Source organism: Tissierella praeacuta, from assembly GCF_040396155.1.
GTDB classification, from domain to species: domain Bacteria; phylum Bacillota; class Clostridia; order Tissierellales; family Tissierellaceae; genus Tissierella; species Tissierella praeacuta_A.
This window is the reverse complement of the sequence record NZ_JBEBOY010000013.1, coordinates 1-57,671: the sequence shown is the minus strand read 5'-3', so window position 1 is coordinate 57,671 and position 57,671 is coordinate 1. Positions and strand designations below refer to the sequence as shown.

The 57,671-nt window shown below is 30.3% G+C and carries 54 protein-coding genes (1 of these 54 running past the window's edge); 8 read left to right on the top strand and 46 right to left on the bottom strand.

Features of this window, described 5'->3' with window-relative positions:
- From ABWP20_RS08505 to ABWP20_RS08405, 22 genes are all read right to left on the bottom strand, one after another.
- A protein-coding gene (locus ABWP20_RS08505; RefSeq protein WP_353095369.1) for a proline racemase crosses the window boundary here: on the bottom strand, nt 1-391 show its beginning. The gene continues 617 nt to the left of window position 1, outside the view; the window shows 391 of its 1,008 coding nt (coding positions 1-391); the start codon lies at nt 389-391; its stop codon lies beyond the left edge, outside the window.
- A 65-nt stretch (nt 392-456) separates the two neighbouring features.
- The gene (locus ABWP20_RS08500) at nt 457-924 is read right to left on the bottom strand and encodes a glycine/sarcosine/betaine reductase component B subunit (RefSeq protein ID WP_353095368.1); all 468 of its coding nucleotides are present in this window, start codon (nt 922-924) and stop codon (nt 457-459) included.
- A gap of 20 nt (nt 925-944) precedes the next feature.
- On the bottom strand, nt 945-1,712 hold the full coding sequence (gene prdD / locus ABWP20_RS08495) for a proline reductase cluster protein PrdD (protein ID WP_353095367.1): 768 nt from the start codon (nt 1,710-1,712) through the stop codon (nt 945-947).
- Nucleotides 1,713-1,811: 99 nt separating this feature from the next.
- A complete protein-coding gene (locus ABWP20_RS18460; protein WP_503012520.1) occupies nt 1,812-2,057 on the bottom strand; it encodes a hypothetical protein in 246 nt (81 codons plus the stop codon).
- Nucleotides 2,058-2,084: 27 nt separating this feature from the next.
- Nucleotides 2,085-2,537, bottom strand: a complete 453-nt coding sequence (locus tag ABWP20_RS18455) for a glycine/sarcosine/betaine reductase selenoprotein B family protein (protein WP_503012519.1) — start codon at nt 2,535-2,537, stop codon at nt 2,085-2,087.
- 2 nt (nt 2,538-2,539) lie between these two features.
- Nucleotides 2,540-2,788 (bottom strand): CBO2463/CBO2479 domain-containing protein, encoded by a 249-nt coding sequence (locus ABWP20_RS08485; RefSeq protein WP_353095365.1) that lies wholly within the window; start codon nt 2,786-2,788, stop codon nt 2,540-2,542.
- An 18-nt stretch (nt 2,789-2,806) separates the two neighbouring features.
- A complete protein-coding gene (gene prdA, locus ABWP20_RS08480) occupies nt 2,807-4,894 on the bottom strand; it encodes a D-proline reductase (dithiol) proprotein PrdA (RefSeq protein WP_353095364.1) in 2,088 nt (695 codons plus the stop codon).
- Nucleotides 4,895-4,925: 31 nt separating this feature from the next.
- On the bottom strand, nt 4,926-6,221 hold the full coding sequence (gene prdC / locus ABWP20_RS08475; protein ID WP_353095363.1) for a proline reductase-associated electron transfer protein PrdC: 1,296 nt from the start codon (nt 6,219-6,221) through the stop codon (nt 4,926-4,928).
- Nucleotides 6,222-6,694: 473 nt separating this feature from the next.
- The gene (gene prdR, locus ABWP20_RS08470; protein WP_353095362.1) at nt 6,695-8,476 is read right to left on the bottom strand and encodes a sigma-54 dependent transcriptional regulator PrdR; all 1,782 of its coding nucleotides are present in this window, start codon (nt 8,474-8,476) and stop codon (nt 6,695-6,697) included.
- Between the two features lie 136 nt (nt 8,477-8,612).
- Nucleotides 8,613-8,978: a hypothetical protein gene (locus ABWP20_RS08465; RefSeq protein WP_353095361.1), complete on the bottom strand. Its 366-nt coding sequence runs from the start codon at nt 8,976-8,978 to the stop codon at nt 8,613-8,615.
- Nucleotides 8,979-9,160: 182 nt separating this feature from the next.
- On the bottom strand, nt 9,161-10,009 hold the full coding sequence (locus tag ABWP20_RS08460; RefSeq protein WP_353095360.1) for an undecaprenyl-diphosphate phosphatase: 849 nt from the start codon (nt 10,007-10,009) through the stop codon (nt 9,161-9,163).
- 179 nt (nt 10,010-10,188) lie between these two features.
- Nucleotides 10,189-11,211 (bottom strand): hypothetical protein, encoded by a 1,023-nt coding sequence (locus ABWP20_RS08455; RefSeq protein WP_353095359.1) that lies wholly within the window; start codon nt 11,209-11,211, stop codon nt 10,189-10,191.
- Between the two features lie 21 nt (nt 11,212-11,232).
- Nucleotides 11,233-11,916 (bottom strand): early set domain-containing protein, encoded by a 684-nt coding sequence (locus ABWP20_RS08450; RefSeq protein ID WP_353095358.1) that lies wholly within the window; start codon nt 11,914-11,916, stop codon nt 11,233-11,235.
- Between the two features lie 103 nt (nt 11,917-12,019).
- Complete coding sequence (locus tag ABWP20_RS08445; RefSeq protein ID WP_353095357.1) at nt 12,020-12,721, bottom strand: FadR/GntR family transcriptional regulator; 702 nt, start codon at nt 12,719-12,721, stop codon at nt 12,020-12,022.
- 135 nt (nt 12,722-12,856) lie between these two features.
- Nucleotides 12,857-13,825: an L-lactate dehydrogenase gene (locus ABWP20_RS08440; protein WP_353095356.1), complete on the bottom strand. Its 969-nt coding sequence runs from the start codon at nt 13,823-13,825 to the stop codon at nt 12,857-12,859.
- A 183-nt stretch (nt 13,826-14,008) separates the two neighbouring features.
- Nucleotides 14,009-15,223, bottom strand: coding sequence for an ABC transporter permease (locus ABWP20_RS08435; protein WP_353095355.1), 1,215 nt, complete (start codon nt 15,221-15,223; stop codon nt 14,009-14,011).
- A complete protein-coding gene (locus ABWP20_RS08430; protein WP_353095354.1) occupies nt 15,220-15,933 on the bottom strand; it encodes an ABC transporter ATP-binding protein in 714 nt (237 codons plus the stop codon). Before ABWP20_RS08430 ends, ABWP20_RS08435 begins: the two co-directional genes overlap by 4 nt.
- 1 nt (nt 15,934) lies before the next feature.
- Entirely contained in the window at nt 15,935-17,170 is a 1,236-nt protein-coding gene (locus ABWP20_RS08425; protein ID WP_353095353.1) for an efflux RND transporter periplasmic adaptor subunit, read from the bottom strand.
- A gap of 573 nt (nt 17,171-17,743) precedes the next feature.
- Nucleotides 17,744-18,205, bottom strand: coding sequence for a GNAT family N-acetyltransferase (locus ABWP20_RS08420; protein WP_353095352.1), 462 nt, complete (start codon nt 18,203-18,205; stop codon nt 17,744-17,746).
- Between the two features lie 25 nt (nt 18,206-18,230).
- On the bottom strand, nt 18,231-19,679 hold the full coding sequence (locus ABWP20_RS08415) for a TrkH family potassium uptake protein (protein WP_353095351.1): 1,449 nt from the start codon (nt 19,677-19,679) through the stop codon (nt 18,231-18,233).
- The gene (gene trkA / locus ABWP20_RS08410) at nt 19,645-21,036 is read right to left on the bottom strand and encodes a Trk system potassium transporter TrkA (protein WP_353095350.1); all 1,392 of its coding nucleotides are present in this window, start codon (nt 21,034-21,036) and stop codon (nt 19,645-19,647) included. The genes ABWP20_RS08415 and trkA overlap by 35 nt, the downstream gene beginning before the upstream one ends.
- A gap of 179 nt (nt 21,037-21,215) precedes the next feature.
- Nucleotides 21,216-22,379, bottom strand: a complete 1,164-nt coding sequence (locus tag ABWP20_RS08405; RefSeq protein WP_353095349.1) for a CD0519/CD1768 family membrane protein — start codon at nt 22,377-22,379, stop codon at nt 21,216-21,218.
- A 188-nt stretch (nt 22,380-22,567) separates the two neighbouring features.
- Here ABWP20_RS08405 and ABWP20_RS08400 point away from each other — a divergent pair, with 188 nt between their 5' ends.
- From ABWP20_RS08400 to ABWP20_RS08390, 3 genes are all read left to right on the top strand, one after another.
- Nucleotides 22,568-22,960 (top strand): zinc ribbon domain-containing protein, encoded by a 393-nt coding sequence (locus ABWP20_RS08400; RefSeq protein WP_353095348.1) that lies wholly within the window; start codon nt 22,568-22,570, stop codon nt 22,958-22,960.
- Nucleotides 22,961-22,995: 35 nt separating this feature from the next.
- Complete coding sequence (locus ABWP20_RS08395) at nt 22,996-23,790, top strand: J domain-containing protein (protein WP_353095347.1); 795 nt, start codon at nt 22,996-22,998, stop codon at nt 23,788-23,790.
- An 86-nt stretch (nt 23,791-23,876) separates the two neighbouring features.
- Complete coding sequence (locus tag ABWP20_RS08390) at nt 23,877-24,128, top strand: fatty acid kinase subunit FakA-related protein (RefSeq protein WP_353095346.1); 252 nt, start codon at nt 23,877-23,879, stop codon at nt 24,126-24,128.
- A 102-nt stretch (nt 24,129-24,230) separates the two neighbouring features.
- Here the strand turns inward: ABWP20_RS08390 and ABWP20_RS08385 are convergent, their stop codons facing one another.
- Nucleotides 24,231-25,208, bottom strand: coding sequence for a diaminopimelate dehydrogenase (locus ABWP20_RS08385; protein ID WP_353095345.1), 978 nt, complete (start codon nt 25,206-25,208; stop codon nt 24,231-24,233).
- 154 nt (nt 25,209-25,362) lie between these two features.
- On the opposite strand from ABWP20_RS08385, the gene ABWP20_RS08380 reads away from it, so the two are divergent.
- From ABWP20_RS08380 to ABWP20_RS08370, 3 genes are all read left to right on the top strand, one after another.
- Nucleotides 25,363-26,667, top strand: coding sequence for a glutamate--cysteine ligase (locus tag ABWP20_RS08380; protein ID WP_353095344.1), 1,305 nt, complete (start codon nt 25,363-25,365; stop codon nt 26,665-26,667).
- On the top strand, nt 26,664-27,983 hold the full coding sequence (locus ABWP20_RS08375; RefSeq protein ID WP_353095343.1) for a hypothetical protein: 1,320 nt from the start codon (nt 26,664-26,666) through the stop codon (nt 27,981-27,983). The genes ABWP20_RS08380 and ABWP20_RS08375 overlap by 4 nt, the downstream gene beginning before the upstream one ends.
- A 404-nt stretch (nt 27,984-28,387) precedes the next feature.
- Complete coding sequence (locus ABWP20_RS08370; RefSeq protein ID WP_353095342.1) at nt 28,388-29,344, top strand: DUF1097 domain-containing protein; 957 nt, start codon at nt 28,388-28,390, stop codon at nt 29,342-29,344.
- Nucleotides 29,345-29,407: 63 nt separating this feature from the next.
- Here the strand turns inward: ABWP20_RS08370 and ABWP20_RS08365 are convergent, their stop codons facing one another.
- On the bottom strand, nt 29,408-30,292 hold the full coding sequence (locus ABWP20_RS08365) for a LysR family transcriptional regulator (protein ID WP_353095341.1): 885 nt from the start codon (nt 30,290-30,292) through the stop codon (nt 29,408-29,410).
- Nucleotides 30,293-30,403: 111 nt separating this feature from the next.
- Between ABWP20_RS08365 and ABWP20_RS08360 the strand changes: the two genes are divergently transcribed.
- The gene (locus ABWP20_RS08360; RefSeq protein ID WP_353095340.1) at nt 30,404-31,594 is read left to right on the top strand and encodes a coenzyme F420-0:L-glutamate ligase; all 1,191 of its coding nucleotides are present in this window, start codon (nt 30,404-30,406) and stop codon (nt 31,592-31,594) included.
- 57 nt (nt 31,595-31,651) lie between these two features.
- Here ABWP20_RS08360 and ABWP20_RS08355 read toward each other — a convergent pair whose 3' ends face one another.
- From ABWP20_RS08355 to ABWP20_RS08295, 13 genes are all read right to left on the bottom strand, one after another.
- Nucleotides 31,652-32,233, bottom strand: a complete 582-nt coding sequence (locus ABWP20_RS08355; RefSeq protein ID WP_353095339.1) for a manganese efflux pump MntP — start codon at nt 32,231-32,233, stop codon at nt 31,652-31,654.
- Between the two features lie 431 nt (nt 32,234-32,664).
- Complete coding sequence (locus tag ABWP20_RS08350; RefSeq protein WP_353095338.1) at nt 32,665-33,192, bottom strand: YcxB family protein; 528 nt, start codon at nt 33,190-33,192, stop codon at nt 32,665-32,667.
- Between the two features lie 477 nt (nt 33,193-33,669).
- Nucleotides 33,670-35,496 (bottom strand): glutamine--fructose-6-phosphate transaminase (isomerizing), encoded by a 1,827-nt coding sequence (gene glmS / locus ABWP20_RS08345; protein ID WP_353095337.1) that lies wholly within the window; start codon nt 35,494-35,496, stop codon nt 33,670-33,672.
- Nucleotides 35,497-35,838: 342 nt separating this feature from the next.
- Entirely contained in the window at nt 35,839-37,560 is a 1,722-nt protein-coding gene (gene ptsP, locus ABWP20_RS08340) for a phosphoenolpyruvate--protein phosphotransferase (RefSeq protein WP_353095336.1), read from the bottom strand.
- A 12-nt stretch (nt 37,561-37,572) separates the two neighbouring features.
- Complete coding sequence (locus ABWP20_RS08335) at nt 37,573-37,836, bottom strand: HPr family phosphocarrier protein (protein ID WP_353095335.1); 264 nt, start codon at nt 37,834-37,836, stop codon at nt 37,573-37,575.
- Between the two features lie 30 nt (nt 37,837-37,866).
- Nucleotides 37,867-38,946, bottom strand: a complete 1,080-nt coding sequence (locus ABWP20_RS08330; protein WP_353095334.1) for a DUF871 domain-containing protein — start codon at nt 38,944-38,946, stop codon at nt 37,867-37,869.
- A complete protein-coding gene (locus tag ABWP20_RS08325; protein ID WP_353095333.1) occupies nt 38,939-39,271 on the bottom strand; it encodes a PTS sugar transporter subunit IIA in 333 nt (110 codons plus the stop codon). Before ABWP20_RS08325 ends, ABWP20_RS08330 begins: the two co-directional genes overlap by 8 nt.
- A gap of 13 nt (nt 39,272-39,284) precedes the next feature.
- On the bottom strand, nt 39,285-40,628 hold the full coding sequence (locus ABWP20_RS08320; RefSeq protein WP_353095332.1) for a 6-phospho-beta-glucosidase: 1,344 nt from the start codon (nt 40,626-40,628) through the stop codon (nt 39,285-39,287).
- A 46-nt stretch (nt 40,629-40,674) separates the two neighbouring features.
- Nucleotides 40,675-41,958, bottom strand: a complete 1,284-nt coding sequence (locus tag ABWP20_RS08315; RefSeq protein WP_353095331.1) for a PTS sugar transporter subunit IIC — start codon at nt 41,956-41,958, stop codon at nt 40,675-40,677.
- Nucleotides 41,959-41,988: 30 nt separating this feature from the next.
- Nucleotides 41,989-42,300: a PTS sugar transporter subunit IIB gene (locus tag ABWP20_RS08310; RefSeq protein WP_353095330.1), complete on the bottom strand. Its 312-nt coding sequence runs from the start codon at nt 42,298-42,300 to the stop codon at nt 41,989-41,991.
- Between the two features lie 143 nt (nt 42,301-42,443).
- Complete coding sequence (locus ABWP20_RS08305; protein ID WP_353095329.1) at nt 42,444-45,143, bottom strand: sigma-54-dependent transcriptional regulator; 2,700 nt, start codon at nt 45,141-45,143, stop codon at nt 42,444-42,446.
- Nucleotides 45,144-45,170: 27 nt separating this feature from the next.
- Nucleotides 45,171-46,331 (bottom strand): N-acetylglucosamine-6-phosphate deacetylase, encoded by a 1,161-nt coding sequence (gene nagA / locus ABWP20_RS08300; RefSeq protein WP_353095328.1) that lies wholly within the window; start codon nt 46,329-46,331, stop codon nt 45,171-45,173.
- 163 nt (nt 46,332-46,494) lie between these two features.
- Entirely contained in the window at nt 46,495-47,442 is a 948-nt protein-coding gene (locus tag ABWP20_RS08295) for a calcium/sodium antiporter (RefSeq protein ID WP_353095327.1), read from the bottom strand.
- A 259-nt stretch (nt 47,443-47,701) separates the two neighbouring features.
- Between ABWP20_RS08295 and ytaF the strand changes: the two genes are divergently transcribed.
- A complete protein-coding gene (gene ytaF, locus ABWP20_RS08290) occupies nt 47,702-48,322 on the top strand; it encodes a sporulation membrane protein YtaF (protein ID WP_353095326.1) in 621 nt (206 codons plus the stop codon).
- Nucleotides 48,323-48,364: 42 nt separating this feature from the next.
- Here the strand turns inward: ytaF and ABWP20_RS08285 are convergent, their stop codons facing one another.
- The 9 genes from ABWP20_RS08285 to ABWP20_RS08245 all read right to left on the bottom strand — a co-directional run bounded on the left by ABWP20_RS08285 (nt 48,365) and on the right by ABWP20_RS08245 (nt 57,593).
- Nucleotides 48,365-48,868 (bottom strand): dihydrofolate reductase, encoded by a 504-nt coding sequence (locus tag ABWP20_RS08285; protein WP_353095325.1) that lies wholly within the window; start codon nt 48,866-48,868, stop codon nt 48,365-48,367.
- A gap of 31 nt (nt 48,869-48,899) precedes the next feature.
- Complete coding sequence (locus ABWP20_RS08280; RefSeq protein ID WP_353095324.1) at nt 48,900-50,036, bottom strand: metal ABC transporter permease; 1,137 nt, start codon at nt 50,034-50,036, stop codon at nt 48,900-48,902.
- Nucleotides 50,036-51,169 (bottom strand): metal ABC transporter permease, encoded by a 1,134-nt coding sequence (locus ABWP20_RS08275; RefSeq protein ID WP_353095323.1) that lies wholly within the window; start codon nt 51,167-51,169, stop codon nt 50,036-50,038. Before ABWP20_RS08275 ends, ABWP20_RS08280 begins: the two co-directional genes overlap by 1 nt.
- A 9-nt stretch (nt 51,170-51,178) precedes the next feature.
- On the bottom strand, nt 51,179-51,913 hold the full coding sequence (locus ABWP20_RS08270) for a metal ABC transporter ATP-binding protein (protein ID WP_353095322.1): 735 nt from the start codon (nt 51,911-51,913) through the stop codon (nt 51,179-51,181).
- 19 nt (nt 51,914-51,932) lie between these two features.
- Nucleotides 51,933-52,862 carry a metal ABC transporter solute-binding protein, Zn/Mn family gene (locus ABWP20_RS08265; RefSeq protein WP_353095321.1) on the bottom strand — a complete coding sequence of 310 codons (930 nt, stop codon included), beginning with the start codon at nt 52,860-52,862 and terminating at the stop codon, nt 51,933-51,935.
- Nucleotides 52,863-52,865: 3 nt separating this feature from the next.
- Nucleotides 52,866-53,267: a metal-dependent transcriptional regulator gene (locus ABWP20_RS08260; protein WP_353095320.1), complete on the bottom strand. Its 402-nt coding sequence runs from the start codon at nt 53,265-53,267 to the stop codon at nt 52,866-52,868.
- A 451-nt stretch (nt 53,268-53,718) separates the two neighbouring features.
- Nucleotides 53,719-55,419, bottom strand: a complete 1,701-nt coding sequence (locus tag ABWP20_RS08255; RefSeq protein ID WP_353095319.1) for a M56 family metallopeptidase — start codon at nt 55,417-55,419, stop codon at nt 53,719-53,721.
- Nucleotides 55,412-55,795, bottom strand: a complete 384-nt coding sequence (locus ABWP20_RS08250; protein WP_353095318.1) for a BlaI/MecI/CopY family transcriptional regulator — start codon at nt 55,793-55,795, stop codon at nt 55,412-55,414. Before ABWP20_RS08250 ends, ABWP20_RS08255 begins: the two co-directional genes overlap by 8 nt.
- A 583-nt stretch (nt 55,796-56,378) precedes the next feature.
- Complete coding sequence (locus ABWP20_RS08245) at nt 56,379-57,593, bottom strand: RtcB family protein (protein WP_353095317.1); 1,215 nt, start codon at nt 57,591-57,593, stop codon at nt 56,379-56,381.
- Nucleotides 57,594-57,671: the final 78 nt, after the last annotated feature.

The window sequence follows — 57,671 nt, the reverse complement described above, 5'->3', positions numbered from 1 at the left end:
TTACTTGGGCTTTAACTAACCCAGCAGGTGCTTCTAATACTATATTTGTAATTGGCTCAGTAACTTCTACCATTCCAGTTTCTACTGCAATAGTAGATGCACCAATAGTTCCATGACCACACATGTTTAAATATCCGCCACCATCCATAAATATTATGCCTAAATCTGCCTCTGGCAAAGTCGGGGCAGTAATTATAGAACCGAACATATCACTATGACCTCTTGGTTCATGCATTACAGCTGTTCTTATATAATCTAAATTTTTTTCTAAGTACTCTTTTTTCTCTGCCATAGTTTTACCTGATATAACTGGTAAACCACAGGTTATTACTCTAGTTGCCTCTCCCATTGTATGTGAATCAATTGCGTGTAAACTTTTACTAAATTTCATGTCCCCTTCTCCTTTAATTATAGTTTGACATTTAACAATCTTTTATATGGATAATACACTAATTTCTATTCTTTATTTCTCATCTTTAATTTCAACAATGCTAAGGCTTTTTTAGCATCCAATTCTGATAATGTGTTTTCTCCAACTACTTCCGTTTCTATTCCATCCTTAGATTTATTAATATCTACTATAGTATCCATATATCTATTCTTTACAACAAATTGAGCTTGAGTACCAACAAAACTAATTCCTACTACTGGGATGTTTCTCTTTCCTATTTCTTCTATGGTATTTGCATAATCTACATGGCTGTTTCCCCAACCATCTGCAGATATTATTACTCCGTCAGCTCTCATGGCCTCTACCCAAGCAGCAGCCCTCTTACCAACAAAATATTTTTCCTCATTATCTTGAGGTGTTCCTACAATAACAATTCCTAATAACTCAATATCCTTATCGTTAGAGACTATCTTTAATATTGGATCTCTAAAATGGTGTAGAGTAGTCTCTTTTGTTGAAGGTCCAATTCCCATATATATACACCATCCTTTAATCAGTGCATAGCTCTTATTGCACCATCTCTATACTCGTTGGGGCTAAGTATAACAGGCATATTTCCCATATCTATTATAGACCGTCCTCCTGCAAATCCAGATGGCTCCTTTGAGAATAATTGAGTATCATACATGGCACCTTGTCCAGCAACTTGTTTTATTATAACTACCTTTTTCTTTCCAGATCTTACTACATCATAGTATTCATGTCTTTCAGTATAACTATTGCCTTTTAACCTTTTTAGAACTTCTCTAATATCCTGTACCATTTTATCACAGGCTCTATGAGCAGCTGTTGGCCCAGGTCTATGATGCCCTTCTCCAGCTTTAAGCACCACACCAAAGGAAATAATAATATCCGTCTCTGCTGGAGTACCAGCCCTATTTAAAAATAACTGGTCCTTTAATATTCCTTCCGATGAACCAAATTCTGCAACTTGAACTCCTTCGGCATCAACTCCCGTAAGCATAAAGTAAACCCCTGTAATGGTATGAGTAATGCCCTCACCTAAGCCTCCTAAAACCTTAGTAGATATAGGTATTATATCCATTATGCTATTAGTCCATCTATTATGATCTCCTGGCTCTATTATATTTAGTTCTATCCTTTCAATTAAAGGCTCTGATTTTAATATTTCATCAATTAATATTTTATTTATTGTTAAGGTCCCATCTTCAATAGATGTTTTAGATGAAATCTCTACTTTATCTATATGGAAACTTTTTATCACAAGTCTCCTTTTTTCAATTTCATCCTTTTCAAACATTTTATCATCATTCCTCTTTCATTATAACTATTTATCAGATAAGATTACAGCTATATTTCATATATCTGCAATCCATTTCTGATAAATTTATTATTTATCTTAAACCTTCGCTATATATTCATATGGAAGTGAAACTATTTTCCCTGGAGTATCAATTTCTATTAGTTTTTGTAATGTTTCTCTACAAATATTATATTGCATTTCTACATCATTGGGAGCTCCTGCATTTGCTCCCATAGGTACTAATGGAGCAACGGCTCTAGGAGTACCATTCTGTCTTACTACTGGAGGAAGGGCAGCTATTATAATAGTAGGTATACCTGCTTCCTCAATCGCTCTCTGCACAATCACGGCAGAGCGGTGGCAAGTTCCTCATCCTGCAGTCATCAGTACTGCATCTACTCCTTCTTCTTTAAGTATACTTGCAATTTTAGGTCCGGTTTCATTTTTGAATTTCTCTTGATTACCTCCACCGCCCATAAAACCAATATGAACTGGAGCAACAGCTTTAATTACGCCGTCCTTAACAAGTTCATGCAATCTATCTATTGGAAACATACAGTTAATATCCTTATTTACATCTCCGTTATCATATCCCCCATGAGATACCATTAATTCACTAGATGGAGTTGTATCTCTAACTTCTCTAAAAGAAAAGTCTCCTGCAAGATTAAATCTTTTATCTTTTTTATCATGAACCCCAGCTGCTGTAACTAAAGCAACGCTCATATCTTTTAACTCTTTAGTCACAGGAGTCCATACTGGATTCGGTGTAATTGGTACGAATATTTCAGATTGTAATCCCTTCACTACTGTTAGACTCATCTTTATACCTCCTTATTCCTTTTCTTGTCTAAATTACTTATATATTTCTCATTTGGTATTGGATTCAAAACCTCTACATAACTCATATTAAGGCAAACTTCCTGACCTAATTCTAGAGGATAGTCAGTAATTAACATTCTCATTGGAATTTTTAAAAATCCTAATCTTCCTTTAAAATCTATACTTACAGCACCATCACTTACTTCAACAATAATACCTTCCATATACCTTACATTATCAATATATTTCATTTCAACACCCTAATTCTATTAACTATATTTTTCTCTTCTTTTATCACTCATAGGAATTGAAGTCTCATTATCTGGTCTCTCAATTTTAGTTCCTACAGCTTTCTCTATTAACTCTAGATTATTTTCCTTAACATTTGGATTCCATTTCCTCTCAGGCTGAGCTACTTGTTCATTGGCAATAGCAGCTTTTAGCATAGCAACAGCCCTAATAGCATCTTCTTTAGTCAATGTATTACAGGATAATACTTCATTTTCAATTCCTGCCTCTGATTTATTATGGTCTATCATATGTGTCATATATTTATTACCAACTACTAATGCACCTTGAACTGCACAGAATGATGAGCCAACTACTGGTATTCCTCTCATACCTATTTGTTCAATATGACTGGCGAAATCAATATGGTTATTTCCAAATCCCTCTGTAGTAACAAAGGCACCATCAACATCCATAGCTTCAACTGTCATACCAACTCTTTCAGATACATAGAATTTCTCAGAGTTGATTTGAGGACTTCCAACTAGTATAACTGCACATAGATCCAGTTCTTCATCTTTAAGTGCTTCCATTACAAGAGGCTCTCTCCAATAATGTCTTGAACATTCCTTAGATGCAGGTCCTATACAAGTAAGTGCATGTATAGCTCCATCTAATATTTCTAATGGTGAACAAACTATAGGAACATTACCAAGGTCAACATTTGGTTTAGCCCCTAGCACTCCAACTGGTTCCATAGGAAGAATTAAATTATCATGCATTGCACCTTGCCCCATGATTTCTTTAACTATTACAACCTTTTTCTTTCCAGGTCTTCTTGTCTGAACAAATACTTCTTCTTTTACTACTAAGGACTCATCTATTTTCTTTAATGCATCTCTAATCTCTTGTGTAATAAAATCTGTAGCTTTATGTGCTGCAAGAGGTCCTGGTCTTTCCATATTAGTATGTTCTTTAATTACAACTTCAGTTTTTATAAATATTTCACCTTTATCAGGAGCCCCAGGTCTTCCCCACATAATATTCTCTTCAAGAATACCTTCTGATGAACCAAATTCCCCAATTTGAACTCCATTTTCATCAGTACCAGTTACCATCATAATTACACCATCAAGCACTCTAGTTACTCCTGTACCTAATTTACTTCCCTCTTCCTTTGCAGCTATAGGCTGGACATCCATTATGGTTTCTGAATACATATTATATTTATCAGGCGTAATTATTTCTACCTTTATTTTTTTAACTAATTCATCTACTTTTATTGCATCTTCTCCAATGTTTTCTCTAATATATAATGTAGTTCCATCAATTTTAGTTTCTGCTCCGAATTTAACTTCGTCTATTTGGAAATGTTTTTTAACAAGTCTCCTAATTTCTTTAGGAGGAGCTTCCATATTCTTTGTCTCTACTATTTCTGACTGTGAAGTAACTTCTGCTGCTACATTCTGTACTGGCATTACTGAAGTTGGTGATATTGAATAGCCTCCCAATGGGACCTCGATATCTATTCCTTTTCCTTCAGCAATTTTTATTTTTAATACTCCACCTTGTACAGTACTTCCTATAACAGGTGTTTCTTGATGTTTAGATTCTATAATAAACCCTTCTAGCATATTTGGAGTAACAGGTGTAAGGGCTGGCACATCTTGATTAAGCTTTGCTCCAATAACTTCTCCTCTTGTTAATACTCCATCATTAAGTTTAATAAGGAGTGAATCTTCCAGTTTCTCAAAATTCATTGGAGATTCTAAATCAGTTGCCTTAATTATATCTCCAGATTTCATATTAAATTTAAAAACTGCCTTTTCATCTGAATCTAAAATGTCCTCTGGACTTATATCAGTTAATTCTTCATCCTTTATCCCCTCTACAATCTCTGGTGTTATAGGTGTTAAGGAATCAATAGTCTTTAGAAGTTTAGCACCAATAACCTGTCCTATTTTTACAACATTTTCTGGTATTGAAAGTAGTCCCGAATCTACAAGGTCAGGAAATATATTTGGGTCTTCTAGATTATCTGCTGATATTATGGTTCCTTCTTCTGTTCTACAGCATACTACGGCAACTTCATTTTTAAGTTCTTGTGCTTGTTCAGCGCTTATTGACATATTCATACCTCCTCAATAAAATCTATTTCCCTTATTCCATGGGAAGTCTTCTCGTTAGTTCATGATCAACTGTTCTAAATATATGATCAGTATGATGATATACTGGTATACCCATATTAGGAGCACAACACATTACAGTATTTGTACAATCACTACAGTTTGATATTAAAATTCTCTTAGCACCATTCTTTTTAAGATACATCACTCCTTGAACCTGTCCAGGGCAATCTCCTGGTGTTAAGCATTTGTTTATGCCTCTTACTTCTATGAGATTTTTACATTTTGTTACGGCTACAACTTCTGATTTCATCTTCTTAGCTATATCCCTAAGTCTAGTTTCATCTGCCCCACATGCACATACAAGGAGTCCAATTGGTCCATTAAATTCTGGTAAAGGAATAGTGACTATGGCACTTCCAGATATTTTAGTGACTACAGAACTATGAATATCTCCAGACTTTCCTGTATAAGGTCCTCCAATTACTACTTCACCAAAATCTCCGTCAATACCTCCACATTCATTAATAAGATTAACTATAGGAGTTCCAATAGGCATTTGAAAAAATATATTAGATTCCTTACCACTTTTTAATTTACCTCCCACTGTAATATCCTTATCAATTACAGGTTTTAAATCTTCAACGGCTCGTGTAAGATTTGCTAAAGTTTCTCCATTCATAACTACAGATTTGGATTCAATAGGCAGCTGTTCTGGGGTAAGCCATGTACCAAAGATTTCATGAATTATTGCCCTCTCTTCACCCATAGGATACATATCCCTAAGCTCTTCTATTTCAATATCCTTTGCCTCACCAATTACATTCTTTAATGAATCAATAGCCTTCTTATTTTTAGCCTTTATTGCTATATATCCCTTTGGAGCCTTTGTAGATTCCATAGCATACCTTATGCCTTTTACAACTATCTCTGGATTTTCTTCCAAAAGCCTTATATTATGATTTAAAATAGGTTCACATTCTACACAATTTGCAATGACATAACCATCTGGTATTTCTGATTTAAGTTTTATATAAGATGGAAATCCTGCTCCGCCAGCACCTACTATTCCAGCTTCATAGGCAGTGTCAGCTATGGAATTACATTTTTTTATTTTCACATAATCTTCTTTATCTATAACTTCTCCTTCTATTTCAATGGCTTCTTCCGTTATACTTATAACCTTGCCTGACACGCTAGAATGTATCTTAGCTCCGAGGCCATTTGGTTCAGCAATACATTGTCCTCTTAATACTTCATCATTTATTCCTACAGTAGCTGTACAAGGAGCGCCTACATGCTGCTTTAGGAGAATTCGATATAATGCCATTTCTTTCCCTCCCAACAGTAAATGTTGATAATTATCTTTCATTATTTATAATGCAAATATTATGCCATAAGTTTGTAATATCAATATATTTACTATGCTCTATATTATATAAATGTCATAATCCTCATTTATTCAGCATTATAGGTTGAAATAATAATAATTGAATTTTTTACTTATGAACTATCTTTTAATTTAAAAATAAAATAGACCAAGATTGTGTCAGATTCCTGACATAATCTTGGTCTATAAAATTCTTATATGTTATAGATATTTTTTATATAAATCCAGTCATTGACAAATTTTATACATATTAATACTAATATTACCATTTTTGATACCTTAAAATAGCTGTAAATTTAAGTGTCAGTTTTTTGTAATACTATGTCAAATAATTGACACTATAATAATCTATCTTCTCTGATATGTATAAAGTTTAAATTTTCATTATAATAAAAACAAAATCCTTTAATATTCTACATCAAATCATATAACTCTAATTTATAGTATAAGGTAGATCTTTTTATATTTAATAACTCTGCTGCTTGAGCCTTATTACCTTTCACTGCAGCTAAGGCATCTATAATTATATTCTTTTCAAAGTTTTCCATTGCTTTCTTTAAGTCAAAGGAATTATCTATATCTAAATTTATAAAGGAATTCATATTCATACTATTTATAATTTCTACTGGTATATCATTACTCTCTATTATATTATCCTTAGATAAAATTACTAATCTTTCAATGGTGTTTTTCAGTTCCCTAATATTACCCTTCCAATGATAATCTGATAATATCTTCATTGCCTCAGGAGATATATGTATATCATCCTTGTTATTCTTCTCAGAAAACTCTGCAATAAAATCATTTATAAGTTCTGGTATATCTTCCTTTCTCTCACGAAGCGGTGGAATTCGTATAGATACTACATTTAGTCTATAATAAAGGTCTTCTCTAAACTTACCTTCCTCCATAAGTTGCTGTAAGTCCTTATTTGTTGCAGCGATTATCCTTGCATCTACTTTTATAGGTTTCCCACTTCCTACTCTATAGACAATGCCGTCTTGTAATACTCTAAGAAGTTTTGCTTGCATAAGTAATGGCATATCACCAATTTCATCTAGAAACAAAGTTCCTCCATTGGCTAATTCAAACTTTCCTGCCCTTCCCTTTTTATATGCACCTGTGAAAGCTCCTTCTACATATCCAAACAATTCGGATTCCAAAAGGTTTGAAGGTATAGCACTACAATTTACTGGAATGAAATCTCCTTTTCTATCACTTTCTTGATGTATTGCCCTTGAAAATACTTCCTTACCAGTTCCACTTTCCCCAGTAATAAGTACACTGGCATCTGTTTTAGCCACTTGTTTTGCTATGGTCATAGCATCAATTGATGCCTTAGATTTGCCAATAATCTTACCAAAGAAATATTTATCCTGGGTTATTTCCTTCATTTGCTGCTTCAGAAGTTCTACCTTTGTCTTCTCCCTATCTAATTCCATATATAAATTGGTGATTTCATTAAGATCTCTATCAGTAGATACTGCTCCTATTACTTCTTCTTTATATATAAGGGGTATAGCAGATATTATAACATCAGACTCATCTTTAGGTGTATGCTTTAGATTCTCAAAGTTTCTTCTTTCTTTTAAAGCCCTAAGAAGCAAGGCATTGGGAAAGAATCTCTCAATATGGGCTCCTACTATTTCCTCTGTCTTTATGCCATATAACTTTTCAGCACTGCCATTCCAAAATGTAACTGTACCAGAAGTGTTTATTACACATACAGCTTCATGAAGATTACCTAGTATAAGCCTTAATTGAAGCTCTATCTCATCTTTTTTAAGATCTTGATGCCTAAATAACTCTAAGGGAGTGAGCATACCAACTATTTTTTCTCCCCTTAGAACTAATAATCTTTCCATGCCACTTTCTTTCATAATAATTTTTGATGTTCTTATATTTTCTTCTATACTGATAGTTACTATATTACCACTTGTCCATCTTCCAATCTTATCTTTTATATTTACTTTTTCTCTAACTAATCTGCCAATATCTGAAATCGTAATAATTCCTAATACATTATTATAATTATATTTATCATTGCAATTTTTTACTATTACAACTTCATGTTTTGAATTTATAAGCATTTCTATTAAAGTAGATTCAATAGATGCCGATTCTTCAATAAAAGTAATTTCTTCATTCATGATATCAGCAATATTTTGAAAGTCTGCAATATAATGCTCAGTCATTTTATCACCTACTCGATTTTTCTTGGTTTGAATTTATTATTATTTTATCATATTCTAATAATACTTGCATGAATTAAAGCAAATAGCAAAAGTCCATTATGGTATACCATAATGGACTTTTGCTATTTAAAACCAATTATTCTTTAATAGACAGCAGGCAATAGAACCATTGCTCATCAAGCTTGCAATACAAGGTATTAATGCCAAGTGAATTTATCTCTTTATTTGATTTATAAATATTTGTCTCTTTAGGAATCTTATATGCTTGCCCGTTGTTTTTAGGATAAACTTTCACTTCTTCTTTAATTGTCATAATGTTTTCTAGCTGTTCTACATCCTGAATATTTATCTCTAAAGGGTTAAGCATTACATATAAGCTATCATTATATTTGAAAAATGGTCTTGGTGGAATGTTCTCATCATAAATGTGCTTTCCCAAAAATATTAATCCTATTATTAATATAACAAGAACTACCTTTTTATTAATCCTACAAAGTTTCAACTTTAATCACTCCCTTTTCTATTAGAAAACTTAATAAAAACATCTGAGTCATTTGAAGTTTAAGTGGTCTTCTCGTAGTATCTTATGAGGCTTCCCATGACAAAAGTCTTTGTATAATTTTATTATAAATTTATAGGGATAGTGCAATTAACTGCCTTATCCCTATATTAGTCAAATCTATTTTATTTAAATATTCCTGCGAATCCTGCTATCAATACAATTACTGCAAATACCATTCTATATACTGCGAATATTCTCATAGGCTTTTTCTTTAAATATGAGATAAATTTATTGATTACAAATAAAGCTACTATGAAAGATACTACAAACCCTACAATTAAGGAAATCAATTCAGGGGCTGTAAGAATAGCTATACCTCCAATTTTCAATATCTTTAAAAAGCTCATTCCTACCATAACAGGAATTGCTAAGAAAAATGAAAATTCCGTAGCTTGAACAGTTGAAAGTCCTGATACCCATCCACCTATAATTGTTGAAGCTGAACGAGACATCCCTGGAATTATGGCTAAACATTGGAACAATCCAATTGTAATTGCTTGTTTTGCTGTGACATTTAATTTTCTGCCTTTACTTCTGCTATTTCTAAACTTCTTCTCAGCATATATCATCCAAATACCGCCAAAGAATAAAGTTAGAGCTATGGTTACAGGCTTAAATAAATATTTATCTGCTAAATCATCTAATAATATTCCAAAAACTCCACCAGGAATACAAGCAATAAATATCATGAACCAGAATCTGAAACCAGATTTCTCATATCCTACTTTCTGTGGGAAAAAGTTTATAAGAGTTTCTTTTATCTTATTCCAGTAGAGAATAACTACTGCTAATATTGCCCCTAGTTGTATAACATATGTATACATCTCAACATAACTTGAGTTTGTTCCATTAAAACCTATTAAATTTTGAAATATAACTAGATGTCCAGTTGAAGAAACTGGCAAAAATTCAGTTAGCCCTTCCACAATACCCAATATTATTGACTTTATTATTAACATTATTGTTTCCACAAATCGATCCCCCTATATTTTAAAACTTTTAAATTATTTCTGTTATCACATCCTATATATTATATTTATAGACATATGGATATTATACACCATATATTGATTAATCTTCAAGGTAAATAAAGATAGAGTAGAAGATAATACTCCTACTCTACCTTTTATTCTCTTATACCTTATTTCCACTAGGCTAATACAGGTTCAATATTTGTATCATTGCCATTATTTTTAGTGTCATTATATATTTGTGCCACTTCATCATAGCCCTTATTGATTGCAGTTTTTACATCAGCAGCAGAAGTCTTTATGGTATCCATTATTTCTATACTAGCTACTTTTATTTCAGAAGCTACAGTTTTCACTGAATTTATTACATCTTTTCCAACTGATATTATTGCATTTTTAACTGTCCTAACCTTCTCCTCTGAATCCTTTACTATGTTTACAATATTATTGTAGTCTTCTTTAATATTTTTCACAGCAGTTGAAAATGTCTGCGGTATCCTTTTTATTGGTTCTTTTATAGAATCCACACCTGATTTTATAAATCCTATGGTTTCTATTCCTTTTTTTATAATTCCACTAGCTGGATTGTTTACTACAACTGAAATATTAGCTGCTGTAACTCCAACTGTACCTACTATTTCCATAACATCACTACCTATGGAAACCGCAGTTTTTACTGTTTCCCCAGCCATTGATGTAGCAGAATCCATAATTTCCTTTGCGGCTTGCTCTAACTCTGATAAAGTAGTAGACACATCTTTATAAGTATTTGATATTTGAGAAGTAGTTTGATTTTTCTTCTCCATAACTGACTTGGAAACATCCTCTATGTTCTTACTTACTGAACTAAATGCATCTTTGACAGTATTGGAAACTGAAACTACTGTTCCTTTTATGCTTTTACCTATTGAAACAATAGTTTTTCCTACATTTCTTACGGTACTTAATGCCATAGAAAATGAACTAGATACTGAATTAAAGAAAGAACTTATAGAGCTTTTAGTTGTATTCTTCACTTTGTCTGATGCCTCATTATTGATACTGGCATTTTTTACAATTAGTTCTCTATAATCATTTTCAACTTCTTTAATATCTCTTTCTACATTGGTTTTAGAATTACTATTTGCTTTTTTTAATTTTAATTGATATATGCTATTATTTATGGAACCTAAACTATTAATATTATCAGTAGATTTTATCATAGCTTTCAACTCCTTTTATAATTAATATTTTATTTTTCCCTGTGCTGAATATGAGCTTGTTCCTGATAATGTAAATTTATCATCTAAAATAAATTGCCCATCTATAAATAACTTCATTGTCCACACCCCATAAGGATATTGACGAGTCTTATCTTCTAAGTCCATCCAAAACCACATATTTATTGGCTTATTCTCTTTTGGTACTGTCAACAAATTATTTTCTACAATCTGAAATAATTCCATCTTTGGTGTATACCATGCAGTGGTTACTGTATGTAACCCTGTTACATCGGTAAACTCAAATCTTGTAACTACATTCTTATCCAACAGAGTATTAAAGTTCTTCTTATTGGCAGTGACCTCTTCATTTAGGATTGAACTTATATTGTACTTATTCACATGTACTGTATATTGATTATTATTGTAAAGCCTTTGATCTTTATCATTTATAATAATCACTGACCAAAGCTCTTCATTGTCATCTGGAAAATATATATTAGCTGTTGGATCATTAAGCTTTAATTCCTCATTTATGAGAAATTTATATTTATGTTCTCCTGGTGGAAGGTCTTGATTAAAAACCCAAGTATTATTATCCTTGACCATCTGTCCTTTTTCTGGATTATAATTATTGAATTCTCCGATGACGGCTATTGTATCTATATTTAAACCATCAATCCCCTCATACTCAAATTTTATCTCCATAGGAATCCCCCAATCTTTAGTTGTTATAATTAATATCGGCAATCCTAGTAGTTTCCTTAAATATAAATAAAATGGTACCCTTATTAATTAATAAAGATACCATTTATACTATAGATTTTTTCATTTCATTATTGACAAAATCAAGATGATTTGACATAGCTTTTTCAGCAGTTTTCGGATTATGAGTCTCTAAGGAATTATATATATCTAAATGCTGTTTCTTTATTATTTCCTTATGTTCCGCCTTTATCATTATATTTTTTCTTATATCCTTTATTGATGCTTCAATAAGAGAAGAGACTGCATTTAATATACTTTGCAAAAGAAAATTCTTACTTGCTTGTGCTATTTTATAATGAAAGATTATATCAAGTTTTGCTAGTTCATCTTCTGAATCTGAGTTTTCGGCAGTATCTAAAATCTTTTTTATATCCTTTAACTCATCTTCTGTGATCCGTTCAGCTGCCAATAATACAGTTCCTTTTTCTATTACATTTCTAAGTTCTAATATTTCTGTCGCATTACTTTCTTTTATTAAAAAGATTGTAGAGAATGGCTCGAATAGTATGTCTTCAAAATTACTTTTAATGAAATTTCCTTCCCCTTGTCTAGATTCGATTAATCCCATCATCTCCAATTCCCTTAATGCTTCCCTTACAGATGATCTACTTACTTCCAATGTTTCAGCCATTTGTCTTTCAGATGGCAATCTATCTCCTTTATTTAGACTTCCTTTTGAAAGCATCTCCTTGATTTGTTCCACAACTTTTTCAGACACAGTTGTATTTTTAATTGGAGTAAACATAATATTTCTTCCTTTCTCAATATTAATTCCTCATTATATTGTACATAATAAATTATTCTATTTCAAGGAATAACTAAAACTCATTATATAAAGAAAAAATGTCATCCTTATCATTGATAAAGATGACATTTTTTACTACATTGCTATTTTATTTTCTGAAAATGATGCATTTAGTACTGTTTCCAATGCATTTGCAGATTTTTTTAATCTTTTAACTTCATCATCATTTAAATTTACTTTCAATACCTTTTCTATACCATTTCTACCAACAACAGCTGGTATTCCAAGATAAATATCATCTATACCATAATAATCTTCAACTAATGTTGATATTGGCAGTATACATTTTTCATCACCAAGTATGCCCTCTACTATACGTTTTATAGATAAACCTATTGCATAGAATGTAGCACCTTTTCTATTTATAACTTCGTAGGCTGCATTTTTTACATTTTCGTGTATTTCATGTCTAAATTCTTCGTCATATTTACAATTTACATTTTTAGCATATTCATCAATTTTAATACCTTGTATATTTGTCATACTCCAAACTGGGAATTCTGTATCACCATGTTCTCCCATAATATAAGTTTGAACATCCCTTGCATCTATATTTAATTTCTTACTTATCTCATACTTTAACCTTGATGTGTCTAAAACAGTACCGGATCCTATAACCCTTTCCTTTGGAAATCCTGATAATTTATAAGCTGCATAACTTAGTATATCAACTGGATTTGAAACTATTAAAAGTATTGAATTTGGACTATATTTAACAACTTCCGGAACTATTGACTCAAGTATCTTTATATTTTTATTTACAAGGTCAATTCTAGTTTCCCCAAGCTTTTGCGCTGCCCCTGCTGTTATAATAACTATATCTGAATCCTTAGTATCCTTGTACTCTCCTGATTTAATATTTACTGGTTTTATAAATCCAGCTCCATGGCTTAAATCTAAAACTTCCCCTTCTGTTTTTGATTTATTAACATCAACTATAACTAATTCCGAAGCTAAGCCTTCCATAACCAATGCATAAGCTGCTGTAGCCCCCACTGAACCTGCACCTACAATTGATATCTTAGTACTTCTTTTCTTTTCCATTTTATCAGTCCCCTCCATATCCTCAATTTTGATTTATTGGTCTATTGGTTTACTGGTCCTACCATTAATTATATAATACTACATCTCTATATAGTTGTCTAGTATAGTTATTTAATTATCAAAACAATTAAAAAACAATATCACCATTAAATATTTAATGGTGATATTGCTAAATTAAAAATATTATTCATATCTTAAGGCATCAATAGGATTTAATTTTGATGCTTTGTTTGCAGGATAAATTCCAAAGAAAATACCTACCCCAGCTGAGAAAAGCCATGCAATAGCAATAGTACCTATGGATACACTAGGAGGTATATTAATAAATCCTGAGATAATATAAGCTAATCCCATACCAATAATCGTTCCGATTATGCCTCCAATTCCTGATACAATTACAGATTCTACTAAGAACTGTAATAGTATATCCCTTCTCCTTGCACCTATAGCCTTTCTTATACCTATTTCTCTTGTTCGTTCTGTAACAGAAACAAACATAATATTCATAACACCGATTCCACCTACTAGAAGGGAAATAGCCGCAATGGCACCTATAACCATTGTTATAATTCCCGTAATTTTATTCATAGATTCTAATTCTCCTTCTGCAGTTTGAATCATATATTTATTTTCACCTTCATTACCATGTCTTCTTTCAACCAACTTAATTATCTTATCTGAAATAGCTTTTGTATCTGCACCTTTCCTGATACTCATCTGAGCATCCCAGATATAATCCCCCCTCCACATCATTTGTTCTAAGGTTGTATAGGGTACAAATACACTTCCAAAGGATTTCTCTCCCATTCCCTGAAGTCTACTCTTAGGTTTTTCATAAACTCCAATTATAACCAATGAAAATTGACTTTCTCCAAATTCTATATCTATATTTTCTCCTAATACATCGGTCCTCCCAAATGCTTCCAATGCCATTTCTTTATCTACTACAGCTACAGATCTTTTCCCTTTCACATCCTCATCTGTTAGATACCTGCCGTTAATCACATCTACATTTTCTATTTTAATATAATTTTCATTTGCTCCTGTTAATATTGCATCAATCTTTTTATTTTTAGATCTAAGCTTTCCCCTATCCTGCACACTAGGAAGAATGGCTTCTATGTCATCTGCAAAATTTTTCTTAATTACATCTATATCACCATGAGTTAGTAAATCCTTCATGGAATAATTTTCTCTCCAGTTCATGAAAAGATATGCTCGTCCTGCACCAAATTGCTCAAATTCTTTGTCTATCATCTTCTGGCTTCCTTCTCCTAATGCAACTACTGTAATAACCGATGATATACCTATAATAATCCCTAGCATAGTAAGGAGGGAACGCATTTTGTTTGCAAGAATGGCACTTAATGATACCTGTATACTTTCGAATATATTCATATCCTCTCCTCCTGTCTGTCAAGAATAATTTGGTCTTTGACAGGTGTATCTTCTATAATCTCTCCATCTCTACATACAATCATTCTCTTTGTATGCTGTGCTATATCTGGTTCGTGGGTAACCATTATAATGGTTACTCCCTCAGCATTAAGCTGCTGGAATATTCCCATCACTTCATTTCCAGACTTGGTATCTAAATTTCCTGTAGGCTCATCTGCAAAAATTACGGCTGGGTCATTTACTAAAGACCTGGCAATAGCAACTCTTTGTCTTTGTCCACCTGATAATTCGTTGGGATTATGTCCCATTCTTTCCTCTAAGCCGACTCTTTCTAAAGCTTTCATTGCCCTTTCTTTTCTCTCCTTAGCAGAAATCCCAGCATAAATCATAGGAAGTTCTACATTTTTTAAAGCATTTATACGAGGAATTAGGTTAAAGGATTGGAAAATAAACCCTATTTTTTTATTACGAATCATAGCAAGTTGATTATCATTCATCTGTTGTACACTTTCACCATCTAATTCATAAATGCCTTCCGTTGGTTTATCTAAGCATCCTAATATATTCATCAATGTGGACTTTCCTGAACCAGAAGGTCCCATAATAGATACAAATTCTCCTTCTTCAACTATTAAATTAATGTTTTTTAGAGCCTCCACAGATATACTTCCATTTTTATATGTTTTTTTTAGATTCTCTATTTTAATCATATTACATCACCTTATTTGTCATGACCTCATCTCCATCCACTGTTGCCTCCGTTGGATTTAAGATCACCTCATCATTCTCTTTCACATTTCCTATGATTTCTAAAGAGAAATCACTCTCTACTCCTGTTTGTATTTCATTTTCCTTTATTTTTCCATCTTCTACAGTAAAGATTACCTTTACTCCACCCTTTTTAGTAAATATTGCTTCATAAGGAACTGTCAGTGCGCCTTCTTTTTTCTCTGTTAAAATATCTACCTTTGCTGAAAAACCTGGTTTTAAAAATTCATCAGTATTTTCAATATCAATTTTTATTTCCACTATACTTTCTTTTCCCTGACTTCCATCTACTTGCTTTGCAATGGAACCTACGTATTTAACTTTCCCTTGATATACCTTACCCTCAAAAGAATCTCCTGTAATCTTTACACTATCTCCCACTTCTATTTTACTTGCATCATATTCATTCATATCTACTATGATTTCTAAATGATCTATGTCTTGAATAGACATTAAAGTTATATGGGACTCTATAATACCACTTTCTGAAATATTAGTATCTACAATAGTTCCAGTAATAGGGCTCTTTATTGTGTATTTTCCTAAATCTTTTTCTAGTTTTTCTACTTCTAACTTAGCTAATTCTATCTTTTGTTTCTGAACAGATATCTCATTTTCATGATTAGAATTTTTTAGTCTCTCCTCAGCTAAAGTATAATCATTATAAGCTTGATCCATCTCATCCTTTGATTTGTCTAAATCTACTTTTGAAATTACACTTCCTTCATATAATTCCTTATTTCTCTCATATGTATTTTTAGCATCGTCATATTTTATTTTTGCATTAGACAAATTAATTTCAAGTTCAGTATTTCCTTCTCTTTCTAATTGTCTTAGATTCTCCTGTTCCATAGAGAGTCTTAGCTTTGCATCCTTAATTTTATATTGAATATTTGTTTCCTCTAATTTCATTAATATTTGGCCTTTTTCAACTTTGTCACCTTTTTGCACATACATCTTTTCAATCTTCTCTTCTACGTCAGATACAACATCTCTTTTGTCCATAGAAAATATTTTTCCAGTAGACTGAATATGAGATTCGATATCCTCCTTTTTAACTGCTGTAGTCTGTGCCATTGCCTGAACAACTTTTTGACCTTTAGTTAGCGTTTTTATTCCTACAACTGCTCCTAGTATAATAACTATTCCTGCTACAATAATAAATTTCTTTTTCTTCACCGACATATCCCCCTTTTTATCTAAAAATTTGATTAATGTTATGTATATATCTTGCTATTAATGATCCTACCTATAGATGCAGTAAATATCACTGCTTTTTCATATATTTTCCTCCTTTAATGCCTTAACCCCAAATAATATGTCATTAGATATAACGAAATTTAAATTAAGAATACTGCATTTAATTTTATTTAATCCTTATCTATATTATATAAAAACAAGTAAGGGTTGTCATATTGATTTTCCTTTCAAGTCAAGAATATATCTTACAATACTGTTAGATTCAATTTAAACCTATATAATTCCATGTCTTTATCATAGAATATCCTTGTCCCCTTTTTGTTTGGATACTGTTATTTATACCTATCTCTTCTAATTTCCTTCTAAGTCTTGTAAGATTTATGGATTCTCTTCTATGAATTCTCCTTTTATATTGGAATAATCCTTTACTGTAACTACAGTATAGTTATATCCCTCTAATTTATCTTTAATAAGATTCAAAATTTTTTAGTCGTCTTCTACTACAAATCCCTTATACATTTTATAAATCGTTATATAAGAAAACTATGTATTTTATAAGTTCATACTTAATCTAATCATATCAATACATTCAATACCATTTTCTATAATCTTATCTTTATAATGCTTTCTAAAAAAATTCCTATCTACACCAGTTATACGAAATCCACATTTTTGATAAAGTGTCAATTGAGATATACTTGAATTTCCTGTTCCAACTTCTAAAATCTTTCCTTTAAGTTCTCTTGCATTATCTATAGCGTTAAATAATAATGCCTTTCCGATTCCTTTACCTTGATATGCTTCGTCAACCGCAATATTTACAAGTTCAAAAGTCATAGGTCTTGTCCTTATTATTACATAAACTCCAACAATTTTCTCCTCGATATAAGCAAGATAGCAGTTTCCTCTATGTAGATAATCATTAATTATTTCAATAGACGGGTCTGCTAAAAGAAGAAGATCATAAGGAATTTCATTATCGCAGCCTAATTTTTTTATTTCAATATTCTCCATTGATATTCCCCTCTATCTCCAATTACTATATTTCCTTTCTCCAGTTCTTTGGTGCAAATAATGCTATTATTGTAAATAGTTCAAGTCTGCCTAAAAGCATTAGTAAGGAGAAAAACGCCTTTGAAATTTGACTATATCCATTAAATGTACTAGTAGGTCCCACAAATCCCAATCCCGGACCAATATTCCCCAATGTTGCAGCTACTGAACTAATTGCCGATTCTAAATCTACTCCTTCTAAGGAAATTAAAATAGTAGATAATACAAATATAAACACATATAATCCAGCAAAACTATTTATACTTGCTATAGTTTCATTAGGTAATACTTTATCATTAAGCTTAACTGGAATAATTGCTCTAGGATGAAACATCTTTAGTATTTCTCTCTTGATTAATTTTAATATAATTAGTATTCTAATGACTTTCATTCCTCCTGCTGTAGAACCTGCACTTCCACCTATAAACATGAGAAGTAGTAAAATCCCCTTACTAAATGTTGGCCATATATCAAAATTAGCTGTAGAATATCCAGTGGTTGTCATAATAGATCCAACTTGAAAAAAAGAATCTCTAAAGGCTAGACCTATATTACTATAACTAGTCTTAAATAAGTTAAGAGCAATTGCAGTTACTGCTAGAAAAACAATTGCAAAATAAAGCCTTAGCTCTTCATCCTTAAATACATATCTTATTTTTCCTTTAAATAAAGAATAATATAAAGAAAAGTTAACTCCTGAAAGTACCATAAAACTTCCTATTACAAGATGAATATAGGTACTATTATAAGCACCTACACTGGCATTTTTAGTGGCAAATCCTCCTGTACCAACTGTTCCAAAAGTATATACTAAAGAATCAAATAAAGACATTCCTCCAATTTTTAATAATATAACCTGAAATATAGTAATAGTAAAATATGTTGTATATAGTATTTTAGCTGTATCTCTTATTCTAGGTGCTATTTTTCCTGCAATAGGACCTGGACTTTCTGCCTTAAATATTTGAAATCCTCCTATTCCAAGGGCTGGCAATAATGATAAAGTAAAAACCAATATCCCCATACCACCTATCCAATGGGTAAAAGAACGCCAAAATAAAATCCCCATTGGCAATATTTCTACATTTGCTATTACTGTTGCACCAGTAGTTGTAAATCCTGATACTATTTCAAAAAATGCATCTATATAGGTAGGTGTACTTCTTGAAATATATAAAGGTAGAGCTCCAAGTAAAGATATAATTACCCATCCTAAGGAAACAATTGCTAAACCTTCCTTTGCATTTATATGTCTATCAGGGTTTTTACTTCTAGTTAAAATTAGTCCTAGTATGCCTGTTATCAATATAGTTATCAAAAATGCAAGTGTATCATTCTGATTTGTATATAAAGATATAAACAAAGAAGGAAGCATTAACACTGCTTCTAACATTAGTATATTACCTAGTATGCTTAGTACGATGCCATAATTCACTTAATACCCCTCCCTTATACGATTTGAAGAATATTTTTAGAGTGGGTAAATCTTCTGTTAAACAGAATACTACTATTCTATCGTTGGCATTTATAACAGATTTACCATTAGGTATTATAACTTTGCCATTATGAACTATGGCTCCAATTATTATACCCTTAGGTAATTTCAATTCCTCTAATGTTTTTCCAACTATAGGCAAATCTTTTCCAATAATTATTTCTGTTACTTCTCCATCTCCACCTATTAGTAGGGAAACCGATACTATTTTACCACCACGGATATACTTCAATATATTACTTACTGTAATATAAATTGGATTTAGTGCAGCATCTATTCCCAATCTATCAATTATCTTTGAATAATTTTGCCTACTAATTTTTGAAACTGCCTTTGAGACTCCAGATTGCTTTGCCATAAGAGCCATAAGTAAATTTTCTTCATCATATCCTGTTACTCCTACAAATGCATCCATGGTAGAGATTCTTTCTTCATCTAGGAGATTAATATCTGTACCATCTCCGTGTATTATAAGTACATCACTGAGAAGTTCAGATAGCTCTTGGCATTTTTCCTTATCCTTCTCTATTAATGTAACTGATATATTGGCCTTTGATAATTTCTGAGATAGATAAAAACCAATATTACTGCCTCCCAGTATCATTACCCTTTCTATATCCTTTTTAGTTATATCCTGTACAAATCTATTATTCAGATTATTAATATCGTCACTTTTTCCTATAACATGAATTGTATCATTTGCTAGTAACTGTGTAGAGCCATCTGGAATTATTATATCTCCATCTCTAGATACAGCTGTAATCAACAGTCTATCGAAATCTTCCAACTCTGCTAATTTCTTACCTACAAATTCTTCCATATGCTCAATATTGAAATCAATCATTCTGACTTTCCCACTGGCAAACTCTCCTGAATAAAAACTATAATTCTTCAATAAATATTTCTCTATTGCTTGAGCAGTTGCTAAGTCTGGATTTACTATATGATCAATTCCTAGTTCAGTCTTTATAAAATCTAGTTGCTGCATATACTCAGGATTTCTAATGCGTGCAATTGTTTTTTTACATCCCAATTTATTAGCTAAGGAGCAGATAAGTGTATTAGTTTCATCACTATCTGTTGAAGCTACTAATAAATTATATTGATTTATACCTAATTCTTTAAGAACATTTGTATCTATTCCATTTGCTAAAACCGTTAGAACATCTAAATGTTCATTTACATAATTTATTACTTTTGGATTATTGTCTATTACTGTTACATCTATATCTTCAAATACCATTGATTCAGCTAGTTTATATCCCAGTTTACCAGCTCCTACTACGATTACTTTCATGTTCTTCACCTCATATTTAATATACCAAATACCTCTATAGAATAATAGAGGAGAATATTATTATCCTATAAATGTAAAGCAAAGTCAAAAAATTCTTTAACAACAGAAGCTATCTAAAAAGCAATCAAAACTCACTCTTAAAATAGCCCCTTTTTTCCCTTGCTAATTCCTAGTTATATCTAACAAATTATCTCCACTAATCTAAATATTAAATTTGCAGCAATACCTGCGCAAATTCCACCAATAGTATGACAAAGTATGGCTGTACCTGTAAGATTTCTAAACTTTAAGCCATCCATCATGGCAACATGAGTACTTAAATATCCACTCCAGCACATACACATAGCAGTAAATACAGCAATATCATTGGCTCTTGCAAGTCCATTAGTGACCATAGCTGGTACTAATCCTATTGCAGCTCCTGCTGCTCCAAGAGCTGTTATGGGAACAGAAATAGCTGTGGAAGAAGTAAATCCAAATAATGGTTTAATAATAAAACCAATTTTTTCCCCTATCCAAGGAAGAAAACCTACTCCTTCATAGGCAGCACCAGTATAAATTCCTGTTTCTGGAATCGTATTAGTAAGTATCATTACTATGGAACAAATAATAAGTACCCCAGGAATTATATCAAATCCTACCTTAACCCCTGATGCACCGCCTTCAAGCATAGAATTCATCAATCTTTCTCCTATTTTACCCTCTCTGACCTCTCTATATTCTAATATATCATAACTAATTTCACTATCCTCTTCCGCTTCACTGGAAGTTCCATATATTTTCTTAGTCTTAATGAGCATTAATCGAACAGACACAATACTACCTATTATGGCTCCTATATTACCTATTATTGCAGCTAAAATAAAATTTTCATTATTAGGGTTGGGTAATCCCATCATATATACTGTTACTATCATTCCCATACCAAAAGAAGTTCCAATATTAGTCAATGCCGGAAGCTGATATTCTTTAAAATACCTGCAAAACCTTTTATCATCAGCTAAGGTTAATACCGCTGCATTGTCAGATAGATAAGTGGTAAATACAGACATGGCACTTGCACCTGGAAGTCCATAAATCGGGGCCATTAAGGGTGATAATAGCTTATTTGCTAAAGCAATTACACCAAATTCTGTAAGTATGTTTGCTACTGCCCCTGCAACAACTGCTATTGCCATTATATAAAATACTGTGTGCATTAATAAATCATAAGCTGTATTGAGCAATGTATTTATGGAGTTAATTAAACCCATTTTCATACCTAGCACTGTAAAAAAACTAATAACTATAGCTAGGCATATGAATCCTTCAATGCTTACAGCCTTTTTCAACTTCGTTTCCATCTTGTTAAAAACCATCTCCTATTTAATTTATATATTTAAATATAACACTAGTTGCCAAATATTAATAGTGAAAATATTCATATCCCATATAATAAGGATAAATTATCTTAAGACTGCATATGGTTATACTTGAAATATCTTTTTATTAATAGTAAGATATTAACAAAATATAAACTAGGAGAATGAAAATGAATTGGTTAAATAAATTTATGAATGGAAGGTATGGCGGAGATCAACTCTCAACTGTATTGATAATATTTTCCTTACTTTTAACTCTATCTGGCAGGTTAGCTAATATTTCATTACTATTATATTTAGGTTATATTCCGTTGATAATAAGTATTTTTAGAATATTTTCTAAAGATATAAATAAACGCAGAATGGAAAACTATAAATTTGCAATTTTTATGAGTCCAGTTTATTCATGGTTTAAAAGAACTGAAAATAGAGTGAAAGACCATAAGACTCATAAATATCTTAAATGTCCAAACTGTAATGCAAAATTAAGACTGCCAAAGGGAAAAGGAAGAATTATGGTTACCTGTCCAAAATGTAAGGAAAAGTTTGAAAAAAGAACATAAAATGATTAATTTAATAGAGAGAGGTTTAAAGGTAGATGAATATACTAAAAAAACTCTGGGGTAAAATTCTATATGGCATTGCTAGTATTATTTCTGTAATATTTGATGTTTTCATTAGTATTGTAGGATTTATAGTAGGAATTATAATAAATGTTGGAAGAGGGTTTCTAGCTCTTATATCCATGGGCGGCTGTCTATTAATTATGATATTAGGACCAGCACTATTACTTAATCCCATAACATTTTTTATGATCCTATTCCTTGTTATTTTTCCAATATTGGGAACTAAGTTTATATCCTATTTAAAATATACAAAATACATGATAACAGAGTTTCTATTTGATCATGCAGATAATTTTATAAATGGAAGAAAAGCTCAATTCAATTCCTTTAATGAATATGGAAATAAGTATAAGAGAATGGAAGAAGAAAAAAGAAGAAAAGAACAACAAAAAAGACAAGAAGAAGAAAGAAGACAATGGGAAGAAAGGTTTAGACAATGGAATGAATATCAGAATTCCCAGAGAGGAAATAGTGGATATGGTGGATATAATACCTATGGAGGAAACTATCAAAACAGTAATTATGGAAATTCTTATGCAAATCCTACTATAGAATTTAAAAGTAAATATGAAAAAAGTTGTAATTTATTAGGAGTTGCATATAATGCAGATAAATATGAAATTAAATTGGCATATAGAAAAAAAGCAAAGGAATATCACCCAGATTTAAACAAATCACTAGATGCAACAAAAATATTCCAAGAAATAAACAATGCTTATGAATTTTTAAGTGACGATAATATAGAAAGATATAAAAGCATGAAATAGTAAAATACCTTGTCATTTAAAGTAAGAGTTAATAGAAATATTTTTAAATAGAAATCTATAAAATAAAAAGAAAAGGAGAATAAATTATGCTTGAATACAAATTTGATACCCAGTTATTAATCGCAGGTCACGACCTTTCAGAAGATGCAATAAACCAATATATTACAAAGAATATTGAAGGTGACTGTCTCCTTGCTGTTGGTGATAAAGATTTAATAAAGATTCATTTTCATACTGCTACTCCATGGAAAGTACTTGAATATTGTGCCTCCCTAGGAGATATATTTGATGTAGTTGTAGAAAATATGGAACGTCAAGAAAATGGACTACAAGGCTAAACTTATAGTTAAATTAAAGACATAATGAAAATTAAGGGCATTATCCCATAAAAAGGATAATGCCCTCAAATATCTTTATGCGAAATACATATATAAGGTTTTCTATAATAATTCCTTTCTCAATTCCTCTCCTGTTTTAGAAGATAAATATGCTAGTGGAATATCAAATATGGTTATTGCCCCTACTTTCCCTTCAGAAGCCATTCTATGAACAGCCCTAGCATAAGCAGTTAAAACTGATGAAGTAAATTCTGGATTGCTTTCAAGATTTAAATTAAACTCCATCTTTTGTTTAGTACCTAATCCAGTATTTCCCGTTCTAATGACAAACCCACCATGAGGCATCTTATTATGTTTTTCCTTTAATTCTTCTTCCGAAATAAAATGTACAGTAGTGTTATATTCTGCAAAATAATTTGGCATAGTTTTTATTTCTTTCTCAATTCTATCACGATTCCCATTCTCTTCACATGCTACATAGCAGACCCTCTTATGCCTTTCACAAGATGGGATATTTATATCTTCACAATTTCTAACCTTATCTAAAACTTCTTTAACAGGTACAGTATATTGAACTCCATTTTTTACACCTTCTATTCTTCTAATTGCATCAGAGTGTCCTTGGCTTATTCCTTCACCCCAAAAAGTATAATCCTTTCCACTAGGTAAAATTGCTTGACCTAATAATCTATTAAGAGAGAAAAGTCCCGGATCCCAACCAGTAGATATAAGGCTTAATTTATTGGAGTTTAATGCTATATTATTTACCTTTTCAAAGTATTCAGGAATCCGCCCATGATTATCAAAACTATCTACTGTATTAAAATGTTCTGCCACCATAGGACATTGTTCATCTAAATCCTTCGCAGATCCACCACAAAGAATCATTACATCAATTCTATCCTTAAAATCTAATATATTGGATATATGTATTACCTTGGACTTTGTATCTAATATATTAGGATCTCTTCTAGTAAATATTCCTATGAGTTCCATGTCTGTGTTCTGATTAATGGCTAATTCAACTCCATGACCAAGATTTCCATATCCTACTATTCCAATTCTTATTTTATTCTTCATATTACACCTCCATAATAAATTATAATACAAAATTATATCACTTTAGTATATATATTATAACTAAGTTACTATAATATTATTAAGATTATAATTTATGGGTATTAATATCTAGAGTCACTAAATACACAATACCTAAAGGGAGAGAAATATATATATGGATTATAATAAGCAAGTAAAAGAAGTAGTAAAGTACTTTAAAAATAGCGAAAAAAAAGTGGAAGATTTTAAAATCGGAATTGAATTTGAACATTATGTAATAGATAAGAATACTTTAAAAACCATCTCCTATTATGGTAAAAATGGTGTAGCTGAAACACTAAAAGAACTAGAAAAGAATGGTTGGAAAGGTATGTATGAAGGGGAATATATACTAGGGTTAAATAAAGGAAATAAGATTATAACATTAGAACCAGGGAGTCAACTGGAACTTAGTATAAATGCACAAAAAAATATATCGGATATTGAAAAAGAATATATAGAATTCATGGAAGAAATAATTCCAATACTTAATAATAAAAATCAAGGATTAATGACCACAGGTTATCATCCACAAACTAAAATAAATGATATAAAGCTATTACCTAAAAAAAGATATGATTTTATGTTTAACTATTTTAAAACCAAAGGCAGCCATGCTCATAACATGATGAAAGGAACAGCAGCACTACAAATATCCATAGACTTTAAAGATGAAGAAGACTATAAGAAAAAGTTTAGAACAGCCAATGGACTAGCTCCAGTATTATATGCATTATTTGATAATTCCTTTTACTTCGAAGGAGAAATATGGAATAAACATGGATTAAGAACTTATATATGGAATAATTGTGATGATGATAGATCAGGTATAGTAGATAATGCATTGACAGATAATTTTAGCTATGAAAAATATGCTGAATATATTTTAGATAGACCACCGATATTTATATTTAAAAATGAAGAAGTTATTCCAACAGGGGAAAAAAAGGTCAAAGAATTATTCAACCCTGATGACTATAAGCGAGATGAATTAGAACATTTACTAACTATGTTTTTCCCAGATGTAAGGACAAAAAAATATATCGAAATACGAATGATGGATTCTATTCCATATCCTTTAAATTTTTCAGCAGTAGCTTTACTAAAAGGTATTTTCTACAATGAAAAAAATTTAGATAAGGCATATGAATATATTAAAGATATAACCATAGAAGATATAAAGAAATCTAAGGAAGATGTTATAGAAAATGGTTTGAAAGGCAAATTAAAAAATAGAACTGTTCTTGAAATAGGAAAATGGTTAGTAGAATTAGGAAAAGAAGGATTAAGCTCAGATGAAGTTAAGTATATTTTACCTCTTGAGAAAATGATAAATGATAATAAAAACCCTTATGAAATTATTAAAGAAAAATTTAAAGATGGTAAAAAAGAATCCTTAGATTGGTGTTTATTGAATAATTTAATTGAGGTGAGAAAATGAATTGGAAAGATATAAACGATGAATATATAAGCTTAATTAAATCTAACCCAGAAAAATATCTTGCAGATTATAAAATAGCCATAGAAAAGGTCGCAAACTCTACTGCAATATATAAAGGTAAACCAGTACCTTTTCTCTACCATCCAATGTTTTATACGGAAGAGGATGTAGAAAATTTCAATAAAATTGGTGATATCCTAATATCCATAACCAATAAAGTAACACAAAAATATTTAGATTCAAAAGAATTCAGAAAAAAATTTGAATATAGTCCACTTTTAGAAGAACTTATACTCATAGATAATGGTTATGATATTAATGTTCCTATAGGTAGGTTTGACCTATTTTATAAAGATTATAATAATTTTAAATTCTGCGAATTAAATACAGATGGTTCTTCAGCTATGAATGAAGATAATACCATAGGGAATATATTATTAGAAACAGAAGGGCTACAGGACTTTGGCAAAAAATACAAATTATTTTTATTTGAATTAATAGATAAATGGGTAGAAGATTGCATCAGCATATTTAAAAAATGGAACAGTAAAATAGAAAAACCAAATGTAGCAATAGTTGATTTTACTGAATCTGGTACATCTAAAGAGTTCGAGGTATTTAAAAATACATTTATAAAAAAAGGATATAATGCTATAATAGCTGACCCTAGAGATTTAAAATATAGAGATGGACATTTATATTTTGAAGATTACAAAATAGATTTAGTATATAGAAGAATAGTTACATTTGAATTAATAGAAAAAGCTAATGAGATACCAGAATTTATTGAAGCCTATAAAAATAATGCCTTCTGCTCAATAGGTTCCATTAGATCACAAATTGTTCATAATAAGATAATATTTAAAATACTACATGATGAGGATACATTAGGCTTTTTATCTGAAGATGAAAGAAAGTTTATAAAAAATCATATCCCTATAACTGGTCTATTTAAAGGAAATAGAAAGATATATGATAGGGTTTTAAATAATAAGGATAGATATATTATGAAACCTTTAGACTTAAATGCTTCGAGGGGAGTATATGCTGGTAGGGATTTAACTCAAGATGAATGGAAAAAAAGATTAGATGAATCTTGGGATAAAGACTATCTCTATCAAGAGTTCTTTGATCCATTTACAAGGGAACATATAGTATTTAAAGATGATAAACTTAAAATAGAAGAGTTTAAATCCATAGTTGGATTGTTTATATATAATGAAAAATTTGCAGGAATATATACTAGAATAGGAAAGAACAATATAATATCAGGAGTAACTGATTATTATACTCTGCCAAATATTTTAGTTAAATAATGAAGTATTCTATTTAAATTAAATTTTATCTTTTGTAAAAATCAATTTTAAAAGACATTAAGAAGATGATTTCTGTACTAGCAGAGATCATCTTTTTTAATTTCTATTTATATCTATCATCAATATAATTATCAATCCCATTTCCTATTTTTCCCCATTTATTGAATAGTTTCCTGTTCATTTCTACTAAATTGGAAATGAAAATACTTTATAAGTGAAGCTCCTTTAAATTACCTATTTCATAAAATAAATTTAATATACTATAATGTCTTTTTATTTAAAATATCTTTAAAGAAAGGGAAAAACCTGTCGATATAAGTTTTGGCTTATATCAATTGTTTACTTTAAATATATTGCTTAAATCAAAATATAATCGTAGAAATTTAATTAAAAGGAGTGAATTCATGGGTTTAAAAAACAGTTTTAAAAACGTTGCTACAGAGTTGAATCTAAAATATGATTCTAAAGGCTCAATCATATTTGGATCATACAAAGGATATAAGGTAACAATTCAATATAATAAAAAATTAAATGGATATTGTTTTAATATTCCTCTTAAGGAATCCGAATTAACCCGAGAGGAAAATATGGATGCATTTATAAATGAACTTTTAGAAGATAAAAAATCCGTAGCAAAAGCAAGTTATGAAGAATATTGTCTTAAAATACTCTTAACAGTAAAATTTACAGCAAAACAAGAATTAAAGAGTATCACCGATATCTTAAATAAAGTCGAAGATTTTGCTAAAAACAATCATTATACTACATCCTGTGAAATATGTGGGGAAGATATGCCTACATCCATTAATCTGATTAACAATATTCCATTTTGTACCTGTGAAAAATGTTATGGTGAAATTATAGGAGATTTAGATGATGCGCAAATTAATTTTAAAAATCAAAAAAATAATATTGTAAGCGGAACAGTAGGTGCCTTTCTAGGCTCATTAATAGGGGTAGCTCTATGGGTTGTTATTTATGCTATAGGTTATATTGCCTCAATCTGCGGTATAGTATTGGCAATTTGTGCTATAAAAGGATATAAAAAATTTGGCGGTAAATTAGATAAAGCGGGAATAATTATAACAATTCTTGTAACAATATTTATGGTATATGTTGCAAACTACATATCTTATGGGTATGAGGTATATATTGCATTTAAAGAAGTTGAAAATATTAATTTATTAGAAGCAATACGTTCAGTAGGATTTTTGGTTAGTGAATATGAAGATTTTGGTAACTCCTTTATAGGAGATTTAGTATTCGGTTATTTTTTCACTCTTATTGGAACTGTAACTACTTTTATTAATGCATATAAAGAACATAATTTTAAATATAAAACTAGAAAATTACATGAGTAGAATATAATTAAACTTAGATATAAGCAGCTTAATAAAGAATAAAGTTAGGCATATTACCTAGCTTTACTTTTTATTAAGATATTCAATAAACTTTTCAGATGATGGAGATAAAGTCACACATTTTAATGAACAAATTCCTATACTTCTTTTGGGAATATCCTCCACAAGTTTTATTTCATAAAGAATTCCTTTAGATAAGTAATCCTCTGAGAATTCTCTAACTACGCAAGCTAAACCTAATCCTATTTTTGCAAATTCTAGAAGCAAATCATGAGAACCAAGTTCTATTTCCGGATTTACTTTTATACCCTTTGATAATAAATATCCTTCTACATATTGTCTTGATCTAGACCTATTATCTAAGAATATCATAGGATATCTTAATAATTCTTCATAGGTAATAGATTCAAGAATTAATTCTTTATATCTTTCACCAACTACAAATATATCTTGTATATCCTTACACTTTTTTATATTTAATGAACTATCTTTTATGGGCAAATTACATATTCCAATATCAATTTCCCCTGATTTTATTAATTTGCAAAGTTCATCTGTAGTTCGATTAATTATTCTCAATTTAATATTTGGATAAGATTTATGAAATTTCTCTAAATAAGGCAACAAATAGTACCTAGAAATTGTATCACTGACTCCAATTTTTAATTCCCCTTCTTTTAAATCCCTAGATTCCTTTATTTTCTTTTCACCTGTATCTAATAGGCTAATTGCGGAATTAGTATATTCAAATAGCATCTTACCCTCATTTGTAAGTATTACTCCCCTTGGAGTCCTTGTAAAAAGCCTGATTCTAAGTTCATCTTCTAATTGCATTATGGCTTGGCTTATGGCAGGTTGTGTCATGTACAGCTCATTAGCAGCCTTAGAAAAGCTTTTACATTTAGCCACTTTATCAAATATTCTATAAAGCTCTAATCTAATAGACATATAACCACTCCTTATATCTATTATATCAGATATTTATTTTACTTATACCATAATATATTATATATTAAATGTGTAAGATATCAAATAGGATATTGAAAAGGAGCGATATAAATGGAAAGAGTAGTAGGAACTGTTGTTAGAGGTCTAAGAGCCCCTATTATTAAAGAAGGGGATAATATCGCAGATATGGTAGTTGATTGCGTAATGAAAGCTTCCGAAATAGAAGGCTTCAAGATTCAGGACAAAGATGTTGTTACTATAACTGAATCAGTAGTTGCACGCGGTCAAGGAAATTATTCTAGTATTGATGCTATTGCAAAGGATGTAAAAAGAAAATTTGGAGATGAAACCATCGGCGTAGTATTTCCAATTTTAAGTAGAAATCGTTTTGCTATTATATTAAGGGGTATTGCTAAAGGAGCAAGGAAAATCGTTTTGATGTTAAGCTACCCTGCTGACGAAGTAGGTAATCATTTAGTAGACATGGATGTACTTGATGTAAAGGGAGTAAACCCTTGGACAGACGTATTAAGTGAAAAAGAATTTAGAGAATACTTCGGATATAATAAACATCCTTTTACTGGTGTAGATTATGTTGAATATTATAAATCAATAGTAGCTGAATATGGTATTGATTGTGAAATAATATTTTCAAATAATCCAAAAACAATATTAGATTATACTAAAAATGTAATTGCATGTGATATTCACACAAGATTTAGAACTAAAAGACTTTTAAAAGAGAACGGTGGTAAAAGCATTTATGGACTTGATGATATACTTACATCTTCCATAGATGGCAGTGGATATAATGAAAAATATGGTTTACTTGGTTCAAATAAATCAACAGAAGATACAATAAAATTATTCCCTAGAGATTGCCAGCCAATTGTAGATAAAATCCAAAAATCACTTAAAGAAAAAACAAGTAAAACTGTTGAAGTTATGATATATGGAGATGGGGCATTTAAAGACCCTGTAGGTAAAATCTGGGAACTAGCTGACCCTGTAGTTTCTCCTGCTTATACTTCTGGACTTGAGGGAACACCTTCAGAAATAAAATTAAAATATCTAGCTGATAATGAATTTGGTGATTTACGAGGAGAAGAGTTAAAGGAAGCCATATCTAAATATATTGAAAATAAAGAATCGGAACTTGTTGGTAATATGGCATCTCAAGGAACTACTCCAAGAAGGCTTACTGACTTAATAGGCTCCTTATCAGATTTAACTTCTGGCAGCGGAGATAAGGGAACACCTATAATTTATATCCAAGGATATTTTGATAATTATATAAAATAATCAAAAGGCAGAGGAAATTTATTTTCCACTGCCTTTCTTATAAATATAATCTATCTATTAAAAATTTATTATTCCTAAATGGCTAAGTAAAATTTTAAATCCCATAAGTATTAAAATTATTCCACCTATAATTTCTGATTTTGACTTACATTTGTTGCCAAATACATTTCCTATCTTAACGCCAACTACTGATAATGTAAAAGTAACAGTTCCAATAAGTAAGACAGCCGATGTAATATTTACATCAAGAAAAGCAAGAGTAACTCCTACTATTAAAGCATCAATACTTGTTGCAATTGCTAAAATAGACATATTTCTAAAATTAAGAGAGTTCTCTATCCCAAAATCATTTTCAATTTCACATTCACAATCTTTTGATTCTCGTATCATATTTAATCCAATAATTCCAAGCAATATAAATGCTATCCAATGATCCATTGATGCAATCTTATCATGGAACCTTATTCCGAGAAAGTATCCAATTAAAGGCATCCCTGCTTGAAATGTTCCAAAATAAAGTCCCACTATTCCAGCCTTTTTAATATTGATTTTCTGCATAGATAGTCCTTTACAAATAGATACGGCAAATGCATCCATTGACAAACCAATTGCAATAATAAACAGTTCAAGTAAATTCATATTCCTTCTCCTTTATCTCTTGATTTATAATAAAAAAGACCTATCTGCAGTATTGCTGCAGACAAGTCTCATTATTTAAAATAAAGCCAGATAAATTTTATCAGTATGTTGACTTTATTACACAATTCTTATTGTGCTAACTACTCCCTTATCTCATTAACAAGTATATAGAACAATGTCTATGCTGTCAATACTATGAAGATTTATTATATCTCATTTCCCCTATTCATATTCTTTTACTATCTTATTTGAATTGAACTTATAAATATAACTTTAATTCAAATATCCCTAATATTTTCTATATCTCTTTTATTTTTGACCATATACTTTGTCTTTAATTTTAAGACTTAATAACACCTTATATATTCTTGCTATAAAATAATAAAAATGAATCGAAATATACCATGACTCATTTTATATCATCTTTGTTTTTAAATCTTCTTATATTTATTTCCTATTTGTTTTTCATATAGATTTCTCAACTTTTCAAGGGTTTCTTCATCCATATCCTTTTTCCTTATTAAAGATGCCTGATTCATATTAGAATAGTTTATAAAATAATCCTTTGACTCAAGTATCTGATAAAATTGATCATATCTAATCTTAATTTGACCTTCAATTGCTGTATTCTTTACAATTAAAAAATCATCATAAAAATCTAATATATCTTGAGAGTCAAATGCTCCTGTATTATCTGTTTTTATTCTTTGCTTATTTTTTCTTTCAACTTTAAAAATCACTGTGCCAAAGGAAACTAATGCAAGTAGGATCCAAAATATAAAAAACCCTATTATATTAAATTGCCTATTATCAAAAGCAAGTAATCCAGCCATTAAAGCAGCTAATATAATTATAAATGGGATTATTACTTTGTTCCTTCGAAATGTTGCAACATATAAAAATTTATGATAATCTTCTTTTGTCATACGAGTCTTCACTGTAAATAATTTGTTATCCATAATTTCCCCTAACTTATGTATTTTTCATCTCAATATATAAAATCCTTATAATATCTCCATAATAATATGGATATAAAATATTAATAAAAGTAAACCTAAAAACAAAGTCACATAAATAAATCTTTTTATTATGGTTTTCTTAGTCAATCCAATGATTGCAAGAACCAACGAAATTATAAAGAATATGAAATGAAGATATAAAGATATCTTTGTTCCCAAAGGAGTAAGAATCATTGGTACCCATAGAATACTGATAATTACAGATATCATAGATAAAATAGGTAGTTTTTCACTTTTCAATTTTATATAGGATTCACCTATGATTCCAACTAGATTCTCTATATCTCCAGCTATTATTTCTTTTTCAGTAAAAGCATATGATTCATTTGTTATGCCTTCAACTTTAAATTTCTTCTTATTATTTCCCCTTTAGTTTTCTCGCAGTTATATTCCATATCCATCCCCCATATATTTAATTTATTCCACAGTAACTGACTTAGCCAAGTTTCTTGGCTTATCTACATCATTTCCCTTTATAACAGATGTATAATAAGCAAGAAGTTGAGTAGGTATAACTGTTAAAACCGGCGCTAATATATTATCTACTTCTGGAATATAGATGGTATCATCAGCATGATTTAAGCTCTCATCTAATCTTTCTTTTATTATAGAAATAGTATAAGCTCCTCTAGCCTTTACTTCTTGTATATTTGAAACCATTTTTTCATATAGATAATCTTGACTAGCTATTCCAATTACAGGAGTTCCTGATTCAATCAAAGCTATTGTCCCATGCTTTAATTCTCCTGCAGCAAAGGCTTCTGTATGGATATAAGAGATTTCCTTTAGTTTTAATGCTCCTTCCATAGATGTCTGATAATCCAGTCCTCTGCCTATATAAAATATACTTTTCTTATCTTTAATGCTTTCTGCTATTTTCTCGATTTTATCAGATTTTTTAAGAATCTCTTCTACCTTATCTGGTAACCCCTTCATCTTTTCAATTATTTCAAAATAATAATCTTCTGTAATACTTCCCTTAATATTTGCCATATAAAGTGCAACCATATATAAAGCCACTAATTGTGTAGTATATGCCTTTGTTGAAGCAACTGCAATCTCTGGTCCAGCCCATGTATAGAATACATCATTGGATTCTCTAGCTACAGATGAACCTAGAACATTAGTAATTGAAAGAATTCTTGCTCCCTTCTTCTTAGCTTCTCTAATGGCTGCAAGGGTATCTGCTGTTTCTCCAGATTGGCTAACTGCTATAAGCAATGTATTCTCATCAATAAATGGCTCCCTATATCTAAATTCTGATGCAACATCAGGCTCTACAGGAATATTAGTAAATTTCTCTATTGCATATCGTCCTACTAATCCAGCATGATAAGCTGTACCACATGCAACAATATAAATCTTAGAAATCTTATCTAATTCCTCTTTCGTTAACTTGATATCATCTAATTTTATTCTTCCATCATCATCAAGTCTTCTTAATAGAGTTTCTTTAATTGCCAATGGCTGCTCATGGATTTCTTTAAGCATAAAATGACTATAACCACCTTTAGACGCAGCTTCCATATCCCAATCTACTGTAAACTTTTCTCTTTTTACTTCATTTCTATTCTCATCATAGACTTTGACATTATCCTTTGTCAAGTGAACTATTTCTCCATTCTCTAAAAAATATACATTTTTAGTATATTTAAGTAATGCTGGAATATCTGATGCTATGAAATTTTCCTCATCTCCCAGTCCTACTACCAATGGACTTTCTTTTCTGACTGCAACTAGTTCATTAGGATTATTTGATGAAATAATACCTAATGCATAAGCTCCTCTAAGCTTCTTAATAGCTTTAAATACTGTACTAAGTAAATCTCCATCATAGAGACTATCTAGTAGATGTACTATGACTTCTGTATCTGTCTGAGATTTAAATTTATACCCCTTTTCAAGTAATTCTTCTTTAATTATATTGTAATTTTCTATTATTCCATTGTGTACTACTGCTATTGTTTCTTTTTCATTTAAATGAGGATGAGAATTTACATCTGATGGTGCTCCATGAGTTGCCCATCTTGTATGACCTATACCTACATTTCCCATTAATGGATGTTCATTTAAATAATCTTCTAATACTGAAAGTCTGCCTTTTAATTTTTTAAATTCAATATGTCCATTTCCATTTACTGCAATACCTGATGAATCATATCCTCTATATTCTAGTTTTTCTAATCCTTGTAATATTACTTCCTGTGCATTTTTATTTCCAATATATCCAACTATTCCGCACATAATATAGCCTCCTAATTTAGTGTGCAAATATTATATCACTTTTTACTTTATTTGTATAAGCTTTTTTGTTTACCCAATTATCCTATATAAATATATTGATCCTATACTAATTATAGTATTCTGTATAATGAAATATTTAATATACTCTATGTATTATATTATTAATCTATAGTCAATATAATTCAGTGTTTTTGAAGTTAGATTTGATGATTAGTTTATTTTTTCCAGAAAAAATTAAATCGTTTTCCAAATGATAATGAGGTTGAAAAACTAATTAGAGAAAAATAGATTAATTTTATAGAGCTACTGGTTTTCCAGTAGCTCTATTTTATAACCTGCATATTAAATATTCAGATCATCATTTATTATATTCTCATCAATATATTTTTCTACTTCATATGCTGTAGGTAGATTTAGTATATATTCTAATTTTTCTTCCATATCTTTCTTCGAAGTATTTCTAACTAAATATCTAGCTTTTAAAATAGATGACGCACTCATACTAAATTCATCTAATCCCATTGCTAAAAGTATTGGTATAAGCTTTTCATCACCTGCAACCTCACCGCACATGCCTACCCAAATACCCTCCTTATGTCCATTATCTATAGTCATCTTTATTAAAGATAGTAAAGCTGGATGAAATTGATTATATAAATTAGATATCTTTTGATTTCCCCTATCTACTGCCAATGTATATTGGATTAAATCATTGGTTCCTATACTAAAAAAATCAACTTCTTTAGCAAATTGCCTTGAATGTATTGCAACAGCAGGAATTTCAACCATAATTCCTAATTCTATATTTTCATCAAATTTAATATTTTCTTCCCTTAGTTCATCTTTAACTTCTTCTAAAATTAATTTACTTTGTCTTAATTCTTCTATACTCGAAATCATAGGAAACATTATCTTTACATTTCCATATGCACTTGCCCTTAAAATAGCTCTTATTTGAGTAGTAAATATTTCCTTATTATCTAAGCAAAATCTTATGGCCCTATATCCTAAAAATGGATTCATTTCTTTTGGAATCTTTAAATATGGTATATCCTTATCTCCGCCTACATCTAAAGTTCTTATAACTAGAGGTTTTCCCTCTAATTTCTCTGCTACTATTTTATAAGCCTCAAACTGCTCCTCCTCTGTAGGAAGTCTATCACTGTACATATAAAGAAACTCTGTTCTATAAAGCCCTACACCTTCCCCATCATTTTCTATTACTTTATCTATATCTTGTAAAGTCCCAATATTCCCTGCTAATTCCACCTTATATCCATCTCTAGATATGGATTCTTGTCCTCTCATTTTTTCTAGTTTCTTTTTAAATATCTCTAATTTTCCCTTCTCCTGATTATATGCTCTAATTTCATCTATAGTAGGATTTATAACTATTTCTCCTGTTGTTCCGTTAATAATCATCAGTTCATCATCTTTTACCACTTCCGTAATATTTTTCACTCCACATATAGCAGGGATATTCATAGTTCTAGCCATTATAGATGTATGAGATGTACGTCCCCCTATTTCCGTCACGATCCCAACCACCATATCTTTATTTATTTGTGCCGTATCTGATGGGGTCAAGTCCTTAGCTACAATTATGGTTTCACTATTTATCAAAGATAAATCCTTAGTTTTTATATTTAATAATATCCTCAATACCCTATTTGATACATCTTCTATATCAGCAACCCTTGCCTTTAGATACTCATCCTCCATTTCATGAAAAATAGAAATATAGGAATTAGTTATTTTACTAACTGCCCATTCACTATTTACATTCTCAGCTAATATATTCTCTTTTATAGCATTAATATATTCTGGATCTTCTAGTATCATCTTATGGGCAGTAAATATCTCTGCCTCCTTTTCCCCTATATTCTCCAATGTCATATTATATATAGTATCTATCTCCCTTATGGCTTTATTTATAGAATCATTTAATCTTTCTATTTCAAACTTACCATTTAAGATACTATTTTTAGAAATCTTTATCTCAGGCTCTTTATATACTAGAACCTTACCTATGCCAATACCTACTGAAGTTCCTAAACCCTTCATAAAGATCTCCTCCTAGTCCATTATCTTATTTTCAATAAATTCCCCTAGTTCCTCCACTGCCTTTTCTTCATCTTCTCCTATTGCCTTTATTACAAGACAATCTCCCTTTACCGCACCTATACTTAATATACTCATTATACTTTTAGCATTATATTCCTTTTCATTTTTAATGATTTTAATTTCACTAGTATATTTTGATGCCTCTTTTACAATCATAGATGCTGGTCTAGCATGTAAACCTGTATTATTTAACAATACTATTTCTCTCTGAGCCATAATCTCATCCCCTGCCTATATCTATTTTCATTACTTTAACTTAAACTTAAATTTTTGCCATGGCTTTATATAATCAAGCAAAAATATTTCTTCATCAACAACCTTGCCTACAATTGAAGATCTATTACTGTTTTTCATAGGTTTTAAAACTAAATGAACTTCTCCCGCATAATGTGCATATAGACTAGATTCAATTACAATATCTCCCTTTTCCATATCCTTTGGATTAATCAGTCGAAATTCATAATCCTTATACTTTACTCTAGACTGAGTAGACCTAATCATATATTCTGAGATGTCACCTCTATTAAAATGAAGTTCATTTAATAAAATATTTCTCTCTACCTCTGGAAGATTATTATCTATCTCTATATTTAATTCTAAAATATCTTTATTAATAGAAGCTAAAGCCTTTAATTCCTCCTCCGATGGAAAACAGTTAGAAATAATAATATCATCCATTAACCCAGTATTTATTAAATCTTTAACTTGAACCTCAATAGGTAATTCTCTATGTTCTTCCATAGTAGGCAGTCCTTCATTTACATCCCAAGGACCAAAATTTGCTTCATTAGATGAAACAAAAGCAGCAGTTCTAATTCCATGTTTTTTAAATTCTTCTGTAGTTCTCATGAAATGTTTCCTTGCTATTCCTGTATATCTATGGGGATAGAAATTGTGACAGCCAATTATATTGTCTTTATTAGGTAAATAACTCATAATATTATCTAAATACTTTGTACCACTGCTAATATTTAATTCTATCTTTAATCCATAAGGATTAAATGACATTATGCTTTCTTCATTGCCACTGAAACCCATATCTAATCTAATTCCTGTAAGTCCTATATCGCTAAACACTTTTAAATCCCTATGGTCTATATTTAAATCTTTAAAAACCTTAGGAGCAACATCTGCTATAATCTCCATCTTCAATTGTCTGGCAAATTTAACTATATCCTTAAATTTCCCTAATATTTCTTCATTTTCAACGGTCAGAAAGTTTAAAAACACCCTACTAAAACCATATTTTGATGCTAGTTCTAAATATCTTCTATTGTCTTCCAAATTTGACTTATCTGGATAAACAGACACTCCTAATTTAACCATTATTCTTTTCCCCTTTTAATTCGTCTACTACTTGATATAATTCTATAAATTCATTTGCCATATCTCTTACTGTAATAGCATTCATTAAATGATCCTGAGCATGGACTAATAGAAGAGATATTCTTTTTTCTTCCCCTCTTGCTTCTTCTTGTATTAGTAGAGTTTGACTTTTATGTGCTTCTGATAATTTATTATTCGCCTCTTCCATGGCATCTCTTGCCTTTTTAGGCTCTCCACTTTTAGCATATCCAATGGCTTCCATACAGAAACTTCTAGCTTCCCCGCTGAAATTTATTATATTTATTATTGTAAGTTCTAAATCCATTTTAATCTCTCCTTTATTGATTTCCCCTATGGAATTCTTTATTATAGAACCTTGGCAGGTATTTCCTATTAACCTCAAGCATTTCATCTAATAGCCTGTGTCCTAGCATATCATTAGCCACTAATGGATTTAATGTCATGGCAAGCAATGCCTTTTCATAGTTCCCTTCCACAGCCGATTCTGCTCCAAGAACTTCAAATGTTTTTATTTGATTAATCAAACCCTTTATGCTAACTGGAAACTCGTCTATAAACTTATGAGGTATGGGACCGTCCTTAGTAATATAGCTAGTGATTTCTATGGCATAATCTGATGGAAAATCCTTAATTGTATCTCTATTAATTGTATTTACTACTTGTAAATCACCTTTATCATTATAAATTGAGGAAATCAAATTACATGCTGCATCGGAATAATATGCGCCCCCTCTTTTTTCTAACTCAATAGGTTTTGTATTTAACTTTGGATTTTTATATAGATTAAATAGCTCTGACTCCGTTTTAATGACTTCCTCTGCCCTTGTACTTCCATTTTTATATTGATTTAATTGACTCTCTAACATATCTCGCTGTTTATAATAGTATTTATGGTATGGGCAAGGAATTAAGTTTAATGCTCTTGAAAACTTTTCATCCCACTCCATTTCTTCTATGTTTTTCATATTAACTAAAATAGAGTTTTTAATAAATTCTTCAAAGACTTCTGCTGTCTTATCTTCATTATCTATAAATGTATTAAATCCGTATATCATATGATTTAATCCAGCAAAATCAATTCTTATTCTACTATGATCTATATCTAAAATCTTAGCTATACCCCTTTCTATACCTACAGGCGTATTGCAAAGACCAACAAATTTTCTATGCTTTGAATATCTTGCTAAAGCTTCCGTAACCATTCCAACAGGGTTTGTAAAGTTAATTAACCATGCATCGGGACATAAATCCTTCATTTCATCAGCTATTTCCAATATTACAGGTATGGTTCTAAGTCCATTAATTAATCCACCTGCTCCATTGGTTTCTTGCCCTATAAACCCATAGGATAATGGAATCCTTTCATCCTTAACTCGTGATTTTAATAGTCCTACCCTAATTTGGGTAGTTACAAAGTCTGCATCCTTAATAGCTTTCTTTCTATCTGTTGTTGTAAATATTTTCATTGGAATATTTGCCTTATCTATCATTCTTCTTCCTAGTTCTCCAATGATTTCAAGTTTATCTAATCTCTCTTCTATATCCACAAGCCATAATTCATCTACAGGCAATTCATCATATCTATTTATCAGACCTTCTAAAAACTCTGGAGTATAGGAAGAACCTCCTCCTATTGTTCCTATCTTGAGAGATTTATTCATATAGTCAACTCCTTTGAATTAAGGGAAGGGCATATACCCCTCCCTATTAACTTTTTACTTTTTCTCTTTCTATTGCTTGTTTCTCTGCTGCCTTCACAAATGGCAGATAGATTATAATGGCTATAACAAAATTTAATATAGCTAATAATGCAGCCATAAAACTTCCTATGCCCTTAGCACCTGTTGCTAAAAATGCCCCAATACCTACTGGTGTAATCCAAGGTATCTGTACATAAGTTGGGGGCACTATTCCAGTAGCTGTAGCTATATAAGCCACTAAAGTCAATACACCAGGTACTATTAAAAATGGAATAAACAAAATGGGATTCAATACAATTGGAAGTCCATATATTACAGACTCATTAATCTGGAATATCCCCAATGGTAATGATAATTTAGCTACTTCCTTATATTCTTTTCTCTTCCTAACGACTATAAAGATTGCAACTATTAATGCTAATGTTGCACCAGAACCACCTAAATGAACAAATGAATCAAAGAAAGCCTTAGTAATTAAATGTGGTGCTTTTTCTCCTGCCATAATTGCATTATAGTTATCTGTAAGAGCTGGTAAATATACGGACTGCATAATCGGCTCAAATATATTGGCACCATGCACTCCAAGGAACCACAAGAAATTCATTATAATAGGTATCAATATTACTGCTATCATACCTTGAGTTAAACCCATAAGAGGTTTTTGTATAAGGTTAAATATTATATCGTATAAGCTGCCTAATTCTGCCGCATTGATTATATATGTTAATATACCAAATAAAAATATTGCAATAAATCCAGGCAATACAGAAGCAAAAGCTCTGCCTACAGCTGATGGTACAGTATCTGGCATCTTTATTGTCAAACCTCGTTTAGTTAACTTTACAAATATTTCCGTTGCAATTAATGCTACAATAATACCAGTAAATAATCCATTAGCATCTAAATAACCCCAGTGTAAATATCCCCATCCTGCATCTCCATGGGCTTGAGGTAATGTTGTGATAAATGATGCTACTGAAATTAAACCTGCCGATAAACCATCTTCACCATAGGATTTTGCAAGATTATAACCTATGGAGAAGGTTGCAAGTAAACCTAGCATTGCCAGAGTTCCCCACCAAACATTACCATTAATAGGACCTAGTACTTTCCCTATTGCAGGAACTAATTCACCTAAAGTATTATTCAATAATACTGCAAAGGAACCTGCTAAAACAATAGGCATAATACCAACAAAGCCGTCTCTAATTGCTGCAAGATGTCTTTGAGAGCCAATTTTCCCTGCAACAGGAACAAATTTATTTTCTATCCATCTCATAAATCCATTCATACTTATCCCCCTTTAAATAATAATAAATAATTATTTCCCTTCAATCATTGAAATAGCTTGGTCCAATACCTTAGCACCATTCATAGTTCCATAATCCATACTGTTTATTACATCCACCTTAATCCCCCTAGGATCCATTAGATCTTTGACTTTAGAAAGCATATATCTGACTTGCGGTCCTAAAAGCAATGCATCAAGATTTTCTAAATTGTTCTTTAAATCAGCCTCTGCAACAGCCTTTATACTTACTTCTATTCCTTGCTCCTTTGCTGCTTTTTCCATTTTAGTCACTAATAAACTGGTAGACATTCCTGCTGAGCATACTAATAAAATATTATACAAATAAATCCCTCCTTTTCCCACCATATCTAATGATTAGTGTATTAATATATATTGCAATATAGATGCCAACATATTATCTTCCTTAACACCTAATAATTCAACATTTCTATAATAAAAAATAGTGTGTAATACATTGCACACTATTACACACTATTATTATTTTCCATAAAGGATTTAACAATATAGGCTATCTCATTATCTCCTATATCTACTTTATAATCCTCCTTAATAGTTTTAAACTGTTCCCTTGCAACTATCATTTCCTTTAGATATAATTCCTTAAATCTATCTAAATCATCAAATACTCTAGTCTTCTCACCAGCCAAAAGACTCTCTATCATAAAACAGATATGAAGAGCCATACCCATTTTAACATCATTAGTTACTTTAATATTTAAGCTTTCTCCCAGTCCATTTATTAGATATTTAATATCTTTAATAAGTAAATCACTTTCTAAATGTATTAAATGCTCCCTAAGGGAATCCCATATTTTATCGTACATTTCAGCTTCTTCAACTATTTCTTCTAACCTTTCCACAGTTTCTCTTGAAAAAAGGTCAATAGCTGAAATAAATGGTATTGACTTTATATTTATATTAACTGCACTGATAATAGACAATATATTATAATCCTTATCTAATTCTGATATTCTATCTTCTAATCTTCTATCATCAATAATATTAATAGCGATTGTTTTAATATTTTTATGTCCTATTATATTATTTAAAATATCTGATATCTTCCTTGCCACCCCATCACCTGTAAAGCAAGCAGCAACAATTATATTTTCCTTTTTCCTATGCCTATGTCGAGTATTCTTTATGCCCTTAGGACCAATTGAATCTAGAATATCCTCCAATGTATATCCAATTATTGCTTTTCTTGCAATATCTAAAACCGATAATGTACTTGCCATATCAATTGTTTCGACTTCAATACCAGTTTCTTCAGTAATCATATGGCCAAAATTTGTTAAAGAACCCATATCTACCATTAAAATAACACCTTTATCTCTATGAACTTCCAAAACCTTGTCCTTAGTTATTTCATACATTTTATGAGGTTCCATAGATAGAGGCATATCAAGACCTATGACAAAATCAGAACCGATTAAACTATTTACTACTTCCACCATTGAGCTTGCAGTACTTCGACCATGCATTACAAGGATAATCTTCACATTTGATTCTATTTCATTTTTGTCTTTAAAATAATCAGATGCAAAAAACATAGCCAAATATCCTATTTCATCTACTGGTATTTCAATATTAAATTTGTTATCTATTAACTTCGCTATTTTCATAGCAAATATAAATTCATCTTCATAGTTTATTCTAATAAAATTCAACTTAGGATTATATATTCTTTCTCCTTCTCTAATTCTCTCAACACTTCTTTCAAGGTGAAAAGATAATCCAAAATATATTCTTTCATCATATTCTCTATTTAAGACTTTCTCAGCCAGTAACAATATTTCCTCAACTATATCTATTATTTCTTTATCAACTATATTATGAATTTCATCTTTTTTATAACGTCTGCTTATTTCTCCAATATATCTTTGAAAATGAGATTCTATATCTATACTTAAGACTTCATTTATATCTGACTCATCCATTCCAGACATCTTAAAAGAATTAATTTTCCCCTCAATTATATTATAGAAATCTTCACCTATATTTTCCTCTTCATGACTCAATTTTAAAGGTATATCTTCTATTCCGCTATATTTCAATATATCATTAACTCCACTTAATAACTCATTAATCTCATTCCTATATTCATTTAAATGTAGTAATCCTTTTCTCACATGATTAGGTAAATTTCCTTGATTTATCATAAGAAATTTACTTGAATTTGCCTTATAATTTAAAAAGGCCTTGGCGCAGGAAAGCTGTATATCACTTTTTAGTTGACCAATATTATTCAGACAATCATATAGTAAATAAGAGATAATTGAATTTTTATTAATATAAATGCTTTGTCCAAGTCTACGTGATTCCTCTTTAATAAAGGATTCTATTAAAAAATATCTCTCTCCTAAGGACCTCTCATGGAGATTTGGTAACTTAATTACCATAGGTATTCTTCTAGAGAAAGTTTGCAGTAAATATGACTCTGGATCCTCTGTAGTTGCAGCTATTATCCTAACATTTACATATATTGTCTTCTCACTCTCTCCAAGGGGTCTGAAGTATCCCTTATCTATGTATGTAAATAACATTTCTTGCCCCTCAGGAGTTAATCTATGTATTTCATCTAAAAAAAGTACTCCTTTATCAGCCTTTCTTAAAAGCCCATCCCTATCTATATCAGCTCCTGTAAATGCGCCTTTTTTTACTCCAAAAATCTGTGCCGTTAAAAGATTAGGGTTGTTGACATAATCTGCACAATTAAATCTTATAAATGGGGCATTATTCCCTAACACATTGACTTCTTTAGCATATTCATACATCTGCTCAGCAAATAAAGACTTACCAACTCCAGTTTCTCCTAAAAGCAAAGTATGAAGCCCTTTTGGCGGATATATAATAGCAGCTTTTGCTTTCTCTATAGGAATGCCTAAACTCTGCTTAGCTCCCACTAGTTTGTCTAAGCTATTTAATCCATTGCTAAACTTATTATCAAAGGATTTATCTTTATTATTGGATATTGACTGATATAATACTGGTCTTCCATTTAATTTTTTTATCTTTTTATCTTTATATAAAGTATTAAGATATCTACTAATTGTTGACCTGTCTAAATTTAGCTCTTTTGATATATCCATAGCAGATATACCAGTTTTATTTTCCTTCTCTAAATCTAAAAGTTTATTATATACCCTATCAATGACCTTCAATCTGCTACCCCCTTTAGTTTAGCTTTATTACCTGCTATATGACTCCCATTTTCCCATAACCATAGTGCCTAGTATATTTATATTCTTATCTATTAAAAGCATATCTGCATCCTTACCAATTTCAATACTTCCTTTATACTTATGGATTCCTATGGCTTTAGCAGGAGATAAACTTGCCATTTTTATTGCATCTTTCATAGGTACATCTAGATAATGTATTATATTATATACTGCATCCCTTAGGTTCAAAGTAGAGCCTGCTAAATTTCCTGTTTCTAATCTAGCTATACTATCCTTTACTATTACTTTCTGTCCTCCTAAATCATAATCACCATCTGATAATCCTGCTGCCATCATAGCATCCGATATTAAAACTATCTTATCAGTCCCTTTCATTTTAAGGGCAATTTTTACTGCCCCATCATGTAAATGAATCCTATCATATATAATCTCACAATATACTCTTTCATCTAACAATGCAGCACCTATTATACCAGGCTCTCTATGGTTAAATTCCCTCATTCCGTTATACAAATGGGTAGCTACAGTGGCACCATAGTTTATACCTGACTCCGTCTTTTCAAAACTTGCATTACTATGGGCTAATGCTACAGTAATATCATTTGATTTTAAATAAGATATAATGTCCAATGCCCCAGAAATTTCAGGAGCTATGGAAACCATCTTTAAACGCCCCTTAGATATATTAACAATTTCCTCTATTTCTTCTATATCTGGATTTTTAACATATTTACTTGGCTGAGCTCCTTTTTTCTTTAAGGAAAAAAATGGACCTTCTAGATGTATACCTATTAATTGAGATAATTCCTCCTTGTTTTTATAATCTGCTAGATTTTTTATGGCATTAGACATATTTTCATAGGAAGATGTTATTACGGTCCCTAAATATGATGTAACACCATTTTGTAAATGAAACTTTCCCATATTATCTATGGCTTCTTCAGTGCTATCCATAATATCAAATCCCATATTTCCATGATTATGGATATCAATAAACCCAGGTACTAAAAAATTTCCTTTTCCATCAATAACTAAATCTATATCTTCCATATTTATATTGTCCTCAGTACCTATTTCAACTATCTTTTTTCCATTTACAACTACACAATAACTAAAAAATATTTCATAAGGGCTAATTAAATTTATATTTTTTATTAAAGTTTTCATGGTATCACTTACCTTTCATATACTATGTAAATCATATGATATCATAATTTTCTTTAAATTATGGTTCTAATTATATTTTTATTTAACAGCTATATAAAATCTTTAGTTTAATTTCATAGAGCTACTAGTAACTAGCAGCTCCAATTCATCCTTTTCCATTAAATTAAAATAGTATAAATAAATATCCTATGTATAAGGCTAATAATAATATTCCTGTAATCCTTCCTATTTTTTCATAAAATGTTCCCACTAATATAAATATTAATGCTACTATGGTTCCCATAGGAACATCTAAAGTTAAAGTTTGATTTGATATAATTAAACCTCCGCTGCTAACTAAAGATGATGCTCCCATAACTATGGTCATATTTAATATATTGGCTCCTATTATATTTCCTACAGATATATTTTGTTTATCTTTTATAGTAGCTGATACAGCTGTAACAAGTTCAGGTAGAGATGTTCCTACTGCAAGTAAAGTTAAACTAACTACCTGTTTTGGAATCCTCAAGAAATTTGCTATTTCTACCCCGGTCTTTACCAATATATGAGCACCATAGACAATAAAAAATGCCCCTATTGCAAATTTACCAGCATTTAAACATAATTCTTTCTTTTTAATATCTTTTTTAAGTCTTTTTTTACCATTTCCATTTTCATTTTTATGTTCAAAAATATTGATTAAAATAAATGGTATCACTAATAATAATAGCATTTTACCTTCTATATGATTGATCACTCCATCAGAGGCAAAATAATAAAAAATAGCCAGATATCCAAACATCATTGCACCTTTGACTCCAAAAAAGTCATCCTTAATCTTAATGGGCTTTATCAAAACACATAGCCCAACAATAAATGCTATATTACATATATATGAGCCTAAGGCATTGCCCACTGCCATATCTGTAAATCCGCCCTTACTTGATAGGGTTGAAACTAACAGTTCTGGCAATGTAGTAGCTACACTGACTATAGTGGCTCCTATTATTCCAAAGGAAACTCCTGTCTTTTCTGCAATCCAAACTGTAGAATCTAAAAACCAGTCACCGCCTTTAACTATCATTATTAAGCCTATAATAAATAATAATAACGTAAAAATTATATTCATATTATCCCCCTAAAGTTGATTTATTCTTTAATATAGATAAATAGTTTCATAATCTAATTAAATATTTTAAGATCTATTATATAAACCTAGTAACTTTTCTTAAATTATATTTAAACTTGTTTATCTATATATTATTGTATATTTATATTTGGATAAGCTTTTTATTATTACCATATATTTTCCTTCACCTATATTAAGGTAACAATTATTTCTAATCTGAATAAAATGATAATAGTTCAAAATAACAGGGGTGCTAAATGTGGAAAATATATTATTAGTATTAGCCTTATCCTTAGATGCCTTCGTGGCTAGTATAGCATATGGGACAAATAAAATAAAAATGCCTTTCAAGTCAATATTAATTATTGATATTATCTGTGCAACCTTTTTAGCATTGTCCATTTTTTTTGGTCTCCAAATAAGAAAGATACTACCTGAACATGTTGCATTAATCTCAGGATCTATTATACTCATATTACTTGGTGTATATTATTTATTTGAAAGTATTTTTAAATCTTATTTGGAAAGAAAACTGAAAGGAAATGAGAAGGTTAAAATAAAATTATTTGACATATGGTTTGTTATAGATGTCTATGTTGATGAAACTAAAGCAGATTTTAATCTATCAAAAAATCTGGATTCAAAAGAAGCCATATATCTTGCAACAGCTCTTTCTTTGGACTCATTAGCTGTTGGTTTTGGAAGTAGTTTAGGTAATATTAATTACTTACAAGTAATAGGGTTATCTTTAGTCGTTGGAATGATTTCCATTTATAGTGGATTATTCATCGGTAAAAAGATTGTTGAAAAAACCAAAATTAATTTATCTTGGTTATCCGGAATTATATTAATGGTGCTAGGACTCTTAAAATTAATCTAAATCCATAAATATTCCCTACAACTAAAAAGTTGCAGGGAATATTTATTTATCTTTAATATAATCTACATATTTATACTCTAAATCCTCCTGTTTATATACTTCTGATTCTTTTACTATATTCCAATCATTAAGCATATCTAAATTAGTGATAAAGGTATCTGCCTTTTCAAAGGATTTAAAGATTTTAGTTATATAGGCCTTATTGCAATAAGATATGGTTTCCCTTGCAATTTCACCTCCTCCTATTATAAAGTTCTCCATTTCATTATTAGGATTTAGTTTTTCTAATAATGGATATAACTCTTCTATAGAATTAATAACAATAGCACCTTCTACTTTATATTCTTTATCTCTAGTAATTACAATATTTATCCTATTTGGCAATGGTTTTTTATCGGGTAAAGATTCAAAGGTTTTTCTACCCATTATAATTATATTGCCTTCCGTTAGCCTCCTAAATCTTTTTAGATCCTCTGATATTTTATATAATAAACCGCCATCATAACCAATATTCCAATTATTATCTACTGCAAAGATTAAAATCATATTTCCTCCCATTAATTTTTATTATATGGTTTTATTCTGTACTAATATCAAACCCTGATACTATCTCTTCGTAACTTTTTATAGCATATTCTCTTCCTGATTCAGTTAGTTTAATTATATCATCTTTTATATATATTTTCTCCTTTCTTTTTAATCCCTTTATAATAGATTTCAGAAACTGTTCATTCCACTGTAAATGTTTTTCAATAGTATGAACTCCACTTTCAAAAGCTTCATCTTCTTTGCCTTCATGATTATATAAATGAAACATTAGAGATTTTTCTGCAAACTCTATTCTTTGGCGTTTTCTCCTACTTACTGTAGTCAGAAGTCCTCTTCTAGGTGAAAATATAAATACTAACATAAATGTTATTCCTGTCATCAATGCCATAGAGCCAGCTATTGAAACATCTAGTATAGATGCAAATTGATAACCTAAAATTCCATTTAACCCACCTATTATTCCACTTAAAATAAGCATATTTTTTAAATCGTCTGTAATTAGATATGCAGTTACTGGAGAACCTATCATAAAGGCAATTACCAGAATAGAACCTACAGATTCAAATGCTCCAACAGCAGTTATTGATACTATGGTCATTAAACTATAATGTATTAAAGCAGGTGAAAATCCTAAAACAGTTGCTAGAGCTGGGTCAAAGGTTACTATTTTTAGTTCCTTAAATAATATTATTACAAATAAAAGATTTATTATTAGAATAATACCCATGGAATAAATAGCCTTTGCTCCTATATCTACTCCAAATATTCTCATACGCTGAAATGGTGCAAATGCAAGCTCACCCAACAATACAGAATCTGTATCCAGATGAACTGATCCAGCATATCTTGATATAATTATTATAGCTATACTAAAAAGTAATGGAAATACAACACCTATGGCTGAATCTTCCGATACTAATTTAGTGCTATTTAACATCTCAGTTAAAAATACAGTAAATACTCCCATAAGGGCTGCCCCCACTATTAAAAGTGGTGATGTCAAACTATTTACCATGAAAAACCCAATTACTATCCCCAATAAAATCGTATGGGTTATGGCATCTGACATCATAGACATTTTTCGAAGTACTAAAAATACTCCTGGAAGAGAACATGCTACTGCAACTATAACAGCTATAATTTGAATTTCCAATTGTGGTGACATTATATCTCCTCCTCTTTAAAATAATTCTCTGCAAATTTTATACCTTTTTCGGTAATAGCCCATTTATTAAAATAATCTTTTCTAACAAGCCCCTTCTTCTCCAAAGACCCTAACTTATTTACAAGCTCCTTAGCCGCCTTTTCATTCATAGATTTATTTGGCTTAATTATGAAAATATCATGACTATGATTTATATCCTCATGGTTCATAGCTAAATTATAAAGATTTACCAATACTTGATCTTCATTTATTTCTCTTTGTTTCTTTCTGTTTCTAAAATATTTCCATATTAATCCCCTATTAGGTGCAAATCCTATACTAATGATTACTATCATACTTATAACTATTACTATCATTGGACCTGTGGGTAATTTTGAAACTATTGAACTTAATATAGTACCCACAACTCCTGATACTGCTCCGAATATAGCTGATAAAATTACCATGGTAGATAATTTATCTGTCCATTGTCTAGCAGCCACTGCCGGTGCTGTAAGCATTGCACTCATTAAAATAACTCCCACAGTTTGCAGCCCTATAATAATGGCAGTTACTATCATGAAGAAAAGTAGTGTAGTTATTCTCTTAGTAGAGAATCCAAGGCTTTCTGCATAGTCTGCATCAAATGATACTATCTTGAATTCTTTCCAAAATATAATAGTCAATGCTATTAAAGCAGCTCCCAAAACTGCCATGATTTCAACATCTCTTTTTAAGAGTGTAGATGCCTGACCGAAAATAAACTTTTCTAATCCTGCTTGATTTGCATTAGGTATTTTCTGGATATAGGTTAATAAAACAATTCCGCCTCCAAAAAAGACTGATAATATTAATGCCAAAGCACTATCAAATTTAATTCTTGAATATTTAACTATGGCAAGAATAATAAATGTAGATAATAATCCTGATATTAAGGCTCCAAGTAACAATACTTCCGTTCTCTTAGTCTGAGTCATTAAAAATGCTAATGCAATTCCTGGCAATGTTGAATGGGAAACTGCATCTCCTAATAAACTTTCTTTCCTTATGACAGCAAAGCTACCTAATACTCCTGATATTATACCTAGAAGGATAGAACCTAAGGATACAATTCTCAAGGTATAATCTGTTAAAATAAGATTTAGTACTGACAATATTCTCACCTACCTTTTTAAAATCTGACCTGTACTTCTATAGGCTTTCTTTAAGTTTTCATCTGTGAACACTTCATCAACAGGTCCACTGGCAATTATCTGAGTATTTAATAATACTACCCAATCAAAGTATTCTTCCACAGTCTGAAGGTCATGATGAACAACTATTATGGTTTTTCCTCTTTCCTTTAATTCCTTTAAAATAGATATTATTGCCTTCTCCGTCTTAGCATCTACCCCCTTAAAGGGTTCATCCATAAAATATATATCTGCATCTTGGACTAATGCTCTAGCAAGAAATATTCTTTGCTGCTGTCCACCAGACAATTGAGATATCTGCCTGTCTTTGAACTCTATCATACCTACTTTTTCTAATGCCTCTATAGCTTTTCTTCTATCTTCTTCCTTTGGATGTTTTAGCCATCCCAGTTCTCCATATCTTCCCATAAGAACTACATCTAAAACATTAGCTGGAAAATCCCAGTCTACACTTTCTGATTGAGGTACATAGCCTATATGTTTCCTTTGGGATCTATAACTTTGACCATTGAATAGTACATTTCCTGACACAGGTTTTATTAAATCTAACATTGCCTTTATTAAAGTTGATTTCCCCGCACCATTTGGTCCTACTATGGCCATTAGAACAGATTTTGGAATATCTAGATCTATATCCCATAAAACTGGTTTTGTTTGATATGCCACTGTCATATCTTCGACTTCTATTATATAATCAAGATTCATATTTATTTCCTCCTTCTGATTATTTCAACGCATCAACAATTATATCTATATTTGCTTTAAATGTGCCTATATAAGTCTCAGCATCAGTTCCTATATCACCTGTAGAATCTGAATAAAGTTCTCCGCCGATTTCCACTTGAAATCCTTGTGCCCTTACGGCTTCTTGTAATGCCTCAATACTTTTTCTTGGAACTGAGGACTCAACAAATACTGCCTTAATCTTGTGTTCTACAATGAATTTTGCTAGCTGACTAACATCAGATGTTCCAGCTTCAGAGGCAGTACTTATACCTTGCAGCCCCTTTACCTCAAAACCATAGGCATTGCCGAAATAGTGAAATGCATCATGGGCTGTTATGAGAATTCTATTTTCCTCAGCTAATTCTGATACCCTTTGTCTAATATATCCATCAAGTTCATCAAGTTCTATCAAATAATTTTCTAAATTACTATCAAATTCACTTGCATGTTCCTTATCTAGTTCCTTAAGTCCTTCTGTTACAGTCTTTGCTGCTTCTTTCCAAAGTCTTACATCAAACCAAATATGAGGGTCGAAACTTCCGGGATTAGTAACAAAATCAATAAAATTTGACTCATCCATATCTTGTGATACTGCTAAAATCATCTTTTTACTATCCTCTATATTTTCAAATATTTCTCCCATTTTTCCCTCTAGGTGAATACCATTATAAACCACCATATCTGCATTTTGCATTACAGTAACATCTCCTGCACTGGCTTTATATAAATGAGGGTCTACCCCTGGTCCCATTAATCCTTGAACATTTACATATTCTCCACCTATGGATTTCACTAAGTCTGCAACTAAAGTAGTAGTAGCGACAACTTTATACTTGTTATCTTCAATTGATTTTCCTTGACTTCCGCAACCTGTTAGAACAACCATTATTATAGATAAAACCATAATCAAACTTAATATTTTTTTCATTATCTATTCCTCCCTTATTATCTTTGACCCATGGGGACATTCCTTTGGGTAATTCAAATATCTATCTAACTTTTCTTCCAATATATCACTAGTCACATGTTCTAGTTTCTCTGCTTCTTCATGTATTTCATCCAAATTATATCCAAGCTTTTCTACAAGAAAAACTTCCCATAAAAGATGCCTGTTTCTAATTTTCTTAGCTTCTTTAGTTCCATATTTTGTAAGCTTTATACCTTGATATAACGTGTACTCAACATATCCATCTTGTAATAATTTTTTTATCATTTCAGATACAGAAGGCGCTGATATATTGAGTCTATTAGCTATATCTTTGTTGCTAACTAAATTATTTTCTCCTCCAAGTTCATATATAACTTTTAAATAGTCTTCTTTGCTTACGTTCATAATCCTCCCCCATAATGGTTAATGTTAGGCACACCTAACTTATTTATATAATACCCCTTTTTTTACTCCTAACACAATATTTGATAAAATATAAAAATAACATGGAGGTTTGATAACTAATTAATTAGTTATCAAACCTCCATGTTATTTTCTATTAAAGCTGTCTTATCAACATTAGCAGAACCACCTCACCTAATGTAGGTTGGAGTATGGTCGCAAAAATAATTATCTATACTAAATCTTGATAAAGAAACTATTAGATTATTAAAATGATGTTAGAATGTAGGATTAAAATAGTTTATTTAATTGATGTTTATAAATTTTATTTGAATCCTAAAAATACTCTAATACTATGTTTAAATTTAAATTTATTTACTATAATTATGAATTATTCTAATTATACATTAGTCTAATTCCATTAACTATCAGACTCTATTAAAGAAAATATACCTTATCTCCAAATGCTATATCTACCATTTTCTGTAGAATTATCATCTTCATTTACTAAGATAATATAATATTCTTCATCTGAAAAATTAACTCTAACTCCATGATCTCCATTTTCTTCTTCTGATTTTATAGTTGCAATCATGTCTCCTTCTTTTGCATATATATGTACAGAAAATAATATATCGCTTTCGGCATTAAATGTACAGTTATTTAAGGAATATGAAACATATTCAATCTTATCTTCACCCCAATTTTCATAAAAGGGGGTTTCTTCCGAATATTTCTCCGGAAATATTTCAAGCCTATTAAACCTATTATAGTCAAGTTCATCAATATATGGAATCTCAAATATACCTGTTATTAAAAAGAATCCTCGTCCCTTATCTATTGATATATTTTCCATATTCTTTCTTCTTTCATTCTCACTAAGTTTTACCTTCTCGATACGTTCTGAAAACTCCTCAGATCTTTGACTCAATTTTTCATATTCTTCTTCATATTGTTCAATTAATTTTTCCTCATGTCTTTCCCTAATTACGTTTTGGTTGTTATTGATTATATTTATCTCTTCATGTTCTCCTTTTTTCTTTTCCACTGTTTTTATGTCTACATTTAACTTAGTATTTATATCATTATGTTTATTTTCCATATTCATTCCAATATCCTTCATTATATTAGAACCTTCTACTCTTTCGAGGATAAATGTATTTAATATAAATGTAGCAGCTATTATAGAAGCTAGAGCAGTGAATCCATTTTTCTTATTATGTGAACTTATAATACTCTTAAATCTTTCTTTCATCTCATTTCTCCCTCCTATAAAATAAGTTGCTAATGTATATCCATATTTCTCTCTTTCAATTGATGATAATAATACGTTACAATAAGTTTTCTTTTCTTCTAATTTCTGATTTTTTAACACATCTAAATCACAACATATTTCCAAATCTATATTTGCAGTATTCCTCATAATATATACTAATGGATTAAACCAATGTAGCCCATTTACAATTAATAACAATAATTTATATTCTAAGTCTTTTCTTTTAACATGCATCAATTCATGTTTTAAAATATAGTAAATTTCTTTTTCACTATAGTCCTTTGATGGGATAATTATTGCTGGCTTCAATATTCCCATTAATATAGGAGTTGATATATCTTTATCTCTAAATATTCTTACTTTTCTTTTTAGTCCTATTTCATCAATGATCCTTTGATAATTTCCAATCATAATTTCATCCCTAACAACTTCTTCTGAGACAAAAACTTTTCTTCTAAATACTAAATATACAATAATGTGATTCCCTAAAAACATGAACAAACCTATTATGTAAGTAATTTTTATTGATTTAAAGGTCTTTAGTGTAATAATATTAGCTTTAACCTTGGCATCAGATTTTGGGTGCCCTTCTAATGATTGTATATTATTTGAACCTTTTGTATTAAAATAATCCAAAGGAGTTTTATTACTATCTTTGCTGGACATAATATTCCAATTATCTTCTATAGACTTAGAAACTATCAATGGTAAGTTCACTTTAACTGGAATTAATAATCTTATACTCAAAATTATCCATAAAAAATATCTCCATTTAATAAGATATTTTTTATTCAATAATTTTGAAACTATCAAGGTTAAAAATATAATTAATCCTATTGAAAAGGATAAAGCTAAAATATTTAAAAGGTATTTAGTCATTATCCTCATCCTTTCCAATATCCTCTATTAATTCCTTTAATTCTGAAAGATCATCTTTATTTATAGTTTTGCTATTATATAGATTTATTACTAAACTTGGAAGTGAATTATCATAAATCTTCTCTAAAAAGCTTTGGCTTTCCTTAGCCTTATAATCTTCTTCTTTGATAATAGCAGTATAAAGATTATATCTCATAGTTCTATTAATATTAATAAATCCTTTCTTTTCAAGTCTTGCAAGGGATGACATAAGAGTCGATAATGCCCATTTTCTTTTTCCCTTTAATTCATCTAAAATAGCATTTGCCTCCAATGATTCATCTGAATCCCAAATTACCTTCATTATTTCAAATTCTGCATCTCCAAGTTTTTTCAATTAATTTCACCTCTTATTATCATATCGTAAATTCATTATACGTTTGTATAATGAATTTGTCAACAGTAAAATACACTTAACTCCGATTAAAGATATTTTAAGTAAGTTTCTTCTTATACTTTGTTTCCAAGTCCCTTACAATATAGTATAAAATTATAAATTAAAAAATTTTAGTTTGTAAAATAATTAGTAAAAAGACTTCTACTGAAATATTAATGAATTAAGTAAATCTGTTCTAAGCCAATTTGATGAAAAATTTATATTAAGGAAAATAAAACCTTTCAATTGGTTGTAAAAATGGATTATAAAAAAAGTATGTTTTAAAAACATACTTTTTTGACTTATCTTTCAATTATTTATGAAAATACCCTATTATTCATTTAATTTTATTTATTGAACTCTTCTCTAGCCACTTATAGAAGCAATATATTATATGGCAAATTTGGAGCAGTACAATATTTGAACTGTAATTCCATAACAATAAAATAATAAACAAATAAGCTAATTAAGCTATTAACCATACAGATTTTTACTTAATTTTTAACATCCCAATTAGCAAATTTAGAATTAAAATTTGTACCATCTATGCTTTAAAATTGTAAATTGGTTTTATTATATTTACTATCTCTACAGTTTCAGCAATATTATTCACTATTTCCTCCATTGGTTTATATGCAAAGGGACTTTCATCTAATGTATGTTCATTTATTGAAGTAGAATAAATGCCTTCCATACTTTTCTTAAACTCATCCATAGTAATTGCTTCCTTTGCAACATTTCTGCTCATAAGTCTTCCTGCCCCATGAGGAGCAGAATAGTTCCAATCAGCATTACCCTTTCCAACTGCAATTATAGAGCCGTCCCTCATATTCATAGGAATTAAAATCTTCTCACCTTCATAGGCTGATATAGCACCTTTCCTTATAATATTATCCTTGAAATTAATATAGTTATGAATAGTTTCAAAGTAGGTAAATTCATTAAGTCCTTTTCCAAATAAATTATTTAATATAATATCTGCCATCATTTCACGATTTAAACTTGCGTATTCTTGACATATTCTCATATCATGTAAATACTTTTCTCTATATTCTCCAGTTAAATAACACAAAGACTTAGGATATTTAGGTTGAAGCTCATCGTATTCCTTCTTTAGCTCATCTAAGGCTTTCTTTATTTTCTTTTTCTTTCCCTCTAGTTTATAATTAGTAATTATCTCTTCTCTCTTAACAAAATAATCACCTTTACCACTACATAAATCTATTGCTAATTTTTGATAAATTTCAGCAACTTGCTTGCCTAGATTTCTACTGCCTGAATGGATTACTAAATATTTATTATCCTTGGTATCTATTCCAAGCTCTATGAAATGATTGCCTGATCCAAGTGTTCCAATACTTCTTTCGATTCTTTTAGTATCCTTCAAATCTCTAAAACAATAAAGGTTCTTTAATTTATCAAACTTAATCTTTCTTTCATTATGTGTGGATTTACCAGAAGGAATTTTTCTATTTATTACATCATCTAATGCTGGCAAAGCTATATCTATATTTCCTAATTCAACAGTGAGCATACCACATCCTATGTCTACTCCGACAATATTAGGTATTACCTTATCTCCCATATCAGCAGTAAATCCAATTACACAGCCCATACCTTGATGAACATCCGGCATTATTCGAACTTTTGAATCCTTTATAAAATCTTGGTTTAATAATTCTATTATTTGCTCACTTGCTCTATCTTCCAAACTATCTGTAAATACTTTAGCTATATTATGCTTTCCTTTTAACTCCATTTAGTCACCTCCATATTTAATTATATTAGCGTTAATCATAATTCATAACGCTTGAAATCACTGTATCTTACACAGTGA

Coding starts and splice junctions, on each gene's coding strand:
- ABWP20_RS08500 (WP_353095368.1), bottom strand. CDS start 924: ATGGGAATTGGACCTTCAACAAAAGAGACTACTCTACACCATTTTAGA.
- prdD (WP_353095367.1), bottom strand. CDS start 1,712: ATGTTTGAAAAGGATGAAATTGAAAAAAGGAGACTTGTGATAAAAAGT.
- ABWP20_RS18455 (WP_503012519.1), bottom strand. CDS start 2,537: ATGAGTCTAACAGTAGTGAAGGGATTACAATCTGAAATATTCGTACCA.
- ABWP20_RS08485 (WP_353095365.1), bottom strand. CDS start 2,788: ATGAAATATATTGATAATGTAAGGTATATGGAAGGTATTATTGTTGAA.
- prdA (WP_353095364.1), bottom strand. CDS start 4,894: ATGTCAATAAGCGCTGAACAAGCACAAGAACTTAAAAATGAAGTTGCC.
- prdC (WP_353095363.1), bottom strand. CDS start 6,221: ATGGCATTATATCGAATTCTCCTAAAGCAGCATGTAGGCGCTCCTTGT.
- prdR (WP_353095362.1), bottom strand. CDS start 8,476: ATGACTGAGCATTATATTGCAGACTTTCAAAATATTGCTGATATCATG.
- ABWP20_RS08455 (WP_353095359.1), bottom strand. CDS start 11,211: ATGATAAAATCTACTGATAATATTAATAGTTTAGGTTCCATAAATAAT.
- ABWP20_RS08450 (WP_353095358.1), bottom strand. CDS start 11,916: ATGGAGATAAAATTTGAGTATGAGGGGATTGATGGTTTAAATATAGAT.
- ABWP20_RS08445 (WP_353095357.1), bottom strand. CDS start 12,721: ATGTTTACTCCAATTAAAAATACAACTGTGTCTGAAAAAGTTGTGGAA.
- ABWP20_RS08440 (WP_353095356.1), bottom strand. CDS start 13,825: ATGGAAAAGAAAAGAAGTACTAAGATATCAATTGTAGGTGCAGGTTCA.
- ABWP20_RS08435 (WP_353095355.1), bottom strand. CDS start 15,223: ATGAATATATTCGAAAGTATACAGGTATCATTAAGTGCCATTCTTGCA.
- ABWP20_RS08430 (WP_353095354.1), bottom strand. CDS start 15,933: ATGATTAAAATAGAGAATCTAAAAAAAACATATAAAAATGGAAGTATA.
- ABWP20_RS08420 (WP_353095352.1), bottom strand. CDS start 18,205: ATGGAGAATATTGAAATAAAAAAATTAGGCTGCGATAATGAAATTCCT.
- trkA (WP_353095350.1), bottom strand. CDS start 21,036: ATGAAAGTAATCGTAGTAGGAGCTGGTAAACTGGGATATAAACTAGCT.
- ABWP20_RS08405 (WP_353095349.1), bottom strand. CDS start 22,379: ATGGAAACGAAGTTGAAAAAGGCTGTAAGCATTGAAGGATTCATATGC.
- ABWP20_RS08400 (WP_353095348.1), top strand. CDS start 22,568: ATGAATTGGTTAAATAAATTTATGAATGGAAGGTATGGCGGAGATCAA.
- ABWP20_RS08395 (WP_353095347.1), top strand. CDS start 22,996: ATGAATATACTAAAAAAACTCTGGGGTAAAATTCTATATGGCATTGCT.
- ABWP20_RS08390 (WP_353095346.1), top strand. CDS start 23,877: ATGCTTGAATACAAATTTGATACCCAGTTATTAATCGCAGGTCACGAC.
- ABWP20_RS08385 (WP_353095345.1), bottom strand. CDS start 25,208: ATGAAGAATAAAATAAGAATTGGAATAGTAGGATATGGAAATCTTGGT.
- ABWP20_RS08380 (WP_353095344.1), top strand. CDS start 25,363: ATGGATTATAATAAGCAAGTAAAAGAAGTAGTAAAGTACTTTAAAAAT.
- ABWP20_RS08375 (WP_353095343.1), top strand. CDS start 26,664: ATGAATTGGAAAGATATAAACGATGAATATATAAGCTTAATTAAATCT.
- ABWP20_RS08370 (WP_353095342.1), top strand. CDS start 28,388: ATGGGTTTAAAAAACAGTTTTAAAAACGTTGCTACAGAGTTGAATCTA.
- ABWP20_RS08365 (WP_353095341.1), bottom strand. CDS start 30,292: ATGTCTATTAGATTAGAGCTTTATAGAATATTTGATAAAGTGGCTAAA.
- ABWP20_RS08360 (WP_353095340.1), top strand. CDS start 30,404: ATGGAAAGAGTAGTAGGAACTGTTGTTAGAGGTCTAAGAGCCCCTATT.
- ABWP20_RS08355 (WP_353095339.1), bottom strand. CDS start 32,233: ATGAATTTACTTGAACTGTTTATTATTGCAATTGGTTTGTCAATGGAT.
- ABWP20_RS08350 (WP_353095338.1), bottom strand. CDS start 33,192: ATGGATAACAAATTATTTACAGTGAAGACTCGTATGACAAAAGAAGAT.
- glmS (WP_353095337.1), bottom strand. CDS start 35,496: ATGTGCGGAATAGTTGGATATATTGGAAATAAAAATGCACAGGAAGTA.
- ptsP (WP_353095336.1), bottom strand. CDS start 37,560: ATGAAGGGTTTAGGAACTTCAGTAGGTATTGGCATAGGTAAGGTTCTA.
- ABWP20_RS08335 (WP_353095335.1), bottom strand. CDS start 37,836: ATGGCTCAGAGAGAAATAGTATTGTTAAATAATACAGGTTTACATGCT.
- ABWP20_RS08330 (WP_353095334.1), bottom strand. CDS start 38,946: ATGGTTAAATTAGGAGTGTCTGTTTATCCAGATAAGTCAAATTTGGAA.
- ABWP20_RS08325 (WP_353095333.1), bottom strand. CDS start 39,271: ATGGATTTAGAACTTACAATAATAAATATAATAAATTTCAGCGGGGAA.
- ABWP20_RS08320 (WP_353095332.1), bottom strand. CDS start 40,628: ATGAATAAATCTCTCAAGATAGGAACAATAGGAGGAGGTTCTTCCTAT.
- ABWP20_RS08315 (WP_353095331.1), bottom strand. CDS start 41,958: ATGAATGGATTTATGAGATGGATAGAAAATAAATTTGTTCCTGTTGCA.
- nagA (WP_353095328.1), bottom strand. CDS start 46,331: ATGAAAACTTTAATAAAAAATATAAATTTAATTAGCCCTTATGAAATA.
- ABWP20_RS08295 (WP_353095327.1), bottom strand. CDS start 47,442: ATGAATATAATTTTTACGTTATTATTATTTATTATAGGCTTAATAATG.
- ABWP20_RS08285 (WP_353095325.1), bottom strand. CDS start 48,868: ATGATTTTAATCTTTGCAGTAGATAATAATTGGAATATTGGTTATGAT.
- ABWP20_RS08280 (WP_353095324.1), bottom strand. CDS start 50,036: ATGTCACCACAATTGGAAATTCAAATTATAGCTGTTATAGTTGCAGTA.
- ABWP20_RS08270 (WP_353095322.1), bottom strand. CDS start 51,913: ATGAATCTTGATTATATAATAGAAGTCGAAGATATGACAGTGGCATAT.
- ABWP20_RS08265 (WP_353095321.1), bottom strand. CDS start 52,862: ATGAAAAAAATATTAAGTTTGATTATGGTTTTATCTATAATAATGGTT.
- ABWP20_RS08260 (WP_353095320.1), bottom strand. CDS start 53,267: ATGAACGTAAGCAAAGAAGACTATTTAAAAGTTATATATGAACTTGGA.
- ABWP20_RS08255 (WP_353095319.1), bottom strand. CDS start 55,419: ATGACTAAATACCTTTTAAATATTTTAGCTTTATCCTTTTCAATAGGA.
- ABWP20_RS08245 (WP_353095317.1), bottom strand. CDS start 57,593: ATGGAGTTAAAAGGAAAGCATAATATAGCTAAAGTATTTACAGATAGT.